This window comes from Rothia sp. HMSC069C04, assembly GCF_001812895.1.
GTDB lineage: Bacteria > Actinomycetota > Actinomycetes > Actinomycetales > Micrococcaceae > Rothia.
In genome coordinates, this window is the sequence record NZ_KV810762.1 from 309,346 (window position 1) to 367,016 (window position 57,671).

Consider the following 57,671-nt stretch of genomic DNA (forward strand, 5'->3'; position numbering starts at 1 on the left):
TGCATTGACTGCGTGCGCTAGCGATATTCGCCCGACGGCTGAAGGTTCGGCGTCTAGCTCCGCTTCTGAAAGCGCCTCGGCCGCTGCTTCCGCATCTGCTTCTTCGGACAAGTCCTATAAGGGCTTTGTGAAGTTCGATAACTTCGAGAAGAACGGCGAATACGTTCCTGCCACTGCCGAGAAGAAGGCGCAGAATGTGCCCAAGCCCCTCGCCCCGGCGAACATGAACGAAGATAACGTTGATGGCATGTATGCGTTCATTGGCTACTGGCTGGCAAGCTTTAACTATGCGCTAATGACCGGTGATACTGAGCCGATGAAGAAGGCTGACCCTGCAGATGTGTATGTGAATGGTCTGCAGGAACTTACGATCATGTACGAGAACGATCTGGGCTGGATGTACGGTACGGATACCCCGGTTACTCTTGAGCTGACTAGTGGTTCACCGAAGAAGGCGTCCGGTAAGGGTACCCGTTACGACTGGCCGGCATACATGAACTACAGCGCCGATGCGAAGATTCACATTGAGGGCAAGTCTGACCAGCCCTTTAAGACCGCTTCTAGCCCGAATGGCAAGCTGGCGAAGGTTGCCGTGGAATACAAGGACGGTAAGTGGATTATGCTCACCGGCGATGAAGGCTCTTCTTCGTCGGCTTCCGCTTCTTCCTCTAGCTCTTCTTCTGTCTAGGCCCCACCATATCGGTTCCGGTCTAACGGTTTGAGGTAGGCTTCTCCCCCGCCTGCGGTAATGCACCGTGGGCGGGGTTTCTTTGTGCCGAAACTCTGCGAAAATTCTGCCGTAACTCTGCGGAACCCCAGGGTAGGAAACCCAGGGAACACCCAGGGGAAAACCCAGCGGATGTTCGGGGTCGGAGGAGGGGCGCTCGGGTACGCTTAACGTATATACATTGACGTACTACATGTGGTCTTTACCTGCAGGTTGTGAGCTTCGTGCTGACGGCTTTGGGGGTGAAGGATCCAACGAAGGACTTCCGATGACTACTTTCTTCACTCGACGTACTGCCCTGGGTGTTGCCGTTGCTGGCGCGCTTTCTGCGTTGACTGCGTGCGCTAGCGATATTCGCCCGCTAGCTGGCGGCACTGGCTCGGCTTCTCCGTCGGAGGCGGCGACCGCCTCCGAAACTGCTTCCGCCGCAGCGTCTGCGAGCGCTTCTCCTTCGGCGTCTGAGAGTGCTTCTGCGAGTGCTTCTGCCGCTTCGGGTCTTCGCTCTTCGGGCAGGAAGTATAAGGGCATCATCACTTTCGAGAATTATGTGGAGAACGGCAAATATGTTGCGGCGACCGCTACGCATCCGGCTGAGAACGTGCCGAAGCCTGCGCCTCCTGAGAACTTCAAGGAGCACAGCGTTGATGGTGCGTACGCTTTCTTGAGTTTCTGGCTGGCGAGCTTGAACCATTTGATGATTACGGGTGACCCGGGCCCGATTGAGCTTGCTTACTATGAGGGCTACGCCTTGGAGAAGTATCCTGGCACGTTGAAGCTGTATGCGTCGGGTGCTGGTTGGGTGTACGGTACGGAAACTCCGTATATTGTTGAGCTACTGACTGATGCTCCACGTGAGGTGCCAGGCAGCGACAATACTCGCTTTATTTGGGAAGGCTTTTCCTATATGGACCCCAAGATGATACGGCATTATAGGAATCAGCCTGAGAAGGCGACGAGTGCTGATGAGTCGAAGAAGAGGGTGGCGAGGTTCCGCCTGGAGTACAAGGACGGCAAGTGGGAGCTGTCTAGCGCCGCGTAGTTGCCGCTTTGCAGCGGGGGTCATTCTCGTAGTGATTTCTCATGTGACAAGACCCCGCACCTGGTAAAACGCTGGGTGTGGGGTCTTAATTTTCTGAACACTTGAGGTGGTCGCGGGGGCTAGGTGGTGGCTCTCGGGTAACCTTAAAAATATATACATTGACGTACTGATAGGTCTGTACGGGGTGCGCATGCCCGCCACGGTGTGTGGCGTGATTTGCTCTGTATTGGCTCCAACGAAGGGCTTCCGATGACTACCTTCTTCACTCGACGTACTCTCCTGGGCGTGGGTGCGACCGGTGTTCTTGCAGCGCTGACTGCGTGCGCTAGCGATATTCGCCCGCTGTCGCAGGGTTCCGGCGGTTCCTCTGGTTCGGCTTCTAATGCTGCTTCTGGCGCTACTTCTGGCGCGGCTTCCTCTTCTGTGAGCGCCTCGGCGTCACCTTCTCCTACCGATGATCACACGCCCGGCTCATACGTGGGCCCGATTAAGTTCAATAACTACGAGCGGAGCGGCACCTACATTCCGGCGAGTGCGGAGGCGCCGGCGCAGAACGTGCCGAAGCCTCTTATCCCGGAGAAGATGAAGGAGAACAGCCCCGAGGGTGCTTACGCTCTGATGGGTTATTGGCTTGCTTCCCAGAATTATCTGATTCTGACCGGCGATGTTGAGCCGCTGATGAAGGCGGATCCTGCGAAGGCTTTTTTGAGGAACTCTAGGACCATGATTAAGCTCTACGAGTCGGGTCTGGGTTGGATTTACGGTTCGGATCAGCCGTACAAGATTGAGATTGCGGAGAATGAGCTTCAGCCGGTTGCTAATAAGCCGGACCGTTACGAGTGGCTTGTGACCGTCGCGTATGACGCTGCCGCTAAGTACCACATTGAGGGTGAGCCTGATGCGACTATCGTTGAGGAGGAAAAGACGATTCCTCGCACGACGAAGTTCATCATGGAGTACAAGGAAGGCATGTGGCGCATGCTTTTGAACAACGATAGTTAGTTTCCCTCATCTTCTGATACGCACTACTTAAGGATTTTTCATGGCAACTTTTCTTTCTCGACGTGCCGCATTAGCTGCTGCTACCGGTGCCGGCGCGGTTGCAGCACTGACTGCTTGCGCTAGCGATATTCGCCCGCTGGCTGATAGCTCCGCCTCCGGTGAGGCTTCGGCCAGTGCCAGCGCTTCTGAGTCTGCGAGCCCTTCTGCTAGCGCCTCTTCGGGTGGTTCTTCTGAGAAGTCCTATCTGGGGCCGGTAAAGTTCGACAACTATGAGAAGAAGGGCGAGTATATCCCTGCGGATGAGACGCATAAGGCGCTGAACATGCCTAGGCCTCGACCGCCGGCAAATATGTACGAGAATACTGTTGATGGAGCTTACGCGGCCTATAGTTTTTATGAAGCAAGCCTCAACTACTTAGTACTTACCGGTGATGTTGAACCGTTGAAAGAAGCTGATCCTGTTGGCAAGGACGTCAAAGCTTTTCAAGGTTATGTAACTGTATACGAAACCAATGAGGGATGGTTTTACGGTTCGGAGAAACCGGTTCAAACTGAGATGCTAACCCCCCGGCCTGAAAAGGCATCAGGTAGCGACACCCTCTATATTTGGCCTATCAGATTTGTTAGGGATTCTAATGCGATGTCTCGCATTGAAGGGCGAGCAGATGAGCCTATGTTCCCTAGTAAGGCTTTGACTCCTGACCACGCCAAGCTGAAGTTGTCCTATAAGGACGGTAGATGGTTTTATGCCGCCACTAAGGGCGGCGAGCAGAGCACTCCAAGCCCAAGCGCTAAAGCATCGACTGAGGCTACCCCTAATAACGCCTAGAGCATCTTTGCAGAGTTCACCTTAGGGGTGAGGATCTACCTCACTTATAGGGTTAATAAGCTCCAGAGCTTCATCCCTTACCCTACTTATCATTTAAGGATTTTTCATGGCAACTTTTCTTTCTCGACGTGCCGCATTAGCTGCTGCTACCGGTGCCGGCGCGGTTGCAGCACTGACTGCTTGCGCTAGCGATATTCGCCCGCTGGCTGATAGCTCCGCCTCCGGTGAGGCTTCGGCCAGTGCCAGCACTTCTGAGTCTGCGAGCGCATCCGCCTCGGCATCTGCTTCAGCGACTGAGTCTGCTAAGAAGTCGTACAAGGGCACGGTGAAGCTCGACAAGTACGAGAAGAACGGCGAGTACGTTCCTGCCACGGCTGAGAAGAAGGCGCAGAACGTGCCGAAACCTATTGTTCCGGAGAAGATGAACGAGGCAACCATTGAGGGCATGTACGAGTTCCTCAGCTACTGGGTGGCAAGCTTCAACTACATGTTTATGACCGGTGATTACGAGCCGCTCAAGAAGGCTGACCCGTACTCCCGCTATGCGAACGAGGGCAGCAATGCTGTTATCATCTACTCTTCCGGCAGGGGCTGGGTATACGACACGGATACGCCGGTTACCGTTCAGCTTCTGACCGACGCCCCGAAGAAGGTCGCGGGCGGACCCAACCGCTACGATTGGCTCGGACGCATCATCTATGACCCCAACGCGAAGATCCACATTGAGGGTCAGGACCCCGCTCCCCTAGTCGATGGATCCACTAAGAGCGAGGCAACCAACTTCGCGGCGGACTACAAGGACGGTGCGTGGTACATGCTCAGTGATGAGGATGCTGATGCATCCTCTTCCGAGAAGAGCAGCGCTAGCGCCTAAAACCCGCCTCTAAGCGGCTGGTTCTAAAAGTGAGGGAAGCTCCCGTATGCAGTTGAGATTGCATGCGGGGGCTTCCTCTTTACCTACGTGCGGTGGCGATGTTCCCTTATGCGTTCATGAGCGGACTTTGAACATGCATCAGTTCCTTCGGGTACGCTTAAAAGTACACTGACAAACCGTTTAGGGGTTCTCATGCCTACTTTCGTTACTCGCCGCACCGCCCTGGGCGTTGCTACCGCTGCCGCGCTCGCTTCCCTGACTGCCTGCGCCAGCGATATCCGCCCGCTGGAGGACCCGAGCGTAGTTGACCCGATGCGCCCTTACAAGGGTGACTTGAAATTCAATAGCTACAAGTCCACCGGAACCTACCGCCCCGCAAGCACCACGAAGAAGGCGGAGAACCCGCCCATGCCCGTTCCTCCTGAGAACATAAAGTCGAAGACGATCTCGGGCATGTATGCGGCGCTGGGCTACTGGCTCGCAGCCCTGAACTATCTGACGGTTACCGGCGACGCTGCCCCGTTCAAGGACGTGGACCTAGACGGTATCTACGTACAGAAGATGAAGATATACGTAGACTTGTACGCGAAGGATGAGGGGTGGATGTACGGCACCGATACGCCGCTCTTGGCTGAGCTGATCGAAGAGACTCCACAGAAGGTTGACGATGAGCAGTACCGTTGGAAGGGTATTGGCCGTAACCATAAGGCCGCCGTTCTCCATTACGTACCGGAGGACAGGGATATTCACATTGCAGATACGAGCGGCAGCTCTGCTAATGATGAGGTCACTTTTGTGTTGAATTATCGGAACAATACGTGGATGGTCACCATTGAGACGAAAAGCTCTTCGACAGCTGCCCCCGACTCCTCGGGCGGAAGCAATTCTGGCCTCAATGTTTAGGATGCAGTGGCATAGACACCGACACCACGTACGCCTAACAAACAGCACTTTTCGTTAGCTAACGCAGTTTTTGTAGTATTTTCCCAGGTTTAATACCCAAGAAATCATAAACATATCCAAATACACTAAGGTGCCCTGAAGTAGATGCACCGATAATCTATTGAAGGGTACCTTATGTCTACCTTCGTGACCCGACGCGCCGCCCTTGGCATCGCCACCACCGCCGCGCTCGCCTCCTTGACCGCCTGCGCCAGCGATATCCGCCCGCTCAGCGACCAGAGCACACCCGATGCGCAGCGCTCCTACAAGGGCGAACTGAAGTTCAATGGCTACGAATCACGCGGCACCTACGTTCCGGCAACCAGATCAAAGAAGGCAGAGAACCCACCCAAGCCCATTCCTCCTGCAAAGATGAGGGCCAAGACGACAGAGGGCATGTACGCCGCCATAGGATTCTGGGTCGCATCTTTCAATTACTTGCTACTCTCCGGCGATATTGAACCCTTCAGGGCTGTGGACACAAACCGAAACGACCTCTACAAGGTAGAAGCCTTCGTTGAGCTTTACAAGAACAACACTGGCTGGATGTACGGCACCGATGCACCAATCTCAGCGGAACTGACCGAGGACGCTCCGGAGAAGGTTAGCGAGCACCAATATCGCTGGAGGGTCAGCAGCCGCTACCACAAGGAAGCAACAATCCACTACACAGATGGCAGGGAACTCACCATGGCTTCATTGAGTAGCGGCCCCGGTGATTATGAGTTCTTCTTTATCTTGGAGTATCAGGATGGCGCCTGGACGGTTCGGAATGAACCAGCCAAACTTACAACGAGCTCACCCAGCTCAAGCGCGAGCAGCTCCGGCACCTCCATTTAGAACCCCGGTCATATCGTAGTCGTGCGAAAATCTCTGTGCCCCGTGTTTTTCGTCATCTACCGCCGCTTTTACGGCGTTGAAGGCGCACACAACATTGGGCTGGCCGCTCCCCTGCGATATTCTGGAATTAGTTCAATACCGGCACATACTTTATTCACCTCAGAAAGAGCCCCATGTCTACCATGTATACCCGCCGCACCGCCCTGACCGCACTGGGCCTGGGCACCGCTGCACTTCTTGCCGCATGTTCCTCAAAGTCCTCCGAATCTTCAGCAACCGCGAGCGCATCCGCACCCGAGTCTTCGGCATCCGCGAGCGCTACCGCATCCGTCTCCCCCACCGCGGAGGCAACCACTACCGTTGAGCCTGGCCCCAGCATGAAGGGTGAGGTCGTTCTTGCCGACTACTCCTCCACCGGCACTTTTGAGCCCGGCACCAAGGAGCACAAGGCAGTGAACGTTGCGATCCCCGTGGAGCCGGCGAAGCTGCGTGAGAACAGTGTTGAGGGTCTGCACGCGTTCATTGCGTACTGGCAGGCTACCCTGAACTACCTGCTGCTGACCGGTGACGGTACCCGCTTCACGAACATTGACCACACCGGCGACTACTCGACCGTGGCTGAGTTCTTCCAGAGCATGTACGCTTCGGAGAGCGGCTGGGTTATTGGTTCGGAGCGTCCGATGGTTCTGTCGCTGACCGCTGACCGCCCGACCAAGGACATCCGCACCGGCTACTACACTTGGGCAACCGAGATGGTGATTGATGGTGCTGAGGGTGCTGGCGTGTACAGCAAGACCAACGATCGTGTGCAGCCGCTGACCGAGGTGTTCAAGTACCCGGGCAAGCCGGTGGCTGGCCAGATTGTGGCGCACTACCAGGACGGCACTTGGCGTATGGTGCGTCGCGCTCCAGGTACTGCGTCTGCTTCGCCGGTTCCGTCGCTGAGCCCGAGCGCTTCGGCTGAGGGTACTGCGTCTGCAGAGGCGACTGCTGCAGGTTCGGCGGAGGCTACTACTGCTTCTGCTGAGGCGTCGGCACAGTAGATTCCGGGTCCCCTATACCGCTGAGAAGCCACATGTGTTTCGAGAAGCCACCATTATGGTTGCTTTTCGAAACACATGTGGCTTTTCGCTTTTACTCTTTCTTGAATAAAGACAGATATAAACAAAAAAGCCTTGATTCCGAAGAACCAAGGCTTTTTTCCTAGTGTGACCCCAACCGGATGGGTACGGTGATGAGGGCGCATAATGCCGAGCGCGCGAGGGATTTCATTATGCGTCCGAATGCCACGCCGTAAGAAGTGGCGGGGCATGATGCCGAGCGTGCGAGGGATTCCATCATGCCCCGGAGTGCCGCGACGTAAGGAGCGGCGCCGTGAGAGGCTCACGGCGGCACCATAGAATCTAAAACCAATTTCACCGAATAAACAAATAAACCCTCAGTCAGAAGACTGAGGGTTTATTTCCTAGTGGTGACCCCAACCGGATTTGAACCGGTGTTGCCGCCGTGAGAGGGCGGAGTACTAGGCCGCTATACGATGGGGCCGTGAGATTTACATCTCTTTTACCAGGTCTCCCTGGCAACACATATAACTATACAGAGCTTCCCAGGAACAACCAAATCGAAAAGCAGTGAATTGAGTCACATATTTTACACCGAGTGCAAGACCCTCAGCACCGGCTCTTTTCCAGCAGCACCAGGCGCCCCCCCCCGCAGATAGACACAAAAATGCGCCCCGCACAGTGTACGGGGCGCATCCGCTCAAACTAGAGCAAGAAACTATGCCTTACGGCGGCGAAGCACCATCACAGCGGCACCAGCAATCAGCGCGAACGCACCGACAGCAGACAGGCTCAGAACATTCTGAGCACCGGTCTTAGCCAGCGAGCCCTTGCTCTGAGGCGCAGACTTGGTAGCCGAAGCGTTCACCTGAGCATCGGAGCTAGAGCCCTTAGGCTGCGACTCAGACTTCACCGAAGAAGAGTTCTTCAGCGGCGCGGTCTTCGCGGTGGTTCCCAGCTGATCGTTAGCGTCCTCAGCCTTCGACTGCTCACCCTTGGGCTGTTCAACTGCCGGCTTCTTTTCTGCTACAGCAGCAGATGCGGAAGGCGATGCCGAAGCATTGGTCGGGAATGCCGGCTCGTCAGCCTCATCGCGGTTATCTGCATTGCCGGCATCCTTCGCATCGTTGACAATCAGCGAAACAGCCGAATCGTAATTACGGTTGGTAGCCACGTCAGAACCAGCGGTGACAGTACCGAGCAGGTAACCCTGGCTGTACTGCATGGTGTTCGCGGGAACACGCAGGGTCGCGTCGAAGGAGTACTTGCCGGTGCGTGCGTTGTAGACGAACGCGCTCGCCGGAACGACGGTCGAGACCTTCTGAATGCTTGCCAGTTCGCTATCGGTCAGCTTGTCGAAACCCATCGACCATTCGCCTTCCTTGACAAGGAACAGGCGAATACCTTCAGCCGGGGGCTTCTCAAAGTCATAGCCGGACACATGGAAGGTATAGGGGCGAGTAATGTCGACAGTGCCCTCAGCGAAGTTCAGGGTGGGGTCAATCAGCACTGCGGTAGCCTGCTTCGGGTAGCCCTGGAAAGGAACCTTAGCGGGGTTAATGGTCGCGGTGGAGGTGAACTCGCCCTCGGAAACCTCAGCGTAGAACTTCACGATGGAGTTCGGAACCAGCTTCTGCTGCGAGGAGGGAACAGCCTTGCCGTTGCGGTCAACGGTCGCCTTGGAAGTGTAGGTGTCAGTCATGGAGCCGTCACCGGTCTTCGAGTTCAGCACGTAGGGTACTGCCGCGGTGGTGTTAGCGATGTCCTGCTTATCCACTGCGATGACGGAGCCATCCTCGGTGACGGTCAGGTCGTTAGCCTTACCGCCGTTCATCTCAACCTCACCGATCACGCGGTCAGTCTTAGCATCGAAGATGGCGATCTTGCCGGTGCCGAAGTCGGTCACGTACACCAGATCGCGGCCCTCATCGTTCTCCATGGACAGCGCCTGGGTACCGAACTTAACGAACTTCTTGAACGCGCCGGTGCTCAGGTCGTAGACAGAGATACCGGAGTTCACGCCGTCCACACCCTGGGAGGAGACGTAAAGCTCGTTCTCGGAGTGGTCAATAGTGACATCCGAGGGGCGAACCTCAACGGAGGAGTTCTCGCCGCGGGTCTGAATAACCTGCTCGGTCTTGAAGGTCTTGGTGTTGATGACGAAGACCTTGCCGCCGGTGCGCTCGGGCACGTACAGCTTGTCTCCATCAATGGTCATGTTCATGCCGATGTAGCGGGTACCGCCGTTGGGGGCGCCCTCCAGCTGCAGCTTGGTGACCTCGAAGGTCTTCATGTCGATTGCGGACACATAGTAGCGGCCGGTCACGAACACCTTGCCGGAGTTGTGGTCCACCAGCACAGAGCGGGGGTGCTCAATCCAGTTCGGGTCGCTCTCAGCGATACCGTGGTTAGTCCAAATCTGTTCCATGGTGTTCTGGTCGAACACGGACAGGGAGTTATCGGTGGTGTTAGTAACCCACACGGTGCCGGACACGTCATCAACAGTGATGCCGTACGCGGAAATGTAGCCAAATTCGCCGTTCTTATCCAGCTCGAAAGGAAGCGCTGCTACTTCTTCAATCTGAAGAGTGTCTGCGTTGACACGAGCAATGGTGGAGGCGAGGTCGCCGCGTGCACCCACGCCGACCATCCAAATCTTGTTGGTCGCCTTAGAGTAAGCAACCTGGTACTGGCCGGGCAGACCCTGGGTAATCTGCGCGACGGACGCGGAGGTGTCAACAACGCGGCTCAGCGATGCGGTGGAAGGAGCCGAGGCGCTGGGCGAAGCGGTCTGATGTGCGGTATTCGGTGCTGCGAAGGAGGCAGGAATCATGGCTGCGCCGGAGATTGCGAGCGCGAGGGAGCCGACGGCGAGCCCCTTCAATGCTTTACCTGAGGAGGGAGTGAGGTTCAATGTGTGTCCTTCAAATGTGTAACGGAAGTGCTCACATGCCGCATGCGAATGCTAACGAGACACCCGTGAATATGCGGTGACATATTCGACGGCACGAAAAGCAGAAATGCAGGTAACGCATAAATTTACCTACCTTCTAATCCTCAATGTTTTCCCAGGAAAATACAAGCAGCGACGTGGGTGTGTTTTGTGTTTTTGTGAGTGATCCCCTAATTCACCTTCAGTATCACGTGAAGGTTGATGCGTTTCCAGGGTTTTTCCTTGCTCTTACGGGCAAAAACCCTGGTCACTAGGGGTATTGTGATGCTTTTATATTTACACATTAATGTAAAAGTTTAGGTGAGGCGCGCCAGCGACATTCACCACGGGCCACACATTTTTTAACATTCAAAACCTATATTTTTACAAGCAAGTGCACATATATAAATATGCTTTAAAACCACCCACCCAGCATTAGCCCAAGCGGGCACGCAAAAGGCGGGTACTCCCTCCCCCAGATTCAAAGAATCCGAAAGAGAAAATACCCGCCTTCTCACGCGTTACATCGAGCATTTACGCCCGAAAACTAAACGCTACGCTTATGCCTTGCGGCGGCGCATCACCAGAGCAGCACCCGCAACCAGAGCCACAGAAGCGAAAGCAACCAGCGGCATCACAGCGTTCGCACCAGTGTTCGCCAGAGCGCCACGCGAAGAGCCAGCCTGCGAGGAACCTGCGTCGCTCTTAGCTACCGAGGAGCCACTGCCCAAATTATCGGAGCCACCTGCAGAGGAGCCACCGTTCTTCACAGCCGAACCGGACTTATCAGCCTTCACAGCATCCGGAGCAGACTTGGAGTCCAGTGCACCGGTCTTAGCGTCAGACTTCGAATCAGACTGAGATGCCTGATCCTTGGAAGTCTGATCCTTAGCCTCTGCGGTGTTCTCAGACTTAGCGTCAGACTTCTTGTCCTCAGACTTAGCGTCCTCAGACTTCTTATCCTCAGGCTTCGGGTCTGCAGGCTTCGGGTCAGCCGGCTTCGACTCCTCAGCCTTCACACCGGTCACCGTCGGGTAACCCGCAAAGTCCAGCGAAGTCGGGGTGATACCCACCGGAGCTGCGCTCGCGTCGGTGTCCTTCACGCCAACCTTGAACTTCAGGATCGAGTTAGCCTTCAGCTGCTGAACCGATGCGGGAACGTCGTTACCCTGGCGGTCCTTGGTGGGCAGGGTGGTGTACTCGCTGGCGGTGCTGATCTCGCCGGTGGTGCCGTTGAGCACGTAGGGCAGGGTCACCTTCTCGTCGCGGTCCTTCTTGTCGAGGACCAGTACGGAGCCATCCTTGAGCAGGGTCACGTCGTTTGCGGCTGCGCCGTTCATCTCGACCTCGCCGATGACCTCGTCAGCGCGGCCGTCGAAGACAGCCACCTTACCGGTACCGAAGTCGGTTACGTACACCAGGTCGCGGTCCTCATCGTGCTCCAGGGCGAGCGCCTGGGTGCCGAACTTGACGAACTTCTTGAACTCGCCGGTGGTCAGGTCGTACACGGAGATACCGGAGTTGACGCCCTTCACACCCTGGGAAGATACGTAAATCTCATTCAGCGAGTGGTCCACAGCAACGTCGGAGGGGCGAACCTCAACGGTGGAATCCTCACCCTGAGTCTGGATGGTCTTCTCAACCTTGAAGGTCTTGGTGTCCACGACGAAGAGCTTGCCGCCGGTACGCTCGGGAACGTACAGCTTACCGCCGTCCAGGAACAGGTTCATGCTGATGTAGCGAGTACCGCCTTCGGGGGCACCCTCAAGCTGAATCTTCTCAACCTGCTTAGTCTTCAGGTCAATAGCAGAGACGAAGAAGCGGCCGGTCACGAACGCCTTGCCGGACTCGTGATCAACCAGAACGGAGCGGGGGTGCTCGATCCAGTTCGGGTCGTCCTTCTTCACGCCCTCGTTGCTCCAGATGAGCTTGAGAGTCTGCTGGTCGTACACTGCCACGGAGTTGTCGGTGGTGTTGGTAACCCAGACGGTGCCGTCCACGTCATCAACGGTCACACCGTACGCGGAGGTGTAACCGTACTGGCCCTTGTCGTTCTTCTTCACGGGCAGCTCGGCGAAAGCCTCGGTCTGCAGGGTGTCTGCATCCACGCGTGCCAGGGAGGAAGCGAGGCCGCCGCGTGCACCCACGGTGGGCACGAACAGCTTGTGGTTCTTCTTGGAGTAGCCAACCTGGAACTGGCCGGGCAGACCCTGAATGATGTTCGCAACGCTACCGTTTGCGTCCACGGTGCGGTGTGCCTCGGTGGAGGGGGTGGTGGCGTTGTTGTCGGCCGCCTTGGTCTTGGTGGCGGTTGCCGGGTAGCCCTGGAACTCGCGGGTTTCGGGGGTGACCTGCTTGACCTCGGAGTTGTCGCCTGCGGTTGCGGTGACCTTGAACTTCAGGATGGAGTTCGCCTGAATCTCGGAGGTCTTGGCGGGAACCTCGTTGCCCTGCTTGTCCTTAGAAGGCTTGCTGGTGACCTTATCTGAGGTGCTGACGGTGCCGGTGGTGCCGTCGAGGACGTAGGGCACAGTTGCGGTTGCGCCAGCCTGCTTGTCCACAGCGACAACGGAGCCGTTGGGCAGTACGACCAGGTCGTTTGCCTTGCCGCCGTTCATGGCGACCTCAGCGATCAGCTTGTCTGCTGCGCCGCCGTCAATCACGCCGACCTTGCCGGTGCCGAAGTCAGAGACGTACACCAGGTCGTTCGCCTCGTCGTTGTCCAGCGCGAGTGCCTGGGTGCCGACCGGGATGAACTTCTTGAACTCGTGGGTGGTCGCGTCGTAGATGGACACGCCGGAGTTCGCTCCCTTCACGCCCTGGGAGGAGACGTAAATTTCGTTCTGGGAGTGGTCAATCGCGATGTCGGAGGGGCGAACCTCACCCTCAGCGTTGCCCTTGGTGTCGAAGCTGGTCTCCACCTTGAAGGTCTTGGTGTCGATGACGAAAATCTTGCCGCCGGTACGCTCGGGCACGTACAGCTTACCGCCGTCAACCAGGATGTTCATGCTGATGTAGCGGGTGCCGCCGTCGGGTGCGCCCTCAAGCTGAATCTTCTCAACCTGCTTGGTCTTCAGATCGATAGCCGAGACAAAGAAGCGACCGGTCACGAAAGCCTTACCCGACTCGTGATCGACACGCACCTCGCGGGGGTGCTCAATCCAGTTCGGGTCGTCCTTGCTCAGACCCGCATTGGTCCACAGCTGCTTCATGGTCGCCTGATCGTACACGGCAACGGAGTTATCGCGGGTGCTGGTCACCCACACGGTACCTTCCTCGTCATCGACGGTGATACCGTACGCACCCTCGTAGGAGTAGCCCTTGTCGTTCTTGACGATGGGCAACTCGGCGACAGCCTCAATCTTCAGGGAGTTCGCGTCAATACGAGCAATAGTGGAAACGTGCTCGTCGCGGTCAGCGGTGCCCGCAACCCAAATCTTGTTGGTCTTCTTGGAGTATGCGACCTGGAACTGACCGGGCAGGCCCTGGGTGATCTTTGCCATCGCCTTGTCGGTGATGGTGCGAGCGTCAGTGCTCTGGCTTGCCGCCGGGGTGGAGTCTGCCGCGAACGATGCGGGGATGGTGGCAACGCCGGAAATTGCCAGTGCCAGCGATCCAACGGCGAGGCCCTTGAATGCCTTGCTTGAAGCGAGGTTCATATGTATGTCCTTTTTCGTGGGTGGCGCGTGAAGGTGCGTCTCTCCCCCACCGATGGGTGGTGAGGCGCCGCGTTTTTCCTGCTCTTTGGTATGGGTTTCGTGGGCCCATGAGGAAGGAAACTAGTCTTCACACAGTATTAAGTAAGGCAACCTTTAACTTACCTTCTAGGTAATACTTACTTAGCGCACAGGATTTTGCAAGATTTTAGGCATATATAACGCAAAATTTCATATGCCAGGCACAGCCTGTCACTAAAACTCCCCGAGGTGCGGCAATGTAGCAGCACGGCACGACTCGGCGCCCCGAAATAGCACGCCAAAACGGTACCCCGACATGGCGCATCCCAAAGCGCACCGCAGGGCGCACCACCCAGGGCGCGCCGTACAACGGGGCATAGCGAAACCCCCGCCTCCAGCAAAAGCCAGAAGACGGGGGTTTCACGCAACCCCAACAGGCACGCGCAGTGCCGGGGGTAGCTAAATTTAGGAGCCGTACGAGAATTAGGAAACGTACGAGAAGTCAGTGAACAGCAGGTTCTGCAGCTTGTAGCGGCGAATGAAACGAGCCAGCTCCGCGCGAGTAGTCGGCGCGGTCGGGTTGAACACACCCGAAGAATCCAGCACGATGTCGTTCGCGCCAGCCCACGCAACGTAACGGTGCAGAGTACCGGCACCGAGCACATCGCGGAAACGAGAACCAGCAGCCTCGTTCATTTCAGTCAGCTGAACCTCCGCGTTGTACTGGAACAGCACAGCCGCCAGCTCCTCGTGAGAAACCGGTGCGGTCGGGTCAATCTTGTCGCCACCGGTGAGCGGCTCGGTAATCTTGCGGTCACGAGCCCAGTGCAGGGCGTTCGCGGTCGGGCGGCCTGCCGCATCCGCGAAGGGTGCAACCTCAGAGTTTTCGCTCACGCCAGCGTGACCGGCAGCGTGGTTCAGCAGAGCAATAAGCTCCTCACGGGTCACGGGGCGGTCCGGCTCAAACGCGCCAGTCTGCGGGTTCGGCATCAGCCACTTCTTCTGGTTCGCCATGCGGATATCCTCGGCGAACGGGTGGCTACCCGGAACGTCCTCGAAAGAAGTCTTCAGAATCTTGGTCTCAGCCAAGGGAATACGCGCAGCAATCTGGTGGGTAATCTCCTGACCCCACGGGTCGGAGCAAATATCCAGCTGCAGGGCGTGGTCGACACCCTCACCCTGCATCAGCTCGATGGGGAACTGGTCGCTACCGCTGAAGCTGTCAGCGTCACCGTCAAATTCGGGGGTGAGCGGCCAGGAGCGCAGAGTTTCGAAAGAGTCGTTACGAACGTAGCCGTGGCGTACGGTCAGGGTGGTGCCTTCGGTGAGGAATTCGCGCAGACCGTGTGCAGTGTAGTTGACGGTCATACCGGTTTCGGTGATGGTGGCACGCTGAATAACGAGGCGCGGGCCTTTAGTTTCCTCGGTTGCCGGGGCAAGGTTTGCGGGAGCTTCGTCAGCCTGAGCGGCCTGTGCCTGCAGGGTCAGTGCGCCTGCAGCGGCGGCGGCGGAAGCACCCTTTACGAAAAATCGTCGTGAGAGTCGATGGGTAAGCAAGGGCATGATTGTCCTATTCAGTTCTTGTTTGAGTTGAGTGAGTTACGGGTGGCAGGATGCGCGGACAGCGGCGTAAACGGTGAGTGAGGCCGATACGTTGGGTTCCCTCCCCTGTATGCGTGAGTGAGACGCAGTGTGCAGGGGCGGGTGTCTGTCGGGCGGATGCGCGGTGAGTGAGACCGGCATGGTTCCCTGACCCAGTCATCTAGCGTACCTTAAGGTCCCCTTTAAAGCGAAGACGAAACGGCGGTGATTTTACGCCCATTTTTGATATTTAACGAAGTAGGGGCGATATTTGGCAAGGTTTGCCGGAAGTTGGTATGGGGTGGGAGGGTGAGGAGAGGGAGGCGTTGCTCAGCGGCTGGGGTGTGGTTTGTGTGCAACTAGGCTGATATTTTTGGGTGCGCTGCTTACCAGCCCTCTCTATTTTGGGAGGGCTGGTAAACAAGGCTTTCTAAAACATCCCCGCTGATGCGGGGAACACCTGAACGCGCTCAAGCTGACGATGCAGTGGCAGGGCTCATCCCCGCTCGCGCGGGGAACACAGCAACTGAACGTGGTCAGGCCAGGGAACCATCGGCTCATCCCCGCTCGCGCGGGGAACACGAGCGCATGAACCCCAAGATTGCCGCTCAGCTGGGCTCATCCCCGCTCGCGCGGGGAACACTAGGGCACCGTTACTCAACAGATAGCTGATGCAGAAGCTACAGAATCATACGACGTTACTCAGCACATTCGGGTGCATTCGGACCGCTGAGTGCAGCACACTCTGAGTTCTTCGAGCCCTTCGCTATTTGGTTAAGCTCACCGCGTGACTTGAGCACCCAGCGGCCACCCTCGTTCACCATACCAAGCACAGCCGGGGAAGAATCGTTGTCACCATTAGCAATAACGACTGCCCAAGCGTCCTTGCCCCACCGTACGGTACGGAGAACATGACGATTCTCGGCACTGCTCCAAGCAGGGGTGCTGTTGTCCAGCGTTGAGCAATCAGAACTGTGGTATTTGTAGTTTTCCGATTCCAGCTCACATGCTCCACGCTCAGTTGCTTTGAACCATGTCAGGGCTGCATCAGCCGCCGCCTGCTGACCATTATCAGACGGGCTCTGAGCCTGCATTTGAGGGATAGTGCCCTGGCTACAACCGGCCAGCCCCAGTACTAGTACGCCTGCAATCAGTGCTTTGTTCTTCTTCATGATTCTTCTTTCTCCGCTAATCTGCACATTCAGGCGCGTTTGGGCCGCTCAGCGCGGCGCATTCGCTATTCTTCGAGCCCTTTGCCATCTGGTTGAGCTCACCGCGTGATTTGAGCACCCATCGACCATCTTCGTTAATCATTCCCAGCACTACCGGGGAAGAGTCATTCTCACCTTCAGCAATCACGACCGCCCAGGCGTCCTTGCCCCAACGTACAGTTCGCTGGTGGTGGTACATGCTTGGGTCTTTCCATGCCGGGGTGCTATTGTCCTGACTGTTGCAATCAGAACTGTGGTACTTATAGTTTTCCGATTCCAGCTCGCAACGAACCTTTGCGGTGCCGCCAATCCATGACATCGCAGCATCACCCGCCGCTTGCTGACCATTATCAGACGCGCTCTGAACCTGTGACTGCGGGGCAGTTCCTTGTCCGCATCCAGCCAAACCCAACATCAGCGCACCTGCGAGCAGTACAGCATTCTTCTTCATGATTTCTTTCTCCTATTAGTCCGCGCATTCCGGGGCGTTCGGACCGCTCAGGGCTGCGCACTCTGAGTTCTTCGAGCCCTTGGCAATCTGGTTCAGTTCGCCGCGGGACTTGAGGACCCAGCGGCCGCCCTCGTTCACCATGCCTAGAACAGAAGGTGTGCTGTCGTTGTCCCCCTTAGGGATCACGACAGCCCAGGCATCCTTGCCCCACCGCACGGTGTGCTTCACACGATAATTTTCAGAACCACTCCAAGCCGGGGTGCTGTTGTCCTGAGTTGAGCAATCACTTGCGTGGTACTTGTAGTTCTCTGATTCCAGCTCGCAACGAACCTTTGCGGTGCCCTGCATCCAGTTCAGAGCGGCATCAGCCGCCGCCTGCTGACCACCATCAGACGCACTCTGCGACTGCGAACCAGCACCCTGCTGGCCACAACCGGCCAAACCCAACACCAACACGCCAGCAACCAGCGCTACGTTCTTCTTCATCATGACTCCATCTCCTCTTTCTTCTTCGTCGCGTTCGGGTCGGTCGACAACAACGCCTGAACCCTCTGCGACGGGAACACAAACTGAACTTCGGACACCCGGTCTCTCCAGCCCCTGACCAGTGCGCGGCCCTTAGCGACCTTGCGAATGTCCGTCTCATCAGGAGCCAACGCCAGAATCCGCGCTCTGTAGCTACTTCACCAAACCCGGAAGAACATGGATCCGTATGCAGGACTGCATGTCGTAGATAAACGAGGTGAGCTTATCCTTATCTGTTTCACAAGATATGTGCCTTGCGACATAGCAAGGTGTATACCATTCTACTGACCAAGAAGAAGCATGGCACCAGCATCTGAACATCTTTCAATGTTTGAAACACCCTGATTTTGAGAGGATTAGGCGATACATGCTCCCCACTCATGCAGGGGACACTTCACGCCTTCGATGTTCCAGCGATCACCCTTCGGTTCATCCCCGCTCGCGCGGGGAACACACTTCGCCCTCAGCGGCAGCTTCCGCTTCCTTCGGCTCATCCCCGCTCGCGCGGGGAACACTCGCGTTCATAGTAATCATGCCGTTCTTGGTACGGCTCATCCCCGCTCGCGCGGGGAACACGTCCTTGCAGAGACCCACGGAGAAGGAGGCTACGGCTCATCCCCGCTCGCGCGGGGAACACGCTATCGGTCTTGGCTCGCACTCGGCTCTCGACGGCTCATCCCCGCTCGCGCGGGGAGCACTTTTCCTGGATCACCAAGAACCGCCATCGTGTCGGCTCATCCCCGCTCGTGCGGGGAGCATAACCACCGCTACACCGCCGCCGGCGCAGGCTTTGGCTCATCCCCGCTCGCGCGGGGAACACCTCAAAAAGGAATTGCATTAATGTGCCGCGGGCGGCTCATCCCCGCTCGCGCGGGGAACACTCAGTTCTCGAAGCTCGTTCACGCCGCCGAACTGGCTCATCCCCGCTCGCGCGGGGAACACGTGCTGTGTCTTGCGGATGAACCGGGCGGCGGCGGCTCATCCCCGCTCGCGCGGGGAACACAAAGCTACTAGGAAAAAGAATCAAAAGAACAGCGGCTCATCCCCGCTCGCGCGGGGAACACATGATTCGAAGGGCTTTTTTTCCGGCGGACGGCGGCTCATCCCCGCTCGCGCGGGGAACACTGACGGCACGCCGAAATACTTCACCGCCGAAACGGCTCATCCCCGCTCGCGCGGGGAACACCTATCGAGCAGCTGGAAGAAGCCGTAGAAATTCGGCTCATCCCCGCTCGCGCGGGGAACACACCCAATTCTAGAAGCCGGGCGCGTACCTCGTCAGCTCATCCCCGCTCGCGCGGGGAACACTTCGTCATCAAAGACGATTACAAGGCGGGCGCTGGCTCATCCCCGCTCGCGCGGGGAACACCACTCGATTTGCGTAACGGCGATTTTAACGCGCGGCTCATCCCCGCTCGCGCGGGGAACACAAGAAGGGTTAGAACATGTCTTCGTACACCGTAGGCTCATCCCCGCTCGCGCGGGGAACACGTCCGTCGATGAGTGAGCTTTTCTTTGCGCTCCGGCTCATCCCCGCTCGCGCGGGGAACACGTCGCGTCGTGCTTAATCGAGATAAAACCGCTCGGCTCATCCCCGCTCGCGCGGGGAACACCAGGCTTCCTTTCCTCGCTCATCAATGAGCAGCGGCTCATCCCCGCTCGCGCGGGGAACACCGTTTATCGACCCGCTTACCATGTTCCACATTCGGCTCATCCCCGCTCGCGCGGGGAACACACCTCTACTCTCGCATCCCCATAGCCCGCGCTCGGCTCATCCCCGCTCGCGCGGGGAACACTATCACGCTTGATGTTGCCCAAAATGTAACACCGGCTCATCCCCGCTCGCGCGGGGAACACATATTACCGATAGACCCGCCGGGCGGCGGCATCGGCTCATCCCCGCTCGCGCGGGGAACACTTAGTCTCGAAAGCCGGGGCGGTTGCGCCGGGCGGCTCATCCCCGCTCGCGCGGGGAACACTGGCGCATGTTTATGTGGAAGCAACGCCCCGGCGGCTCATCCCCGCTCGCGCGGGGAACACAATTCTTCCAGCAGACCGGGCAGCTTGTAACCCGGCTCATCCCCGCTCGCGCGGGGAACACAAGAGCTTCTACATCCACGGCCACAAGGATTACGGCTCATCCCCGCTCGCGCGGGGAACACGGGAGCCTGATTTGTCTCTGGATTTTCAGGTACGGCTCATCCCCGCTCGCGCGGGGAACACTCACCTGTAGAGCGGTGCCTGTGAATGACTGAAGGCTCATCCCCGCTCGCGCGGGGAACACGCCATGATGCATCACCAATCGATAATATTTGACGGCTCATCCCCGCTCGCGCGGGGAACACTGCAAGTAACCGTAATCGTGAAACTGCTTGATCGGCTCATCCCCGCTCGCGCGGGGAACACGACTAGGATACGGTCGGGAGTAGCGGCAAAGTCGGCTCATCCCCGCTCGCGCGGGGAACACGCAGAAGGATACCCGCCGTGAAAATTAACACTCGGCTCATCCCCGCTCGCGCGGGGAACACAGGCCGCCGCCGTAGTGAACAATGCCCCGGCGCGGCTCATCCCCGCTCGCGCGGGGAACACGGTGAAGTCGAGGCATTTTAGCGCTTCCTTTCGGGCTCATCCCCGCTCGCGCGGGGAACACTAAGCAGATGGGTGGTTGGGGATATTCCCCCTCGGCTCATCCCCGCTCGCGCGGGGAACACGGCTTTCCTCGGGTTTGAGGTAGCGCCTCTGTCGGCTCATCCCCGCTCGCGCGGGGAACACACCCAGAGCCCTACCGAAATTCTCATTGACACCGGCTCATCCCCGCTCGCGCGGGGAACACTGAACGTCAATAGACGGGGAAACACGCGGCTTCGGCTCATCCCCGCTCGCGCGGGGAACACCCGTCCACCTTCGCGCGCGGGTGCTCCAACGGCGGCTCATCCCCGCTCGCGCGGGGAACACTCGAATAAGTCAAATATTATTGAGTGGTGATTAGGCTCATCCCCGCTCGCGCGGGGAACACGGCTGGTTCGCTGGGTGAACAGGTTGCCGCGGCGGCTCATCCCCGCTCGCGCGGGGAACACACACCGGGGCTAGAGCGGCGGTTGTACCAGCTCGGCTCATCCCCGCTCGCGCGGGGAACACGCCGGGGTTCTCGCGCTCGAAACGCTGCCGCGCGGCTCATCCCCGCTCGCGCGGGGAACACACTTGCTGACATGGGGTTTTACCCCCTACATCAGCAAAATAGAATCACTTTGGAGCCAGAGCCTGACTCCAGAATACACGATAAACAGTAACTCCTAACCACGACGAGCACGGCTATACTTACTCGCCTTACTCCACCCTGACTTAGGTACCGTTTTACGAACCACCGGACGATAAATCAGCTTCACACCCTCAAAATCGACAGGCTCCCAATCCGCATTATTCACCCGAAACTCAAGCCGCTGCTCATTATCCGCCGGAAACACCATAGTCGCACGACCAGTACCACCTGACTCCAACACACGTGCCCACAACTTCTCACGAATCCTGGCGCTCACACGCCCCACAAACACGCCAGGATTAATCTCCAAAAGCCACTTCGTCAAATCACCACGAAGACTCACCGGACAAGCTGACAACACAATCACAATCATGACTCGTCTCCAGAGAAATTCGCACGTGCCGTAGTACCTCCCGTGTACTCATCCCACAAAAGCATCTCAGTACTATCAAGCATCTCCTCAGGAACCTCCTCAGACAGCAGAAGCCGCTGAATATCCCGCACAACCCGCTCCATCACCTTCTCAGAACGAATACGGTCACGCACCGCCCTACGCGTCACAGACCCAATATCCATCCCCTCCGTATAGCCAGCAACCACCTCAAACGCAGCAGGAATCGTAACCTCCGCCTTATACAAATCAGCAACGTCATACACAAAAGAAGAAGCATGTCCCGTATGCACGAACCCCAGCCCAGGTGCACAGCCCAAAGACACAATCGCCGCATGAACAATCCCATACAACGCAGCATGAGCAGCCGACAACGCCTGATTAATCGGTGACCCATCACCAAAATTATTCGGATCATACTCACGGCGCTCCCACGGAACACCAGTCCGCTCAGACCACTGCCTATACACAGAACGCACCCTAGCACCCTCCCTACCACGCAGCTGCTGCATCGTCAGCTCGCTCGTGTCCTCACCAGGAAAACGCCACTGATACATCATGCGCGCCACAGCCAAACGGCTCCGCGTATTCGACACCAACTTCGCCTGAGCAATCAACAGACGCGAAGAACGAGCCACAGACTTACCGCTCGCATAATAACGAACACCCTGCTCGCCAACCCACACCACCGTAGTACCGCACTCCCCCAACAAAGCCATCGCCTGATGAGTAATACGAGTACCCGGCCCCAACAGCAAAGCGCTCAAACTCGCAGCAGGGCAATGAACCACGCCCTCTTCCTTCACAAACGTCACCGCACTATCCGCACGGGAAATCGTCGCATGCTCCACATACACAAAACTCAAACGGTCAGAACTACGAAACAGCTCAGACGAGCTCGGAGGAATAGCCCCCTGCATAATCTTCTCCTATGAACATCAGCGTGCCAGCATCGGCACAAAGTATGAGTGAATAAAGAAAGGGCGGGGCACCATCACACAGAACAGTCCCCCGCCCTTCACCCGCATTACCTAGCGGGACAGAGGCGCCAACGTCAGAAGGCCCATACCGTACGCCTTGCCCCTGCCCATACCGGAAAGCAGAGACTTACGGAATAGCTCAACATCAGTGATGCGAAGAACGCCGTCGAACTGAGCCTTACGATGAGTCACCTTACCGACCTTGCCCTCAGCGTTACGGCGGGCAAACGCAAGGTCCTGACGAGAAGAAACCATCGGGCACTCCTCAACATCCTGACCCTCAACCGTGGGAATTACTTCAAATCCCCATTGCGGAGCACGCTCACGAATCCACGCCTGCTGTTGCTCAGCCGTCACGTGCGGGAACGTGTCGCGCTTACCCGTCTGCTTATTCGTGTGACGCTTCACAGGGTTTGCGGCAAGACGGAAAGCCCACTCCTGACCGTTCTCCAACTTCGCCAGCAAACGACCATAATGAGCGCTCTCACCAGGGCGAGTCTGCCAGCCAGCCTGCTCCACAAGAGCCGAAAAATCAGGCTTCTCAGGGCTCAACATGTACAGAACCGGAGCATGTTTAGACTCATCCAAACGCCACAGGACGCGGCTCTCAGAATAATCCGTATCCGGCGGCAAAGTCGCCATCACGGCTGCATGCATCGCCTGCGGGCTACGCAACAACTTCCACGCACCACGACGCTGCGGATTAATCATGAAACGAGAAAAATACGTCATGCTTCCATCACCGCCTTCATGTAATCAGGCTCAGAATCCTGGGTAGAAGAACTCTTCGCAGAAGCCCCTTCCTCCATGTTCTGTGCAAGCTGATTTTCCTTGACATTTACGAGGACAGGCTCAACCGACACAACCTCACGCGTAGCATACTGACGATGCTCCGAGCTGAAACTCACCGGAATATCCTGAACCAAATCACCGCGCTCACCAGGCAACGCATCACGCAGGATGCGCAACGCTACCGGGCTCGGAAAATCCTTACGACGATACTCAGGAACCTGCCACTCCAACGAACGCAGAGCCTCCTCAGCAGACTCCTCACGGATACCCAAAACAAGGTCGTAACCAGCCGGGCATGCGCGCCGCCCAAGATACAGAGGATATACGGGCTTCTTCAGTGCAGACTCGACAGTCTCCAACTGTTCACGTTCACCTTCCAGAGCCACCACAAAAACAGCATCCGAAAGGTACATACGAGTCGAAAGAGAAGCCGCACCATTCGGGTTCTTAGCCCAATTCTTAGCGGTCTGATAGTCACGAATCAGGGTACCCGAGGCATCCGTACGCACCGCAAACTTCAACGAAACCAAATCGTCAACCGGCTCGTTACGCGAGCGCCCCAAGGCTGCAGCGACCATTCCAATCACGCCAGATTTGCTCGGCTCATGTCCGGCATCACGGCGACGAAAACGGCTCTGAGTGCCCCATGACTGCAACGGCCCGCTCATCTTCAAGAGCAGGGTGGGCATTAGGACTCCTGAGAGGTGAGAGCAGTCAGCTGAGATTCCAGAGACTCCAACAGACCCTTCAAAGAAACAGACTCGCCAAGACCAGCCAGTTCTTCCTTGAGGTCGCCCAAAGCCAGAACATACGAAGCGACCGGCTCATAACCGTACGCTTCTTCAATGTTCTTAGCCTCAGATGCGAGCGCACGAGCTGCAGCCACGCGGCGTCCCTCAACCTCGGTAATAGCCTTCTCGAAGGCGTTCACGTAAGAGATGGGGCGGTCGTTGCGAACGGTTACGATAACCGCGTCAGGCAGGGTGCGTGCAGCGAAAGAATTCTGCTTACCAGTAGGCATAGAGTTGATGAAGGAACGGACAAACGCCAGGGTTGCTTCAACGCTTGCAGAAGTATCACCCAGGTTAGCGTTCAGTGCATCCAGGTTGATGTTGGCGTAGCGGTAGAAGGTGCTTGCCGCCATCTCAATGGTGCCAATCATGCCCGCACCGGTAGAGTCATCGGAAGAACGAACAACGTCATCCACTGCGGTGTAGTAGTCAAAATCGGGTTCGGAACCGTGAACGCTCAGGGCGTGTGCTACCTGGCAAGCCGCATCAACGTTGAAGTCGGCAGCTTCTGCCAGCATGCGACCGAAGAGGGCGATGTCAACGCTGTGGTTGGTGTCGAGGATTTCCTTAACATCCTTCGCAACGAGCTTCTCACCATTAGCATCAATAATTGCCTGTGCCAGCTTGTCAATCTGCTGGTTGCTCAGCAAAATCAGGTAACCAGAAACAGCACGGCCTGCTTCTTCGTCTTCCTTCTTCTTCGGCTTCTCCAGCTTAATCTTTGCCGCCTTGAAAGCCTCGACGACAGCCGCCTCAGCCTTCTCATCATCAAATTCGGGTGCAAGCTCCAAGATACGCGCCACTACCTTGTCAGCAACCAGGCGGGTACGTACGCCCAGCTTCGAGCGGTCGAGGTGCGACTCAAAATCGCGGCGAATAACGGACTTCCAAGCCTGGCTGGACACGCGCTGGCGCTGAACGCCGCCAAAGAAAGCGGACTTGGGGCTGCCGGTGTCGTCACGGTTAATGTTCGACGGAGGCAGGGTCTGCAGGGCGTGGATGTCGACGAAAGTAGTCATGATTTTTTCCTTCTTTCAGGAGTGATAGTTACTTAGTGGTTTTGTTCGCAGCAGCGCGAACAGGGATGAGCCCGTAGGAGAAGTCACGGTTCCAGCGATACAGAACCTTCTGACGCGTCGTGGGGTTCAGAAGGTACATATAGTCAGTCGCGAATCGACCGTAGTCAAAGGCAATACCTTCGGAACGGAGCAGAGTAATCAGGCCACGCAGGTAATGCTGGCGAGCGTTCTCCGTCTGAGCGGTCAGCAGAGAATCAAAACGCTTCTTCATCGAAGAAGTAGTCTGACTGACCAAACGACCGACTGCCTGACCGAAAGAAATACCCGCAACATGCATGGGCTGGTTCTGCGCCTGCTGGTGCAGCGCAAAAAGAGTCAAAGCAGTGTATGCGGCATTCTCCGCGTTACTCGGCTGGTCGCCCTTGCCTCGGTACTCTTCAGGGATACCTTCAGTACCGTCTTCCTTCTCCAAGACGAATCCCCAAAGCTCAGGATGAGCCAAGGGCGGTTCGCCCGTTCCCCGGCGAAGCTTCGCCAGCTGTGCAGTAGCAGACGAAACACCGCTACTCTTCTGGTGGTAAAGGCGCATCACCTTTGCAGCAATAAACTGCTGCAGGTCATTCTGCGCAGTACGGTCACTCATTAGTGTCCTCCTGAGGTGAGTGAGAGGTAGAGGCTTGATAAGCCAAAGGGATGATCTTACGCAGACGCGCATGGAGCTGCCGTTCTGCGTGAGCAACACTGTAAAGAACTTCGTTCCCCGAAAGATCCTTACCAAAGAAACCAAGCATAGCCTTGGGCCCTGCACTATCAATAAGGATGTTCGCTTCATGCTGGATAGCGGTACGCACCAGACGCTGCCATTCTTCCTTCCTAGCGGAGATGTCCTCTGTTGCCCCCTGATTTGCCAGCCAGAGGCGGAAAGACTCCTCCATACGGTTAAGTACGGCTTCGGTAGCATCTGCACGGAATTCATATTCCCGACCTGCGGCACGCAACAAATTACCCGCAAACTGCCCAAGAGCAATTGCCGCATCCATGGTTGCCTGAATATTTTCACGCACCATCTGGGAGGCACTCATACCTTCATCAGTCAGCAGAGAAAGCTCAAGGGTCATCGAGTCAGAAATAATGTTCTCAATCACGGCACTCTGGTTGCCGTATTCAACGCCTACCAGCTGAACCTGTACCTCCGCGTCGGTCGGGAAGTACCTTCCCGAACCCAACTGACGAATCACAGGAGCAGGCTTATTCTGCTTCTCAGATTCGGGGGTGAGACGAGTCAGCAGAGCATCAGCACCACGCCACAGGGTGCGTTCAGCCGAATGAGCCTGAGGCATCCACACCTGTTCAGTCTTCGACGACTGATTCTTGCTGTAGCGATAACCCGTCAGCGGGTCAGTATAGGTATTGCGGTCAAACCATTTATCACCATTAGCAACAAGGACCGAAGTTACGCGCTCGCCGTCATGATGCAGACGGATACGGCGTGACTGCCAGGTCAAAATCTCGCACATGCCACTCGCGGGCACCGGCTCATCCTTGTACTGAGCCGCAGGACCACCAGTGTACGCACGCGGTGCTGCAGTGTCAGGCTCAGCGCGCTCCCATACCGGGAGGTCAAGCGCAAACGACTCATCATCAGTCAGTTGCTCGTAGTCGAGGCTGTACAGCAGGGTTTCCATGATGTTGGCGCCGTGAACAATCACCTTACCGGTGGTGCCGTACCAGCCAACGCCCAGAGGGTAGCCCTTACCGCCCTTAACACGGGGGTCACCCACTGCGCCAGATTTAATACCGGAATAGTCCCAGGCTTGAATCGTCAGCAGGTATCGTGCTGCCTCGGCAAAACTCAGAGAGTCCAAGGTCTTTTCAGCACGAATCGAGAAGTACTCGCTCTCCGAGTCCAAAAGCAAGCGGCTAACAGGTTTCGTGTCTCCCTTAGCCGTGCGCAAATCATGCACCTGCATAAAGGGGCGGTCACCGCCTACCAGCCAGAAACGGTCCTTGAAAATTTCAAGGTATCCCAGAACAGCCGCCAGATTGTCAGCATCAGACTCTCGCATCTGGCGAATCCAGGGAGCCGCACCACCAAAGGTCTTAACGCCTTCGCTAAGAAAGGTGGCACGCGCAAAGATAATGAGCACAACACCCAAGATTGCAACATCGGTTAGTGGATTATCCGTTTGAATTCGGTCAATCTCATACACCCGTTTGAAGAAATCATGGAGTGACAGCTCAGCAACCTCGCCCGTTTTCAGTCGAACCGGGATCCATGCTTCATCAACAAGATTGAAGCGGGGTTCTTCCAAGCTAGCCATTCTCACTCCTTTCATCATCGAAATCAGCTCACTGTCGAGTGACGAATGAGCAGTCATAAAAATGGTTTCTAGTCCACAATGGGAGTGGACCGTTAATTTAGCCTTGTCAGGGGGCTCTTAGTGGGCCCCCAGTGGCTTGATAATTCCACTATAGGAGTACTAAGAAGGTTAAGTCAAGCAAATCTACCAATTTATTAATACCTTTGATATTTCTAAGGTGTAGAGTAAAACTTGAAGCAACGGAAGCAGAATCCCCGCTAGCGCGGGGACCACATCAACCAATTTTATAAATACTGGCTCATCCCCGTCTGCTTCGGGGAACATACGCCTCGCACCGCAGCGAGGTACGCACTAGTCTACCGTCTAAGGAGAATCATGGCACCCGCCCCTGAGCATCTTTCAACACCTGAAACGGCATCATTCTGGGCAAAAACAGGAGACAAGGACTCCCCTACCCGCGGCCTCTCCCTCGTTCAGCACATGCTCGATGCCGGTTCTGTTGCCGCCCGACTCTGGGATACATGGCTCGCCCCCGGTCTGCAGAAGCGATTCAGCGAGCACCTCCACCTTTCTATGGAAGATACGCGCGCGCTCGTATGCTGGCTCGCCGCCACCCACGATATGGGTAAAGCAACCCCTGAGTTCTCTGGGCAGCTCGATGCACGGCGCGACGAAAACCTCGCTATATACCGTCAGCGTATCGAGCAGCAGGACTTTGAGTTCCCTGAAGACCTTGTGACCCCCACTAGCGGTATGCGCTGCCCCCACAGTAAATACAGTCAGAGCATTCTCAATCACTTGCTCACCAACAATGTAGAGGGCCTGCCGAGTGAAGTCACTGAAACTCTCGCAAGTATTTCCGGCGCACACCACGGCACACCCGCAGACTACATGCCTAATTCAGCAGATCTAAGCAACGTAGTTTTGGAGCGCCTCTCCCCCAAATGGCATGCCACCTGGCAGGAACTCTACAACATCACTCTGGAACGTTTTGGCGCATCCTCAGCATTGCAGCAGTTAGCACACCACGGACAGACTATCCCCGTCTCCGTGCAGTTCTGCATTACCGGTTTCGTCATCATGTCAGACTGGATTGCCTCAAACCCTGATTTCTTCCCCATGGGAACCTTCGGCTCAGCCGAACAGGAACAGCGAGCGCGCGTCGGCTGGCAGGCGCTCGGGCTTGAACAGCGCTGGACCGCCAAGCTAGATACTGATCCCCAAACCCCAGCTGCTGACCTCTACGCATCCCGTTTTGGGTGGAACAACCCGACCCTACGCCCCATGCAGGAAGTCGTAGTCGAAGCGGCACGCTCCATGCAAAGCGGCGGCATGATGTGCATCGAAGCACCAATGGGTCAGGGTAAAACTGAAGCCGGTCTCATCGCTGCAGAGTTCCTTGCGCAGGCGACCGGTCGCACCGGAGTAGCCTTCGCGGCACCAACCCAGGCGACTTCTAATGCTCTCTTTGACCGTGTTATCGAATGGGTGAAATACCAGACAAACAATGTGGCGCAAGAACATGGTGGACCTATTGAGCCGCACACCATGTTCCTGGGGCACTCCAAGAACCGCTTCAACAAGTCCTACGAAGCGCTCTCTAAGGCAGATATTTTCGACGAATCCTCTACCCCCGGGCGAGAAAACAACCGAAAAACACTACGTCCCGGAACGTCTCTCGCACGACACAGCTGGCTCAGCGGCACCAAGAAGGGGCTCCTCTCCAGCTTCGTTGTGTGCACCATCGACCAGGTGCTCATGACCGCTCTGCAAGCACGGCATGTGATGCTCCGACACCTCGGTCTTGCTTCCAAGGTCATCATCATTGATGAGGTGCACGCCTACGACGCATACATGAGCAAGTACCTTTCCGCTGCGCTCTACTGGCTGGGGCAGATGAATGCGCCGGTCATTCTCATGTCGGCAACCCTACCGTCAGCTACTCGCAATGATCTGATGAAGAGCTATGCCAAGGGTCTAAAGGTTGGAACAGAACCGAACAAGGTAACTGATTCTGTTTCTGCACCGCAGAATAATGACATTCTGGCTCGAATGATGGCGAATCTTGCAAAGGGCCAAGCGCCTTCAGCACCTGCGGTGACTGAAAATTCTCCTCTTGATTTGGATTACCCCGTCATCCACACGCTCACCGCCGAAGACAACGGAACTCCCAAGAAATGGAAGGTTGAACAGCCAGTAGACCAAACCGAGATTGAGTTGAAGCTCATTGACGACAGCCCCGAAAGCGTCCTGAACGTACTCGAACCTCTCGCCAATGACCACGGATGCGCCGCAGTCATCTGCAATACCGTTGGACGAGCCCAGGAAATGCACGCATTTCTGAGTGAACAGTTCGGTGAAGAGCACGTAATCCTCACGCACTCTCGCTTTACCGCCACACACCGCGCCGAACAAGAAGAAATTCTTGTCTCCAAGCTCGGCAAAAAGGCACACTACAGCAAAGCTGACGGGGAGGATTCCTCGCGCCCGCACCGCCTCATTGTGGTGGGTACGCAGGTCATCGAACAGTCGCTTGACCTGGACTTTGACGTAATGGTTACCGACTTCGCGCCGGTTGACCTGGTGCTTCAGCGCATGGGACGTCTACACCGTCACGATAGCCGCAGCAGCTCAGAACGCACCCCCGCATACCGTAAGCCGGTGTGCTACGTACGAGGAGTTGAAACGTTCGGTTCACACAATGAGGCACCCGACTTCCCGCGTGGGTCCAAGGCAGTCTATGAGCCGATGATTCTGTTCAGCAGCTACGCGCAGCTACTCCCCCACTTCGACGGTGAACCTATTCGAATTCCTGCGGACATCAGTCCACTGGTGCAGAAGACCTACCAGGATAATGCGTCTGCTGAGATTCCGGAAGCCTGGGCAGAAGTCTACGAGAGCGCCAAACAGGAGTGCGATAAGGGTAAGGAACTAGCCAAGGTCCGAGCTAAAGGCTATCTGCTCTGTGCACCTCATGGTGAACAGTACACCATGGCGGACTGCATGAATCGCCTTCTTAAGCCTGACGATTTGCGCTTCTCTGACGACCAAATCGGCGAGGCAAAGGTTCGCGACACCGACGCATCCTTGGAAGTTATCGCAATCGTTGTGGAACGGAACCATCCGGGTAACCCCAAGAGCGCGATTGTAAACTACCGTCTCTTGCCTTCCATCAACAGCTCCGACGAAGCTGATTCTCTCCGCTTTGACGCTTCAGCCGATGATCCACTGACTTACTGGCAGAGCATGCAACTTGCAGCTTCATCGATTCGACTCCCCTACCAATACTCAGATGCACCCAACCACCGCATCAAGGGCAGAAAACTCCGATTCGACGCCGCACTCGACCAGCTGGAAAAGGAACGCATCGAAAACTGGCAGAAGTCATTCATGCTGGAGGGGCAGCTCATCTTGCCCTTCGAAGAGGTCGAAGCAGGCGTGTACTCGTACGAACTCTGCGATTACGAACTGGTGTACACCACCAAGCTAGGCCTGCAGAGCTTCAAGCTTGATAACGAAGACTAGCCAAGACGCACAAAGCCCCCCGCCGGATCCTCTCGTGGAGCATCCGGCGGGGGTCTTCACTATATAAACTTTTCGGCGCAGTTCACGCATTCACGCTGCGCGGTTTCGCCGCGTCAGGCGGCGGCTACTCAGATTCGCCGAGCATGCCCTCACGAGCCAACGCAGTCAAACGAGACACCGCACGGAAATACTTCTTCTGATAACCACCAGCCAGCATCTCCTCAGTAAACACCTTGTCAAAAGGCACACCCGAAGAAACAATCGGCAGGTCCTTGTCATACAGGCGGTCAGCCAACACCACAAAACGCAACGCCACCGACTGCTCAGTAATCGGGTGAACATCACGCCACGCAATACCATCTAGACCATCGATCAGCTGACGGTAACGCGACGGGTGCACCTTCGCCAGGTGCTCCACCAGGTCAGCGAAGTTATCAACACCAACAGTCTGGCCGCCGAACACTTCCTCAACCTTCGCATCAAACGCATCATCAGCAACAGGCTCCGGTGCAGCAGGCAGGCCACGGTGACGGAAATCCTCACCATCCACACGGTGAACCTCAAACTGCGAAGCAAGCACCTGAATCTCACGCTTAAAATCCTCAGCCGCAAAACGGCCCTCACCCAGCGCACCAGGCAGCGTGTTCGAGGTCGCCACAAGCTTCACACCAGCATCCGCCAGCTCACGCATCAGACGAGACATGAGCACAGTATCACCCGGATCATCCAGCTCAAACTCGTCAATGCACACCAGCTTGTAGCTGCTCAACGCCTCAACCGTCTTACGGAACGTCAACGCACCCACCAGGTTCGTGTACTCCACAAAAGTACCGAACGCCTTCGGGCCATCCACATAATGCCACAGCGACGCCAACAGGTGAGTCTTACCCACACCAAAACCGCCGTCAAGGTACAGGCCAGCCTTCGTCGAATCCTTCTTCTTGCCACCAAACAGGCGGCCAAAGAAACCGGCACCAGCGCCGCCACCATTAATCTTGTCGCCAAAATCCTTCAGCTTCTGCACGGCCTCAGCCTGCGACGGCTGATTCGGATCAGGAATGTAGCTATCAAAAGACACTTCACCAAAACGCTCAGAGGGGCGGAAACCCGCCAGCAACTCATCAGCAGAAACGCGAGGGATGCGGTCGGTCAAATGTACGGTCGTGGTGGGCACAAAAACTCTTTTCTTCAGTGACGGCGATGTGACTTCCGCTTTAAGTGTAGTACTGTCTAACATCCCGCGTGAGGCGTATGAGTTGCCCGCCACATTACGGGCATGAGGAGGGGTGTATGCGGGGTGCGTCAGGGGTGGTGGTAGGGTGCGGGGCCGCTCTGTTTTGTTTGGGCTAGGCGGGCCAGTGGCGTCCGAGCACGGAGGCTGAGGTGGAGTGTGTTTTGGGCAGGGTCTGTCTTGGGCGGATGCAGTGTTCGATAGGTTAGTGTCTTCGCCGTGGGTTTTAAACCCGCAGCGAAGACAGTAACCTATCGAAACGGCCAGTTACCCGCCGCCGGTGAAAACTCAGTAATGACCTAGCAATTTCAGCCATGACTTAGCGTCTTTGGCAATGGCTAAAACCCCAGCCTGAAGTCACTAACTCATGGTCGAAGTCCGTAACTCATGACCGAATTTCCGCAGGCACGGCGCCTCCGCGGGCGCAGAGACATTTGATGCATAAAGCAATGAAATATCCGAATAGTGATGTTTCGTTGCTATAGCACCCAAAAGAATGCAAATGACCGCAAACATGCGGTAGGGTGGTAACTGTAGTGCTCCATAGCGCATTGATGCGCTTGATGGGCGCGCTATGGAGCTGTTTTCTTCCGGCAGTCAGTTTGACCTGCAAAAAAGCGGCCCGACTAGTAACTAAATGACACACCATCACCGACGATAGGAGCGTATTCTCTATGGATTCGACCATTTTCAACCGCCGCGCCCTGCTGGGTAGCGGCGCACTTGTAGGCCTTGGCGCCTTGCTTGCGGCGTGTGACCAGCAGGCAAATAATGAGGCGGCAGCGACTGCATCTGCTGCGCCGAGCGAGACCGCTTCGGCGTCTGCGGCAGCTACTGAGTCACCTTCAGCGAGTACTACCCCTAAACCGAAGGTTACTCGCGGATACTCAGGACAGTCCAAGGCACCCGATGGTGAGTACCGTAAGGCAGACGGCTACGGACCCGCGCAGAATGTCCCCAAGCCTCGTAATGAGCCCGCTCAGTATCCTGAGACCGAAGAAGGCCTCAATCGTATGATGGAGGATTGGGTCAATGCCCATAACTACGCAATTCAGACTGGTGACTGCTCCTATGCCTTCAAGTATGTAACAGAAGATACTGAAGAATATGGGTTCTACAAATATATTGAAATACTTTACAAAAATGGCGGATGGGCTGTAGATTCCCTAGATTCGTACCAGAGTGAAAGCGCCCTATTTTATGATGAATCTAAGAAAATCTATCGCATGAAAGTCCGCAGAATTTGGTCAACTGAAATATACATTGAATCAAATGGAGATATAACGAGAAAGGCAAACACTGATACAAGTGACGATACTTTCTACTTCCTTTATACCTATTCTAATGGTTATTGGAAAATAATCGACAGCAAGTACGAGAACGAACTTTAGAGGCTAATTGAAATATGAAGAACATTAGCAAAATATCTACGCTTTTTATACTTTCAACATTAATTGTATCTACCTTAAATATCCCCCCAGCATTAAGCAGTGAGTGCACCACGGGAGATTCAAATGGACATTGTGTTAAAGTCTCCAAAGATAAGCAAGTTCCGAGCTCAAATCGCAAAGGAAACAAATCCGAGAATAATACGCAAGACTTAGTAAAAGCTAATTCAACTCCATCAGGATCAGCAATTTCTCCAGAAGAGGCAGTCCAAAAATGGAATGAAGAACATCCAATACAACTCGATGGAGCAAATCAAACATATCGCGCAAGTAGCGTCAAAGCCCGACAAGCCGGAGATGCAGAATGTCATACAGAACCAGACCATCGTCCTGGCCACTACGTCATAGGATCACTACCCCTGGGAGATAACGCTAACAGAATACCCAACCAGGTCGGCGGGCGCTACTGCGTACCCAATGACACTAAAACCCTCACCTCCAACAATCCTGAACAGCCCAAGGGCCCTTCTCCTGAGGAAATGCTCCAAGAAGTTGAGGACCAATTCGCTAACACCAACATCCAGGCCCCCGTACTGAAGCAGTCCTACAACCTTGGCACCGGCCTGGGTGAAGATAACCCCAACGTCTACAAGAACCAGGCCGTCAACTTCTACGTCGATGCACCCACCGCACGTTGGGAAGGCGACCTGATGATTGGCCACGTTGAGATGGAGTCCTACCCCACCCAGATGACCATCCAGTACGGCAACGGTGACGAGGGCAGCTTCTACACCATGGGCAAGCCGGTTAGCAGGGCACGTGGTGAAGAGTCACGCAAGACCGCGACCAGTTATACCTACAAACGTTCAGGTAATTTCCATGCGTACGCGACCGTTTCTTATTCTGGCCGTTTCCGTGTTGACGGTGGCGATTGGCAGGCTCTGGATGTCGTTTTGACGAAGGAAACTGTCGATCCGCTGCTGATTCGTGTGTGGTGGGTTGATGTGGGTCGTGTCGGCGGCACCTGCGATGAAGACGACACTCGTTGGGGTTGCAAGAACGATCCCACGATGGGTAAGAAGGATAACCCGAACCCACGCCTGCGCAAGGCCGATATCCGTACCGGTCAGCGCTGGCACCTGAACGATAGCGGTGACGGGGATACGGAGTATTCGTTGCACCGCGACTGGCCCGACATGTAAAGCCCCCCGTGGGTCTTACGTTGAGAAGCCACATGTTCGCCGAGAAGCCACGATAATGGTGGCTTTTCGAAACACATGTGGCTTCTCAGCTATTGGATTCTTCTCTGTGGTTGGTTAGTCTTCCGGTTTCTAACCAGCCCCCCTATTCACACTTCACACCGATACGAGGAATGTATTTCCATGACTTCCGTTTTTCTTACCCGCCGCGCGATGTTGAGCGGCGGCGCACTTGTGGGCCTGGGGGCCCTGCTCGCAGCCTGCGGTCAGCAGGCCGCTAACGAAGCGGGTGCTTCGGCGTCCTCAACCGCTACACCGAGCGAGTCGGCGTCGGCTTCTGAGTCGCCTTCGGCAAGCGCTACCTCAAGAGTAACTCGCGGGTATTCAGGTAATTCTAAAGCTCCTGACGGAGAGTACCGTAAAGCCGATGAGTACGGTCCTGCGCAGAACGTCCAGGAACCCCGCAAGGAACCCGCACAGTACCCTGAGACTGAACAAGGCCTCTACCGCATGATGAAGGACTGGGTTGTTGCGCACAACTACGCTATCCAGACCGGTGACTGCTCCTACGCGTTCAAGTACATCACGGAAGATGCAGAAGAATATGAGTTCTACCTGTATATTCAGGGTCTTTATCAGCGCGGTGGTTGGACTGTTGATGGTCTGGATAGCTACCAGCCAGAGGGCCCGCTCATCTACGATGAGGCGAAGAAAAAGTACCGTATGCTACATCGCCGGTTCTGGAGCACTGTTATGTACGTGGAATCTAATGGCCACCTCACAATGAAGGCTAACACTGAGACTAGTGACGATACTTTCTATTTCCTTTTCACCTACTCTGATGGCTATTGGAAGATTGCTGGAAGTAAATCAGACGAAGAATTGCAAAACGAGAAATAGCCTTTTCCTTTAACTCACCACCACCCCGATACGAGGAATTTATTTCCATGACTTCCGTTTTTCTTACTCGCCGCGCAATGTTGAGCGGCAGCGCAATGTTGAGCATTGGTACCCTGTTCGCAGCCTGCGGCCAGCAGGCGGCTAATGAGGCGGTAGCCGCCGCCTCCGCAGCACCGAGCGAAACCGCTTCGGCGGTTGCGGCAGCATCTGAGTCGCCTTCGGCAAGCGCAACCCTGAAGCCGGTCGTTACCCGCGGCTACTCCGGCGGTTCCAAGGCACCTGACGGCGAGTATCGCAAGGCAGACGGATATGGTCCTGCACAGAATGTTCCTCTTCCGAAAGCAGAGCCGTAGCAGTACCCCGAGTCTGAACAAGGCCTCTACCGTATGATGAAGGATTGGCTTGTCTCCCATAACTACGCGATTCAGACCGGTGACTGCTCCTACGCTTTCAAATACGTTACGGACGAATCTGAAGAATACGGATTTTACCTGTTCATTGAGGACCTTTACCAGAACGGCGGGTGGACTGTTGACGGGCTGGATAGCTACCAACCCCAAGGCCCGCTCATCTACGATGAGGCGAAGAAAAAGTACCGTATGCTACATCGCCGGTTCTGGAGCACTGTTATGTACGTGGAGTCTAATGGTCACCTTGATATGCAGGCTAATACTGACACCAGCGACGATACTTTCTACTTCCTTTTCACCTACTCTGACGGCTATTGGAAAATTGCTGGCAGTAAAACGGAAGAGGAATTGCAAAACGAGAAGTAGCCTTTTCTTTTGATTCACATACCACACCGATATAAGGAATCTACTTCCATGAATTCTGTTTTTCTTACCCGCCGCGCAATGTTGAGCAGCGGCGTGATGCTGAGCCTTGGCGCTCTGCTTGCGGCCTGCGGCCAGCAAGCCACCAACGAGGCGGCAGCCACCGCCTCCACCGCACCAAGCGAATCGGCTTCGGCGTCTGCGGCGGTTTCCGATGCCGCTTCTGCATCGGCTACTCCGAGCCCAGTCATTACCCGCGGCTACTCTGGAGGCTCGAAGGCACCCGACGGCGAATACCGCAAAGCTGATGGTTACGGCCCTGCGCAGAATGTTCCTCTGCCGAAAGCCGAGCCGCAGCAGTACCCCGAAACCTTCGCTGGACTCCGTGAGATGATGCGTGACTGGATTAAGGCACGCAACTACGGTATCCAGACCGGTGATATGCAGTATGTATGGCCCTACATGCTGGACACTTTTGATGAGGACATTAAATTCCTGCACTACATCGAGGATCTTTACAAAAGCGGTGGCTGGGTTATCGAAGGCACCTCAGAATACCAGGCCGAAAGCGATCTGATGTATGACGAAGAAGCCAAAGAATATTGGACTCTCACGCGACGCTTGTGGACTTATGGCATGTACGTAAACCCCAATGGCAAGGTGTATGAGCGTACTAATACCAGCAACGAAAATGAAATATTTATGTTCCGCTATAAGTATCAGAATGGCTACTGGCGACTCTCGGAGCATCGCTCGAATAAGGAGCTACGTGAGCAGGGAATTATCTAGTAGCCCTTTGCAACTCACGCACCACACCGATACGAGGAATGTATTTCCATGACTTCCGTTTTTCTTACACGCCGCGCAATTACATGCAGTATGTATGGCCCTCTATGCTGGATACCTACGAGAAGGATATTAAGTTCCTCAAGGATATCGAAGGCCTTTATCAGCGCGGAGGCTGAGGTGGTGCGCTCCCCGGGCCGGGTCTGTATTCCTACTTTCTAGTTTACCAAATAAGACTATAATAAGGAGTGTTTATTCTCGGAGGTTTTTATGTCATTTCTATCAAAAAATTGGGCAGGACTGTCAGTCTGTCTGATCATTTCTATCATCTCTTGGGTTTTAGGAGGATTTCTGCCTGTTGTGGGAGCACCTGTTTTCGCCATTTTTATCGGAATGATTCTCCATCCCTTTCTCACTTCCTATACACAACTGGATGCCGGTTTGACTTATAGCTCCAAAAAATTGCTTCAGTATGCTGTTATTTTGCTTGGGTTTGGACTCAGTATCTCACAAGTTTTCGCAGTTGGAAAATCTTCCCTTCCTGTCATCATTTCGACCATTTCTATCGCTTTAATTATTGCTTTCTTTTTCCAACGCTTTTTTAATCTGGATACAAAGCTTGCTACCTTGGTCGGTGTAGGTTCTTCTATCTGTGGCGGTTCTGCCATTGCAGCGACTGCTCCTGTTATTCACGCCAAGGAAAAAGAAGTGGCCCAAGCCATTTCTGTTATCTTTTTCTTCAATGTCTTGGCAGCTCTTATCTTTCCGACTCTAGGTTCTTGGCTCCATCTTTCCAACGAAGGTTTTGCTCTCTTTGCGGGTACTGCGGTCAACGATACTTCCTCTGTGACAGCTACTGCTAGTGCCTGGGATAGTCTTTACAATGCAAACACTCTTGAGCCTGCAACTATTGTCAAACTGACACGTACTCTAGCTATTATCCCTATCGTTCTCTTCCTCTCCTATTGGCAAAGCCGTCAACAAGGCGACAACCAAGGAGTGAAGCTTAAAAAAATCTTCCCCGTTTTCATTCTCTACTTTATCCTAGCTTCTCTGCTAACTACTCTTCTCACATCTTTCGGTGTCAGCACTAGCTTCTTTTCACCTCTCAAACAACTCTCCATATTCTTCATCATCATGGCTATGAGTGCTATTGGTCTCAAAACCAACCTCATTGCTATGATCAAATCCAGTGGAAAATCCATTCTTCTTGGAGCCCTTTGCTGGATTGCTATCATCTTGACTAGTCTTGGCATGCAATTACTCATCGGTATTTACTAAGAAAAAAGGGAGCCTAAAGGCCACCTCAGAACGTAGACAAATCAGATGGATTTTGGACTGTCGTTGGCTCGCTTTCTCAAGAGCAGCTGAAGGAAAAAGGGCTACTGAAATAACCCCATAACCATTGAGAAGCCACATGTGTTTCGAGAAGCCACCATTATTGTGGCTTCTCGAAACACATGTGGCTTCTCGGCGCATAGGTATCAGCGCATAGGTATCGGCGCGTGGTGACTTCCGTAAAATGGTATCTATGGCTAAGAAAACTAAAGGTAAGAAGAGCGGCGCAGCAACCGCCGCCGTAGCACTGCTGACCGAAACGAACACCCCCTTCCAGATGCGCGAATACGAGCACGTTGAGGGCGTCACCTCCTTCGGTGAAGAGGCCGCGAAGAACCTCGGCGCCTCCGAGGAGCAGGTGTTCAAGACCCTGCTGATTGTGCACGAGAAGGATTTCGCGGTCGCAATCGTACCCGTGTCTGGCAAGCTCAACGTGAAGGCGGCCGCCGCAGCCCTCGGCTGGAAGAACGCCTCCATGTGCGACCCGAAGGTCGCCGAACGCCGCACCGGCTACGTGGTCGGAGGCATCTCCCCGCTGGGCCAGAAGACCCCCTCCCCCACCCTGCTCGATGAGTCTGCGCAGCTTTTTGACACGATCATGGTCTCTGGCGGTAAGCGCGGCCTGGACGTTGAGCTCGCCCCGGACGACCTGCTGAAGCTCACCAACGGCAAGTACGCTGACATCCGCGCTTAGTCCGCGCTCAGCGGGAATAATCCGCCCGGCCGCGGCGTTACATATACCGTAAGAGCCTGGGCATGAGAGCAAACTGAAGGAGTCATGATGGGCAATTCGCTACCTGGCGTGGGTGCTATCGCCAAGAACTGGCGTGAAGTCCTCAAGCCTGAAGAGTACGCTGTTCTGCGTGAGGGCGGCACCGAGCGCGCGTTCACGGGCGAGTACTGGAACACCCACACTGAGGGTGTGTATTCGTGCCGTGCTTGCGGTACGGAGCTGTTCCGTTCCGATCAGAAGTTCGATTCGCATTGTGGTTGGCCGTCGTTTTTCGCGCCGCTGGCTGAGGACCGTGTGCGTTACCTGGAGGACACGACGTTCGGTATGCGCCGTGTGGAGGTGCGTTGCGCCGCCTGCGATTCGCATCTGGGTCACGTGTTTGAGGGTGAGGGTTTTCCGACTCCCACGGATTTGCGGTATTGCATTAATTCGGTGTGTCTGACGCTGACCCCGGCGGGTGAGGCACAGCCTAGTGAAGCACAGCCTGGTGATACTCCGGTTGACGAGGCGGAAGCCGCCGAATAGAGCCCGGCAAGCCCCCTCGCGGGCGTACCGGTGAACCCCTTATTGTGAGTATCTCTAAATTCGAGGCTTTAAGCTCGGGCGGGTAGAATGGCGTAGTGCCTTCGCGGGCACGCCACCCCGCCCGGGCTCATGTTTGCTCGGGCGTGCGCCTACCCGGGCATCTGGCGCATCATATGGGCGCGTCGAATCAGACAGAGGAAAAGGATTGAGTGCATGAGTACCGCAGCTGAACAGAATGCCGCAGGCACCCCTCAGCTGACCCTTAACGGTATCGAAGTTCCGGACGTTGTTCCTCTGGAGGCCCCTTCCTCACCGATTCCGACTCTCATCACCACTGAGAGCGGTCTGCGTCGTGCCGCTGAGCAGTTGGCGGCGGCGTCCGGCCCGGTGGCTGTTGATACGGAGCGTGCCCAGGGCATCCGCTACGGTTCGCGTGCTTTTTTGGTGCAGCTTAAGCGTGAAGATCAGCTGTACCTGATTGACCCTGAGGCGTTTAAGGATTTGCGCATTATTAACGATGCTCTGGCGGATGCTGAGTGGGTTATTCACGCCGCAATTCAGGACTTCCCGAGCCTGGATATGCTCGGTATGCGCCCGAACCGTCTGTTTGATACGGAGCTTGGTGCGCGTCTTGCCGGTCTGGAGCGCGTGAACCTGGGTGCGACCGTTGAGGAGCTTCTCGGCTATAAGCTGGCGAAGAAGCACTCGAAGGAAGACTGGTCGCGCCGCCCCCTGCCGGAATCCTGGTTGAACTATGCTCTGCTGGACGTTGACGTGCTCATTGATTTGCGTGATGCGTTGGAGGATTTGCTCCGCCAGCAGGGTAAGCTGCAGTACGCTCTGGAGGAGTTTGAGTACCTGTGCAAGACCCCGGTGAAGGATCCGACGGATCAGCCGGAGCGTTGGCGTAAGACGAAGGGCCGCACGATGTTGCGTTCGGTCAAGCAGCTGACGGCGCTGCGTAACCTGTGGCTTGAGCGTGACTCGCTGGCACGTAAGAAGGACGTCGACGCGAAGCGTCTGCTACCTGATTCTGCGATTGTGGAGGCGGCACGCACCATGCCGCGTAACGTTCCCGCCATCATGGCGATCCCCGGTTTTCAGACGCGCGGTCTGCGTCGTGAGGGCCCGCGCTGGGTGCGTGCTATTGCCGCGGCGGCACGCGGTGAGAACGCTGTACCGTTCACTTTGCCGTCGACTGCCCCGCCGCCGTTGAAGGCGTGGGAGTCTAAGCGCCCCGAGAACTTGGCGTTGTTCACCGAGGTTCGTCAGGCAATTGATGAGCTCTCTGAGGAGCTGACCATTCCGGCGCAGAACCTGATCACGACCGATTATGTTCGCCGCCTCTGCTGGGAGCCGCCGGCTCGTTTTGACGAGCAGACCCTGCGGGATGCACTCGCCGAGTACGGTGCGCGTTCGTGGCAGACGGGTCTGGTTGCCCCCGTGATCGCGCCGATTTTTGCCCGCCACTTGGGGTAGATTTCTCTAACGCTGAATAGATGTGTGTGCCGGTTGGGTGTGTTGCTGATGCGACCACCCGACCGGCATTTTTGTGCCTCGGGAGTGTGCCTCAGGATTTTGTCTCGGGAGCAAACGTGAACCAAGCTTAGCCTGCTCTCATTCGATTTTTATCCCAAACCGGCATAGGGTGGAGAGAGTACACGAAAGGAACCACCATGCCCGCGCCCAACGGATGCTGCCGCTCTCAGAAGGCATGCGCCTCCCCCGCTGCATCTGCCGCAGTTGAATCTAATGCCGTCGACACCGCAGTCGATACCGCAGCAACTGAATCTTCTGCGCGCGTCTTTTCCCGCCGCGCAACCCTCATCACCGGTGCCGTCGCATCCGGTGCGTTGCTCGCCTCCTGCGCTGAAGGTGACTCCAACGTTACCGCACCCGAAGGCACCGTTGAGGTGGGTTCCGCCTCGGCAGTGGGTGTGGGCAAGGCGGCACGCCTGACCCACGGCTCCACGACCGTTATCGTCTCCCAGCCGTCCGCGGGTGAGTACAAGGCGTTCAGCACCGTGTGCACCCACCAGGGCTGCCAGGTGCAGGTGCAGGATTCCAACCGCATCGTGTGTCCCTGCCACGGCTCCGAGTACGCCGTAGCTGACGGCTCGGTCGTGCACGGCCCTGCAGAGGAGGCACTGACCAGCTACCCGGTGCAGGTGAAGGGCGGCAAAATTTTCGTCAGCGGCACTACTAACAATTCCTAAAACCACTACTTCTCATGCTCATAAGCTCAGGCGCTGGCCGATAGCGCCCCGTACAGTGGATACAGCATAGTGCATACGGCAAAGCCCCGCCCATCACAATCGATGGGCGGGGCGTTAATGTCTATACTGTGTCCGTCGCTAAGCGCCTGCTATTGCGGCGCGCTACTAAGAGAAGCTCAGGCGGCACTCAGATACGACCGCTTAGCGGGTGTGTCGCGGCTTCTGACCCTCTTCACGAGCGAACGGAACCTTATCGCCAGCCAGTTGCGCACGCAAATCCGCGATAATGGTTTCGGCGGTCAGGCCGACCTCCTCCAGAATCTGCTCGCGAGAAGCGTGCGGAATGAACTCCGCCGGAAGACCCAGCTCACTCAGCGCGGTATCCACGCCAGCCGCACGCATTTCCTGGCGGATGCGCGAACCCACGCCGCCGGAACGCACGCCGTCCTCAATGGTCACCACAATGCGGTGATCACGAGCCAGCTCAACGACCGAAGACGGCACCGGCATCACCCAGCGCGGGTCAACCACGGTGGACTGGATGCCCTCGGCGGCAAGCACCTTGGAGGCTTCCAGAGCCACGCGGGCCATAGCGCCCACGGCAACGAACAGCACGTCACGCTGACCGGTTTCCGGGTGGGGTTCACCGGTGCGTGCCAGCACGTCCACGCCGTCGCTGCGGCGCTCCAGGGCGGGAATGTCCTCGCCCACGGAGCCCTTCGGGTAGCGAATCACGGTCGGTGCATCGTTAATAGCTACAGCCTCACGCAGCTCTTCGCGTAGGGTCGCGCCATCACGCGGAGCCGCCAGGTGCAGGCCCGGAATGAACTGCAGCATCGCCAAATCCCACATGCCGTGGTGGCTTGCGCCGTCCGGGCCGGTAATGCCGGAGCGGTCCAGCACCACGGTCACGCCCGCCTTGTGCAGGGCAACGTCCATGAGCAGCTGGTCAAAGCCGCGGTTCAGGAAGGTTGCGTAGAGGGCAACCACCGGGTGCATGCCGCCGTACGCCAGGCCGGCGCTCATCGCCACGGCGTGCTGCTCAGCGATACCTACGTCAATAACGCGCTCGGGGTGGCGTTTCTGGAATTCGCGCAGACCCACGGGGATGAGCATCGCGCCGGTAATACCGACGACGTTCTCCTGCTCATCCGCAATATCCGCGATTTCGCTACCGAAGACACCGGTCCACGACTCGGAGGTGCTGGTCGAAACATCCTCACCGGTCAGCGGGTCAATCTGGCCCACCGCGTGGAACTGGTCGTCCTCATTCGCGCGGGCGGGCGCGTAGCCGTGGCCCTTCTCGGTAATGGCGTGCACAATCACCGGGCCGGCGTAGTTCTTCGCCGCGGTCAGTGCGTTCTCCACAGCCTGCTGGTCGTGGCCGTCAATGGGGCCCACGTACTTCATGCCCAGGTCTTCAAAAATGCCCTTGGGTACGACGACGTCCTTAATGCCCGCCTTCATGCCGTGCAGGCCGCGGTACACCATCTGACCAACGGGGCCGCCGCGCTGCAGACCGATGCGCACCGCATCCAGGGCGTGGTCGTAGCGGTGATCGAGGCGCACGCGATCCACCTGCTGCTGCACACCGTGCTTCAGCTCAGACAGCTGGTTCGCAAAACCGCCAATGGTCGGCGCGTAGGAGCGGCCGTTATCGTTGACCACAATCACGACCTTGCGGGTGCGGTCGGCAGCAATATTGTTCACAGCCTCCCACGCCATACCGCCGGTCAGCGCGCCGTCACCAATGAGGACCACGGTGTAGCGGTCATCTTCACCGTTGAGCTTGTGCGCGCGAGAAATACCGTCAGCCCACGAAATCGAGCTGGAGGCGTGCGAAGAAGCAATAATGTCGTGCTCAGACTCGCCACGATCCGGGTAACCGGACAGGCCGCCCTTCTGACGCAGAGTCTTAAACGCGTGACGACCAGTCACCAGCTTATGCACATAGGACTGGTGGCCGGTGTCGAAAAGAATGTTGTCCTTGGGAGATTCGAAGACACGGTGAATGCCGAGGGTCAGCTCCACAACGCCCAGGTTCGGGCCCAGGTGACCGCCGGTCGCCGACACGTTCGTCACGATGAACTGGCGGATCTCCTTAGAGAGCTCCTCCAGCTGCTCGTAGCTGAGGTTCTGCAGGTCCGCCGGGCGCTGAATACCCGGGAGCAACTTAGCAGTGGCGCCATCGCCAATGCTGTAGTCGGCGGTGGGTGCGCCACCGGCGGCGCTATTCGGGGTCTCCTCCTGCGGCAATGCGTTTTCAGCGGACATACACCCACACTCCTCAAGGTCGGGGCACGGCTCATTCCGTGCGTTGGTTCTTCAATGATTCTACCGTTTACGATGCCAAAAAGCAGATTTATGCGCCCGCAGAGCAAGACGCACCGGGTTGAGCGAAAACGGCCTGAAATAACCCCTAGTGGGCAGGCTGGTGAACAGCCCAACCCGTCCAACACGGCGATTATTTGCTGCTTTGTTACGGCTACTAGCCTCGCGCTACTCTCCGCACTACTTGGTGCGGCGGCGGCGCGGACGAGGCTTCGCCGGGGCACGCTCAAAAAGCGCAACCGTCTCCACATGATGCGTATTCGGGTACATATCAAACGCCCGAAGCTGCACCATATCCCAACCCAGCTCACGCAAAATACCGGTGTCACGACCCAGGGATGCCGGATCGCACGCCACGTACAGAATACGCTTGGGGTCCAGCGCATCCAGGCGTTCCAGGGTGGTGCGGTTCGCGCCCTCACGGGACGGGTCAAGGACCACCGCATCAATGGCGGGGATTTCGCCAAACTCAAGGGCGGTCTTCAAATCGACCAGGTGGCGTGCCACATCGCCGCGAATCACCTCAATGCGGGTGTCCGCAGAGTTCTCGGTGCGGGAGCAACCATCCGGCGCGAAGTTCGAGCGCGCATCCTTATGGGTCACCGGGGAGCCCTCAATGCTGACCACGGTACCGGTTGCGCCCACGGCGTCCGCGAGCGCGGCGGTGAACAGGCCCGCGCCAGCGTACAGGTCGAGGGTGCATTCGCCTTCCTGCGGGCGGAGCATGGTGAGCATGGTTCCGACCATGGTGGAGGGGGCGGCGCGGTGAATCTGCCAGAAGCCGCCGGCGGATACCTGGTAGCTGAATCGGCGGGAGCCGAAGGTGACTTCTTCGGTGACGGAGCGCAGGCCCGCGCCGAGCAGCTGGTCGCCTTCGGGTACGCGGCGGTAGGGGCTGTGGGCGGAACCGGGGCGGCGGCGCTTGGGCTTGCCGTTGGAGGTGGACTGCGGGGTAAAGAACAGCGAAATCTTGCGCTTGGCGAGCAGACCCCAGGCGTCGGATGCCTGCTGTTCGATGTCCTTAGCGACCTCCTCGACGGAGAAGCGCGGGTCGACGATGAACTGCAGCAGGACCCTACCGCGGGAGGAGACGGTCGCCTCGACTTCGCGTACGCCGCGCAGGTTCAGCTGTTCAAGCTGCAGGTTACGCAACTCGGTGGCGGCGAGGGGAAAGTCGACGACCGGTACGGGCTGGGAGGCGCGGTACGGGTGCATGCCGACGCGCCAGGTGACGGCAGGGCTCTTCTTGCCGCCGTTCTGCTCTTCGCTATTGTGCGCGCGGACCTTGGTCACGTTGTAGCGCACGCGGCTACGCCAGGACAGACCCTCGTTGTTATCGCGCAGGGGCAGCTCTTCAACCATGAGGTTGGTCAGCAACGGCGATTCGAGGGGCAGGCCGCCCAGGCGGTTGATTTGGGTGCGGACGATATCGGTCTTGTAGCATCGCTGCTCATCCAGGTTGATGTGGCCGTACTCCATGCCGCCGAGTAGTTCGGGTACGCCGGTTGCTGCGGCGCGTTCCTCTTCGGTGGCGAGCGCATCCGCCTGAATCCAGGGGTGGGCACGGCGCGCCAGGGAGGGTACGGGTACGGAAATAACGTCCGCGAAGTAGAAGCGGCGCTTGGGGCCGATTGCGGTGATGCGCACTTCAGCCTGTTCGCCGACGATGCCGTGACGCACAAAGATGACGCCCTGTTCGGTGCGCGCTACGAAGGCGCCGCCGTGTGCGGGTGCCTCACAGGTGACGGTGAGGGTCTGCCCGACGCTGTATCCGTCTACTTTTTTGGAGGCGGCAGGCGTGGTAGCAGTGTGAGTCACAGCATTGTCTCCTAAAGAATCACTTAATGTGAACTATTTTACACCGGTTTGTATCTTTATTCCGATTCCGACGCCCCGCTAGGGGTACCGAATAGGGCGTAAAGGGCAAAGTCCAGGCGCTATTCGAGGGGATGTACGAGGCTACGTACGGGGTGTACGGAGGCTCAGAAATCGGCTTAGCCGATACGGCTAGCGCTTCTTCTCGCGCGCCACAGCGTCCGCCTCGTGCAGGCGGCCGCGGTACACCGCGTGGCGGTTACTCTGAATCAGTTCGCGGCCGCCACCGGCTGAACGAGTAATCTTCGGGGCGACAGCTGCCGTTGGGTCCTCTGCTTCTACCGTTGATTCTTCGCTTTGTAAACGCTGATCAAAAATCTCATCATACACCTCATCCTCGTGCATCGCCCAGGGCACGGTCGCCGTCATGACGCCTGGCTCATGCAGAAGCGCCTGCTTGAGGCGGCGCACCGTGCGGCGGTGCAGAAGACGCTGCCACCAGTGCTCCACCACGAACTCCGGCAGGTACACCACCAAAATATCGCGCGGTGACTTCTTGCGGCGGCGGCGAATATACGAGACGACAGCCTCCACCGTGTCACGGTACGGCGAGTCAATGACCGACAGCGGCACCGGAATACCCAGGGCGTACCAGCGCTTCTTCACGACCTCCAGGGCGGCCCGGTCGTTGTTGACTGTCAGCGCCTCAATCGTGGAGGGGCGACCGGCACGCGCATAGGAGAGAGCACGAACCACCGGGCGGCGCACACGCTCCACGTACACGATGGCGTGCACACGCGAAGGCAGGGCCGCCACATCCGCAACGGATTCGGCGTTCAGGGGGATGTCCAGGGCGGCATCCACCGCATCGTAGTGGCGGCGAGTCACAACCATACCTCCAACCATCAGGGCAATCATTCCAAGGGAGAGCCACGCACCGGCGGCGAACTTCGTCACCACGACGATGACCAGCACCGCGGCGGTTACGACCACACCCACCACAGAGACAGCGATATCACGAATCAGGGCGCGGCGCGGCATCTGTGCCAGGGTGATGCGCAGCAGACGCATGCGGTAGCGCACCACCGCCAGCTGAACCAGCACCATCGACAGGCACATGCCCACGATGTACAGCTGAATCAGCGAGTACACGTCCGAGCCGAAAACGGTGGTGAGGAAAATTGAGAATGCCGACAGCGCCAGCACACCGTTCGCATACAGGCCGCGTGATTCCATGCTGCGGAAGAACACCGGCAGGTACTGGTAATCAGCCAGCGACGAGGCAATCACCGGGAAGCCGGTAAACGCAGTCAGCGAGGCAATAATCAGCACGCCCACCGTGGCAAACACCAGCAGCTGCGCGAAGAACGGAACACCCTGATAAATCGCCAAAGCCACCTGGTACAGCGCCGGCTTCTGGTGGAAGTACTCCCCCGGCGCGTGCCCGTCAATGAACAAGAAACGGGTCGTATCGTGCACCATGTGCACGCGGGTTGCCGCCGCAAAACCGAGCAGGCTCACCAGCAGGACCGAGGTAATCAGGCCCATCATCATCATGGTGACCGCCGCATTATATTTCTTCGGACGGCGGAAATACTTCACCGAATTAGAGATCGTAGAAACACCCGAGAACGCCACCACACCGGCGGAGAACGAACGCGCCAGAAGCAGCACCAGCGCCAAGCCTTCCAGGGCATGATCGTGGTATTCGGGGGCAATCACGTAGGTCGCCGACTCAGCCAGCGGCAGGGTACCCGTCGCGGCACGAATCCAACCCACAATGAGGGTCGCTCCTAACAGCGCCAAGAAAACGTACAGCGGCCAGTACGCAATCTTGCCCAGCAGCTGCACGCCACGCAGCGCAAACAGCGTCAGCGCGACAATGAGTAGCACAGCAATGTGCGTGCGCCAATCCTGAATCTGCGGATACAACGCCACCAAAAACGAGGACGCCGAAGACATCGACACCGCCACTGTGAGCATATAGTCCATCAGCGACGAAGCGCCCATCACAATCGACGGCAGCGCACCCAGTTTGCGGTGCACCAGCTGAATATCGCCCTCAGAAGCAATCTGATTAATGTTGTACCGGTACGTGCCAATCACCAGCAGACCCACCATCGCCACCCCCAAACCAATCCAGGGCGAAAAAGCGAGCGCAGACGCACCCGCGGCGGCAAGGGTCAAAATCATCTGGTCGGCGGCGTAGGCGACCGAAGAGATGCCGTCGGCACCGAAAAGAGGCAGGGCGTAGCGCTTCGGCAGATTGACAGCCGAAAGATTTCGCGTGCTGACCGGCCTGCCGGTCAGGGCGATGCGCATCTTATCCCAACGATTCCTCACGCTGTTAAGGCTATAGGTCGCGGCTTCAAAGCTCAATTTTATTCAGCCGAATAGTGGGCATGGCGAGCGGAATATCACGGAGCATCGGCGCGGAGGCTCACCCGCCCATTACACTGGTAGGGGTAGGCGGTAACGCCTTATCGACACAAAACATCAACACATTCGGAGGGATGTATGCCTCACTTCGTCATTATGGGTGCCGGGCGCGTGGGCGTCATGTTGGCGCGCACTCTGGAAGCTTCGGGGCATACGGTCGCCGTCATTGACCAGGACGAACGTGCTTTCCAGCCGCTGCGTAAGGGCTTTGAGGGCCGCCTGGTGACCGGCGTCGGTTTTGATGAGGACACCCTCAAGCGTGCCGGCATTACCGAGGCGTACGCTTTTGCCGCCGTTTCTTCGGGCGATAACTCGAATATTATTGCCGCCCGTGTGGCACGCGAAATGTTCAAGGTGAAGAACGTTGTGGCGCGTGTGTACGACCCGAACCGCGCCGAATTCTTCCAGCGCATGGGTATTCCCACGGTCGCGTCGGTGCGTTGGTCCACCGACCAGGTGTTGCGCCGTCTGCTACCCGAGCAGGCGCTCAAGGGTGATTTCCGCGAACCCTCGGGCCGCCTCATGCTCACCGAAATTCCGCTCGATGACGGTTGGGCGGGTCACGCCCTGACCAGTATCGAACGTGCCGCCGGGGTGCGCATCGCCTATATCACCCGCTTCGGTGAGGGCATGCTCCCCCGCCCCGATTCCGCCTACCAGCAGGGCGATAGTGTGCACGTCATGATGCGCACCGACGACGTTGCGGACGTAACCCGCATCCTCTCCCACCCACCGCGCGTTGAAGACGAAGAAGTGGAGGCGGAGTACGCCCCCGCCTCGGGCCACCGCAAGCACCCCCACGCCCCGAAGAAACCCGCCGAGCAGGCGCACAACGACGGCCCCGTTATCGAGCATGAATTTCACCTCGGTGACACTCCCCCGGATCTGCCCGACCCCCTCGAACTCATCGGCCGCCATCGTGATTCCTCGAAAGGTGAGAAGTAAGTGAAGGTCCTCATTGTTGGTGCCGGTTCCGTGGGCGCCTCTATCGCTAAAGAGCTCATGATGAACGGCCACGACGTGACCATCATCGATTCCAAACCGGAAGTTAAGAAGCGCGCCGATCTGCCCGGTGTGCGCTGGCATATTGGTGACGCCTGCGAACTGTCCGTGCTGCGCCAGGTGCACCCGAACAAGGCGGACGTGGTCGTCGCCGCAACCGGTGACGACAAGGCAAACCTGATGGTCTCCCTGCTGGTGCGCAGTGAGTTTGGTGTGCCGCGCACCGTGGCGCGCGTGAACAACCCGCGTAATGAGTGGCTCTTTGACGACTCCTGGGGTGTGGACGTTGCGGTGTCTACCCCGCGTCTAATGACCGCCCTCGTCGAGGAAGCCGTGGAAGTCGGTGATGTGGTGCGCCTGCTGACCCTGCAGGCAGGCGGCGCGACCCTCGCCGAGTACACCGTGCCGGATGACCACCCCGTCATTGGTTACCGCGTGGACCACGTGCAGTGGCCCGCCGACACGGTACTCACCGCGATCCTGCGTGACGGGGCCCCCATCCCGCCCAGTGCCGACGTGGCGATCGAGAGCGGCGACGAGCTGTTCTTCATCACGACCATTGCCGGTGAGGACCAGATCCGCGCACTGTTCGCCTAAGCGTTTATGCGCAAGCTTTTGCATAGCGTTTATACGTAAGTTTTTGAGGAGGCGAAAGCCCCGGTCACCCATACGGGTACCAGGGCTTTCGCTTACTTTTATGAAGCTATTTCACGAAGTCGCGGACTGTGATTTAGCGGTTCTTGGAGCTTCCAGACTCTCCGGGCACCTCAGTTTCTTCAGCATCCAGCGCCTCGGGGTCCTCGCTCACCGGCGCCTCCTCGGGAGCCGACACGCGCCACGCCAGCCACACACCCAAAGCGTACAGCGGCAGACCCATGATCAGGCGGGTCGCGCCCAGCGCCTCCACATTATTCGCAAAATACAGGGGCACCTGCACGGCAAGGCGTAGCATCATTAGCACGGTAATAATCCAGGTCGCCAGCATGTACTGGCGCAGGCGTACCGGGTTCTGGCGCCAGCTCAGCGCCTCACCGCGAATGACCGCAAAAATCAGACCCATCAGCGGCCAACGCACCAGCATCGACAGCAGATACGCCAGGATGTACACGCCGTTCGTCCAGAAGCCCACCACAAAGTAGTCGCTCGCATTACCGGTACGGTACGCGGCAAACGCACAAATTGCCACGCCCACCAGACCGGTCAGCGCACTCACCAGCTTAGAGCCCTGCACCAGACGAATCAGCGTGAACACGCCCGCCGCAGCCAGCGCCGCAATCAGGGACAGGTTCAGTTCCTTCGTCACGGTGAACAGCACCAGGAACGCCACCGCGGGCAGGGAGGATTCCACCAGGCCGCGCCAGCCGCCGATAGCGTGCAGAATATCCACATCGCCGTTGGCGGTGCGGCGCATATTCGCACCCATGGAGGCGCTCAGGCTCTGCGCCAGCTGATTCTCCTCCTGCGCCGGGTCAGTAGCCGGGCTAGTTGCGGGGTTAGCGTTCGGATCGGGCTGGGTTGAAGACTGCTCAGCGCTCATGTTTTCCCTTCTCAGCAAAGAATTGCGGCACGATCTCATAGCGCGGGTTATAAATCACCGGCTGATGAGCCCTCACCGACACCACACCGGAACAACGCAACAACGCACCGGCAAGCACGCCGGGCACCATCCGCTGCCCCTGCCACTTCAGCAGCACCCTATCCCCCGGGTTGAACGGCGCATACGGCGGGAAAGACACCTCGTGAGGCTCCTGCACCGCCACAGTCGCCAAAGACGCCGTGTTCAAATGGTGCTGCTTCTCGGGGTCCTCGGATTCCTCCTCGAAATCCTCACCGGGCGGCTCCACAATCGGCATACCAATCAGCGCCAGCGGGCTCGACCACTGCAGGGGCTTCGACTTAGCCACCACCAGCTCGGCACGGTACATCGGTTTATCCTGCAGGGCAGGCAACCACACCTGCTCCACGCGTCCGGCAAGGCGTACGCGAAAGCGCTCGGGGTACCCGGGAGCAAGAATCTGCTCCTCAGGAACCGCGAGCGCACTCGGGTAGTTCGAAAACTCAGGCATTAGCCAATCTCGGTAATCTCAGGGCCGCGGCGAGGCATCGGGCGCAGCTTGCTGTGCTCGTTCTCGGTCTCTTCCTCCACGGCGGGCTCTTCCTCAGCCGCAACGACCAGGTCGGCGGGCAGAGTCATGGGCAGCAGCTCGCGCGGCGGGCGCGGGTCGTCGCCACGGTCCACCACGACAGTGCGGAAGACTTCCTCCACGGAGGCGGCAGCCTTATCGTCACCGAGCACAGCCGCGCCGGAGATGACGCCGCGCAGGAACCAGCGGGGGCCGTCCACACCCACGAAGCGGGCGATGCGCTCGCCGGGCTGACCGTCCGGGGTGACGGCGGGCAGGCGGGTCAGCATCTCGGCACCGAATACGCCGGCGTAGATTTCAACGATGCCGCCCTGGGATGCGACGGACTCGGTCAGATCGTGACGGATGTCGTCCCAGATGCCGGTGGTGCGCGGTGCGGCGAATGCCTGCACCTGCAAGGTTGCGCCGTCGCGGGTGATGGTTGCGGCGATAACCGCGCCGGTTGCGTCGTCAGTTTCGAGGCGCAGGTTCATGCCGTCGAGCAGCTTGATGCGCAGTGCACCCAGGTCGACGTAGTCTTCGAGGTCTTCGGCGGTGACTTCTTCAATATCGTGCGGGCCGTTGACGCGGTCGTACTTGATGACCTCGGGAGCGTCAGCTTCGGTGCTTTCAGTTTCAGCGCCCTCAGCCGCGCTGTCCTCAGCTTCAGTGGTTTCTTCGGTCGCCTCGGCTGCCTCTTCGGTCTTTGCCTCTTCAACCTCGGCGGCGTGCTTCTTCTTACCAAATCCGAACATGGTATTCCTACTTTCACCGCACGCGGGGTGCGGGGGTTTCTTCTCTTCTCTCGTGCGACAATCGCGGTGAGAGCAGACTAGTGGATTCCGCTGGAGCCGAAGCCGCTGGAGCCGCGTTCGGTCTGATCCAGTTCATCCACCACGGTAAAGGTTGCGTGCTCGTACTTCTGAATGATCAGCTGGGCGATACGGTCGCCGCGCTGAACGTGGAAGGACTTGGTCTTGTCAGTGTTGAGCAGGGTGACCATCAGCTCACCGCGGTAGCCGGAATCAACGGTGCCGGGTGCGTTCACAATGGTGATACCGTTCTTGGTTGCCAGGCCGGAGCGCGGGTGCACCAGACCAACGTAACCTTCAGGCAGGGCAATTGCCACGCCGGTGGGGACGAGGGCGCGTTCGCCCGGCTCCAGTTCGAAGTCGATGCGGGAGCGCAGGTCAGCGCCGGCGTCGCCGGGCTTTGCGTAGGTGGGTGCGGGCAGCTCGGGGTCGAGCAGCTTAATGTGGACGTTTACGGGGGTCATCATGGTCAATACTCTAACCTTTCGCGGGTGTCTGTGCCATCACCTCGCGCTGTGTTGAGGCTCTACTGCGGGGTGTTTTCGTTGTGTGTTCGCGTTCAGCACGCGCTGTGCCGCGTTGGATGCGACGCGGCGCTATTCTTGCGTGCGCGGCTTTCACATACTCAACGGGGCGGGTGCACTCGGCACTCGCCCCGTCATGAGGTGTATGTCGGGTGGGTGTTAGCCCTTCCCTAAAGTTTTAGCCCTCGCACTCGACGCAGTAGAACAGGCCGCCCTCTTCGCGTGCAATCTGCGAGCGGTGGCGCACCAGGAAGCAGGATGCGCAGGTGAACTCGTCGTCCTGAGCGGGCAGAACAACAACGTTCAGCTCCTCGTTGGAGAGGTCAGCACCGGGCAGCTCGAAGCTTTCTGCTGCGCTGTTTTCGTCTTCGTCCACCGCACCGGACTGCATCTCGGAACGGCGGGCGTTCAGCTCCTCGTAGGACTCTTCGTTCTGCTCTTCGTCCTGCTTGCGAGGTGCATCGTAATCAGTTGCCAAACTTTCACGCTCCGTTGGTTCTGTGGCTGTGTGTTGAACTAGGCCACGCTGGTTTAATGAGTGCTCTAGGTGCCGCTGGTGAGGATTTAACCCCGACGGCATGCCAGGTATTGTTCACCATTGGCACCCTATTTGTCTAATCCTGGGTAGGCTTTGGACGGTTTAGGCGTCACATTCTAGCTTTTTCGGTCCGAAAAGTACATCTTTTTTTGGGGAAAATCCCGCCTCCGCTACTGATTTACCGCGCTTTCACGGTACCCTGGTAGGTAGTTTGCGTTCCGTGCAACACATTCACGAACGCGTCCGGTTCACCTATGGAGGTTCTCATGCTTGAACTGCGTCTGATTGGCGTTCACGATGACGGCGAAAATCTGGTGCTTGAGTCTGCTGACGGCACCCGCTTCTTGCTGCCGATTGACGCGAACCTGCGCACGAGCATCACCAAGGCTCGCCGTATTCAGCCCGCCCGCGGTCTGGGCGCTAAGGGCACCTACGGTCCGCGCGATATTCAGACCCGTTTCCGTCAGGGTGCCTCCGTTGAGGAAATCGCTGAAGAGTCCGGTTGGGAGCCGGAGCGCGTGCGCCGCTACGAGTGGCCGATTGTTGCTGAGCGTGCTCACATTATTCGTGCCGCTCAGAGCGTGAAGATTGGTCGCCGCAGCTCCGCTTCGGGTACCGCACAGATCCCGGTGACCCTGAGCGCCCGCATTGAGGAAGTCTCTGAGCGTTACGGTTTTGAGGAGGCAACCCAGGACTGGACCACCCGCCAGCAGGAGAACGGCCAGTGGCGCGTTGAGGTTGATATTGCGCTGAAGGATTCGGTGCGTCAGAACCTGCCCGCGCAGGTCGTCTTCCCCGCACGTTGGGTGTACAACCCGGCGAACCAGGGCCTGTACGCGTCGAATGAGGCGGCGTACTTCCTGATGGGCAACAGTGAGGACGCTGTTGCCGCCGCCGCTAAGAAGGCTCCCGTGGAGGTTCCTCCCGCCCGCCTGCCGAAGTCACCCGAGCCCGCACCGGCACCCCTTACTTCTTCTGAGAGCGCTGATGAGCGTAAGCTCAAGGAGCTTTTGGAGCGCGCCCGCTCGGTGCGCCCGGCACAGGTTGAGGAGCCCGAGGTGTTCGTGCACCGCGAGCCCACTGAGCCCGCTGAGCCTGTAGCACCGGTTGAGCCCGCTGCACCCGCTGCCCAGGTAGCGCCTGCGGCACCTGCTGCACCGGCAGCCCCCGAGCCCACCGCAGAAACCACCGTCGAAACCACCGACCCGCTGGCTGTGGATTCGGAAGCACCCGCTGATTCCGTTCCGGTCGAGTCCTTCGCCCTGCCGGCACCCGTCGAGGACGCGCCCGCTTCTGAGGCGCCCGCAGCTGAAGCACAGCCTGAGCCCGCCTCCGCCGATTCTGCATCCGAGGAGAAGCCCAAGCCTTCCTCCTCGAAGAAGCAGCGTGTAAGCGTTCCGGCATGGGACGACATCATCTTCGGTAGCCGCAAGTAGCGACCGCCCTCGCGCCGCCCGATAAGGGCATCTAGAAACAGACCTCTAGACATACGAAAACCGCTGGTTATTCACCCGAATAACCAGCGGTTTTCGTATGCTTCTCAGCCTGCGCCCTCTAAGACTTTAGAAAGTCTTGAGCATGCGCAACGGCACCAGACGTTCCGCGTCCGTGAGCGAACCGTGCTGACCAACCATGTGCAGGGCACGCTCCTGGTAGTGGCGCATATCGTACAGCGCCCAGTCGTCGCGAGCACACACCATTAGGTCGCCAATGCGGCCGCGCGCCGCATCCGTGATGACCGGGCCGAAGTAGCCGGCACGCATCAGTTCGCGAGAGTCAATCACCCAGGCGCGCTCGCCCCAGTACTGCGCCCAACGCTGAGCGGTGGCGGTACGTGCCGCCTCCGAGGTGTCTTCGAGGTACAGGTGCACGGCGCGCGGTTCACCGGCGGTCATGGCGATATTGCGGGTCAGCTCTTCCACACCGGAGTAGTCGATGCGATGGTGTGCGGGCACGTTCACCATGCCGTGATCGGCGGTGACGAAGAGTGCCGCCCACGCTGGGGCGCGCTCCGCCAGACGCTTCAGCGCCGAGTTCAGTTCCTCCAGCTGTTGCAGCCATTTGTCGCTGCCCACACCGTAGCGGTGGCCCGCCGCGTCAATCTCGCCCCAGTACAGGTACACGGTGGTCGGGGTGCGGCTGGAGAGCGCCTCCAGGGCGTAGGTGACACGGGCATTATAGCCGACAGCATCCACGAAGTCGCCGCCGCGCAGCGCCGCCTCCGTCAGGCCGGTACCGCGGTACTTACCCAGCGAAATGGTGAGCACGCGGCGGTTCGTATGGTGGCGTTCCAGCACGGTCGGCAGCGGCTGCCAGGCGTGCGGGTCCACCGTCTGATCCCAGCCGGACAGGTGGTTCATGACCGAGCCCGCTCCCCCATTACCTGCCGGGTTGCGCACCTCGTAGCCGGCAATGCCGTGCGCGCCGGGTGCCGTGCCGGTGCCCAACGAGGTCAGGGAGGCGGCGGTCGTGGTAGGGAACGCGGCGTCCAGCGGGCCCAGGTTCAGGGTCTTACGCAGGGCGGGCGCGTAGCCGCTGTAGCTATTGAGCAGCTGCTCACCCAGGCCGTCCACCATGACCACGCAGGCGTGACGGAAAGACACCGGATCAACATCCTGCTCCGCGAGGCGACCGGCAAGGTTCAGCGGGTCGGCAACAGAGTTGAACGCCGGGTCAGAATCCAGGGCGTGCGCGGGGCGCGCCAGGCTTCGCTGAGCCACCAGAGAGGAAGCGGACTCCAGCACATCGGCGATGCTATTGCTGCCGTAGGCGGGCGCGGGAGGCAACGGCGCGCCCAGAACATCGTGCAGGGTGGTCTTTACCGTCATAAGGTCCTCTCAGGGGTGTGGCGGGTGTGTGAAAGTACGGGGCACCGCGCGGGCTGTTATCGTGCGGCGAGCGCTACCGCCGGTGCTTATCGGCGGGTTGCGTACATGCGGGCACGGTGCAGCGCACGCGCAAAATGCTGCGCACGCTGAACCGACTCCGGGCCGTCAGCGGTCGCAGAAACACGCACTGCAATGTCCTCACGGCGGGCATCACCGGTGTAGCCGTGGTCGGCGTTGCACTGCGGATCCTGGCAACCGGCGGGCGCCAGCTCCACGTGCAGGGAGCCGGTCCAGGCAATCTGGAACGAAATCTCAGTCGGTGCGGTGCTACCGGCGTTGTACGCCTGCGGCTGGCTGAAACCGTAGCTGATGGTGACCGCGTTCAGGGCGCTCAGGTGCACCGCCTCCACGCTCACGTGCGCCACGGTACCCTGCGCGTCGCCCTCAAGGTGCTGGTCGTCCAGGTGCGCAAAGATGACGTGCTCACCGCACAGCACCATCACGGTAATGTGGCGGTGAAAATCATCGCGCGAGAAGTGGGTTTCATGCTGTACAAAGTGGGCATCCGGGTTCATGCCCGCCAGAGCGTCATCCACCACTTCCAGCACGAGGTCGGGGTAGAAACCGGCATGCTTAATGTCTGCGACCAGTTGCTCGCGTTCGGGGGTGGGGGCGTACATCGTACCTCTTTCGTGCGGTGCCCTCATGAGGCGACGTCGGTCGGCGCACACGATGAAGGCGGTTAGGTATTACTCCTCTCTACCTTAGAGGGTTCCAGCCAGGCTATGCTACTTGACCACGCTAATACAGGCGCATATGACGGCGTGCGCTCCCCCGCCGCGCATCGGTCAGAGCCCCTTTGGCACTCACTCTGCGCATCGGTTAGTGCCCCGCGACCGTCTTGGTGCACCCCACAGATGACGCTGACCAACCAGCCCGATTCATCCGCTCCCACCCGCTAAAATAGGAGGAGCGAAAACACACCGACACGAGGAGATATATGGCTCGCCGATCCAAATCCGCCGTCAGCGACTACCCGGTGGATGTGGTAGAGAATATCGTCGACATCGACGTATCCGCCGAGATGGAAACCAGCTTCCTGGAATACTCCTACTCGGTGATTTATTCGCGCGCCCTCCCCGATGCCCGCGACGGCCTCAAGCCCGTGCAGCGCCGCATCCTCTACATGATGCAGCAGATGGGTCTGCGCCCCGATAAGGGCCACGTCAAGAGCGCCCGCGTGACCGGTGAGGTCATGGGTAAGCTCCACCCGCACGGCGACGCCGCCATCTACGACGCGATGGTGCGCCTCGCTCAGCCCTTCGCGCTGCGTCTGCCCCTCGTGGACGGTCACGGTAACTTCGGCTCCCTCGACGACGGCCCGGCAGCCGCCCGATACAC

47 protein-coding genes, 1 tRNA gene, 1 pseudogene and 2 CRISPR repeat arrays (1 of these 51 running past the window's edge) are annotated in these 57,671 nt (G+C 57.7%); of the genes and pseudogenes, 24 read left to right on the forward strand and 25 right to left on the reverse strand.

Annotated elements, in window-relative coordinates:
* The 8 genes from HMPREF2879_RS08770 to HMPREF2879_RS08805 all read left to right on the forward strand — a co-directional run.
* Positions 1 to 688 (forward strand): DUF6318 family protein (locus tag HMPREF2879_RS08770; RefSeq protein WP_246822946.1); only part of this gene is annotated, 688 nt, incomplete at its 5' end.
* Between the two features lie 307 nt (positions 689 to 995).
* Entirely contained in the window at positions 996 to 1,766 is a 771-nt protein-coding gene (locus HMPREF2879_RS08775; protein WP_070635329.1) for a DUF6318 family protein, read from the forward strand.
* A gap of 249 nt (positions 1,767 to 2,015) precedes the next feature.
* Positions 2,016 to 2,768 carry a DUF6318 family protein gene (locus HMPREF2879_RS08780; protein WP_044150524.1) on the forward strand — a complete coding sequence of 251 codons (753 nt, stop codon included), beginning with the start codon at positions 2,016 to 2,018 and terminating at the stop codon, positions 2,766 to 2,768.
* A 40-nt stretch (positions 2,769 to 2,808) separates the two neighbouring features.
* Complete coding sequence (locus HMPREF2879_RS08785) at positions 2,809 to 3,597, forward strand: DUF6318 family protein (protein WP_070635331.1); 789 nt, start codon at positions 2,809 to 2,811, stop codon at positions 3,595 to 3,597.
* A gap of 106 nt (positions 3,598 to 3,703) precedes the next feature.
* On the forward strand, positions 3,704 to 4,471 hold the full coding sequence (locus HMPREF2879_RS08790) for a DUF6318 family protein (protein ID WP_049341418.1): 768 nt from the start codon (positions 3,704 to 3,706) through the stop codon (positions 4,469 to 4,471).
* 192 nt (positions 4,472 to 4,663) lie between these two features.
* Positions 4,664 to 5,374 carry a DUF6318 family protein gene (locus HMPREF2879_RS08795; RefSeq protein WP_012903688.1) on the forward strand — a complete coding sequence of 237 codons (711 nt, stop codon included), beginning with the start codon at positions 4,664 to 4,666 and terminating at the stop codon, positions 5,372 to 5,374.
* A gap of 174 nt (positions 5,375 to 5,548) precedes the next feature.
* A complete protein-coding gene (locus HMPREF2879_RS08800; protein ID WP_070635334.1) occupies positions 5,549 to 6,253 on the forward strand; it encodes a DUF6318 family protein in 705 nt (234 codons plus the stop codon).
* A 173-nt stretch (positions 6,254 to 6,426) separates the two neighbouring features.
* Positions 6,427 to 7,296, forward strand: coding sequence for a DUF6318 family protein (locus HMPREF2879_RS08805; protein ID WP_070635336.1), 870 nt, complete (start codon positions 6,427 to 6,429; stop codon positions 7,294 to 7,296).
* Positions 7,297 to 7,722: 426 nt separating this feature from the next.
* Here HMPREF2879_RS08805 and HMPREF2879_RS08810 read toward each other — a convergent pair.
* The 14 genes from HMPREF2879_RS08810 to casA form a co-directional block, all read right to left on the reverse strand.
* Positions 7,723 to 7,798: transfer RNA gene (locus tag HMPREF2879_RS08810), tRNA-Glu, on the reverse strand.
* A 234-nt stretch (positions 7,799 to 8,032) separates the two neighbouring features.
* Positions 8,033 to 10,228 (reverse strand): LPXTG cell wall anchor domain-containing protein, encoded by a 2,196-nt coding sequence (locus tag HMPREF2879_RS08815; RefSeq protein WP_070635338.1) that lies wholly within the window; start codon positions 10,226 to 10,228, stop codon positions 8,033 to 8,035.
* Between the two features lie 578 nt (positions 10,229 to 10,806).
* Positions 10,807 to 13,905, reverse strand: a complete 3,099-nt coding sequence (locus HMPREF2879_RS08820; protein WP_070635339.1) for a DUF5074 domain-containing protein — start codon at positions 13,903 to 13,905, stop codon at positions 10,807 to 10,809.
* A gap of 501 nt (positions 13,906 to 14,406) precedes the next feature.
* Entirely contained in the window at positions 14,407 to 15,486 is a 1,080-nt protein-coding gene (locus HMPREF2879_RS08825) for an S-layer homology domain-containing protein (RefSeq protein WP_070635341.1), read from the reverse strand.
* A gap of 450 nt (positions 15,487 to 15,936) precedes the next feature.
* Positions 15,937 to 16,147: direct repeats of the CRISPR family, unit length 28 nt; unit sequence GGCTCATCCCCGCTCGCGCGGGGAACAC.
* A gap of 55 nt (positions 16,148 to 16,202) precedes the next feature.
* Complete coding sequence (locus tag HMPREF2879_RS08830; protein WP_070635343.1) at positions 16,203 to 16,676, reverse strand: hypothetical protein; 474 nt, start codon at positions 16,674 to 16,676, stop codon at positions 16,203 to 16,205.
* 16 nt (positions 16,677 to 16,692) lie between these two features.
* Positions 16,693 to 17,166 carry a hypothetical protein gene (locus HMPREF2879_RS08835; RefSeq protein ID WP_070635344.1) on the reverse strand — a complete coding sequence of 158 codons (474 nt, stop codon included), beginning with the start codon at positions 17,164 to 17,166 and terminating at the stop codon, positions 16,693 to 16,695.
* A gap of 15 nt (positions 17,167 to 17,181) precedes the next feature.
* Positions 17,182 to 17,655 carry a hypothetical protein gene (locus HMPREF2879_RS08840; RefSeq protein WP_070635346.1) on the reverse strand — a complete coding sequence of 158 codons (474 nt, stop codon included), beginning with the start codon at positions 17,653 to 17,655 and terminating at the stop codon, positions 17,182 to 17,184.
* A gap of 461 nt (positions 17,656 to 18,116) precedes the next feature.
* Positions 18,117 to 20,890: direct repeats of the CRISPR family, unit length 28 nt; unit sequence GGCTCATCCCCGCTCGCGCGGGGAACAC.
* Positions 20,891 to 20,984: 94 nt separating this feature from the next.
* Positions 20,985 to 21,323: a type I-E CRISPR-associated endoribonuclease Cas2e gene (gene cas2e, locus HMPREF2879_RS09245; RefSeq protein ID WP_080976864.1), complete on the reverse strand. Its 339-nt coding sequence runs from the start codon at positions 21,321 to 21,323 to the stop codon at positions 20,985 to 20,987.
* On the reverse strand, positions 21,320 to 22,261 hold the full coding sequence (gene cas1e, locus HMPREF2879_RS08845) for a type I-E CRISPR-associated endonuclease Cas1e (RefSeq protein ID WP_070635348.1): 942 nt from the start codon (positions 22,259 to 22,261) through the stop codon (positions 21,320 to 21,322). Before cas1e ends, cas2e begins: the two co-directional genes overlap by 4 nt.
* A 111-nt stretch (positions 22,262 to 22,372) precedes the next feature.
* A complete protein-coding gene (gene cas6e, locus HMPREF2879_RS08850) occupies positions 22,373 to 23,053 on the reverse strand; it encodes a type I-E CRISPR-associated protein Cas6/Cse3/CasE (protein WP_070635350.1) in 681 nt (226 codons plus the stop codon).
* Positions 23,050 to 23,802, reverse strand: coding sequence for a type I-E CRISPR-associated protein Cas5/CasD (gene cas5e / locus HMPREF2879_RS08855; protein WP_070635352.1), 753 nt, complete (start codon positions 23,800 to 23,802; stop codon positions 23,050 to 23,052). The genes cas6e and cas5e overlap by 4 nt, the downstream gene beginning before the upstream one ends.
* Positions 23,802 to 24,923 (reverse strand): type I-E CRISPR-associated protein Cas7/Cse4/CasC, encoded by a 1,122-nt coding sequence (cas7e, locus tag HMPREF2879_RS08860; protein WP_070635354.1) that lies wholly within the window; start codon positions 24,921 to 24,923, stop codon positions 23,802 to 23,804. Before cas7e ends, cas5e begins: the two co-directional genes overlap by 1 nt.
* 28 nt (positions 24,924 to 24,951) lie before the next feature.
* Positions 24,952 to 25,566 carry a type I-E CRISPR-associated protein Cse2/CasB gene (gene casB, locus HMPREF2879_RS08865; RefSeq protein ID WP_070635356.1) on the reverse strand — a complete coding sequence of 205 codons (615 nt, stop codon included), beginning with the start codon at positions 25,564 to 25,566 and terminating at the stop codon, positions 24,952 to 24,954.
* Positions 25,559 to 27,244, reverse strand: coding sequence for a type I-E CRISPR-associated protein Cse1/CasA (gene casA / locus HMPREF2879_RS08870; RefSeq protein ID WP_070635358.1), 1,686 nt, complete (start codon positions 27,242 to 27,244; stop codon positions 25,559 to 25,561). The genes casB and casA overlap by 8 nt, the downstream gene beginning before the upstream one ends.
* Before the next feature lie 375 nt (positions 27,245 to 27,619).
* Between casA and HMPREF2879_RS08875 the strand changes: the two genes are divergently transcribed.
* On the forward strand, positions 27,620 to 30,769 hold the full coding sequence (locus tag HMPREF2879_RS08875; protein WP_070635360.1) for a CRISPR-associated helicase/endonuclease Cas3: 3,150 nt from the start codon (positions 27,620 to 27,622) through the stop codon (positions 30,767 to 30,769).
* Positions 30,770 to 30,893: 124 nt separating this feature from the next.
* Here the strand turns inward: HMPREF2879_RS08875 and zapE are convergent, their stop codons facing one another.
* Entirely contained in the window at positions 30,894 to 31,943 is a 1,050-nt protein-coding gene (zapE, locus tag HMPREF2879_RS08880) for a cell division protein ZapE (protein WP_049327058.1), read from the reverse strand.
* A 731-nt stretch (positions 31,944 to 32,674) separates the two neighbouring features.
* On the opposite strand from zapE, the gene HMPREF2879_RS08885 reads away from it, so the two are divergent.
* The 11 genes and pseudogenes from HMPREF2879_RS08885 to HMPREF2879_RS08930 all read left to right on the forward strand — a co-directional run bounded on the left by HMPREF2879_RS08885 (position 32,675) and on the right by HMPREF2879_RS08930 (position 41,858).
* Positions 32,675 to 33,391 carry a DUF6318 family protein gene (locus HMPREF2879_RS08885; RefSeq protein WP_049352945.1) on the forward strand — a complete coding sequence of 239 codons (717 nt, stop codon included), beginning with the start codon at positions 32,675 to 32,677 and terminating at the stop codon, positions 33,389 to 33,391.
* A gap of 536 nt (positions 33,392 to 33,927) precedes the next feature.
* Positions 33,928 to 34,590, forward strand: a complete 663-nt coding sequence (locus HMPREF2879_RS09565; RefSeq protein WP_053088877.1) for a hypothetical protein — start codon at positions 33,928 to 33,930, stop codon at positions 34,588 to 34,590.
* Between the two features lie 180 nt (positions 34,591 to 34,770).
* Entirely contained in the window at positions 34,771 to 35,487 is a 717-nt protein-coding gene (locus HMPREF2879_RS08895; RefSeq protein ID WP_070506560.1) for a DUF6318 family protein, read from the forward strand.
* Positions 35,488 to 35,534: 47 nt separating this feature from the next.
* Positions 35,535 to 35,840: a hypothetical protein gene (locus HMPREF2879_RS09570; RefSeq protein ID WP_239662341.1), complete on the forward strand. Its 306-nt coding sequence runs from the start codon at positions 35,535 to 35,537 to the stop codon at positions 35,838 to 35,840.
* A 21-nt stretch (positions 35,841 to 35,861) separates the two neighbouring features.
* Positions 35,862 to 36,263 (forward strand): annotated as a pseudogene (locus HMPREF2879_RS09575) (DUF6318 family protein); the annotation flags it as partial.
* A 48-nt stretch (positions 36,264 to 36,311) separates the two neighbouring features.
* Complete coding sequence (locus tag HMPREF2879_RS08905; protein ID WP_065423891.1) at positions 36,312 to 37,049, forward strand: DUF6318 family protein; 738 nt, start codon at positions 36,312 to 36,314, stop codon at positions 37,047 to 37,049.
* Between the two features lie 267 nt (positions 37,050 to 37,316).
* Positions 37,317 to 38,327, forward strand: coding sequence for a YeiH family protein (locus HMPREF2879_RS08910; protein ID WP_070543211.1), 1,011 nt, complete (start codon positions 37,317 to 37,319; stop codon positions 38,325 to 38,327).
* 250 nt (positions 38,328 to 38,577) lie between these two features.
* Complete coding sequence (gene ybaK, locus HMPREF2879_RS08915) at positions 38,578 to 39,078, forward strand: Cys-tRNA(Pro) deacylase (RefSeq protein ID WP_070506566.1); 501 nt, start codon at positions 38,578 to 38,580, stop codon at positions 39,076 to 39,078.
* Between the two features lie 87 nt (positions 39,079 to 39,165).
* Positions 39,166 to 39,642 carry a peptide-methionine (R)-S-oxide reductase MsrB gene (msrB, locus tag HMPREF2879_RS08920; protein WP_070543214.1) on the forward strand — a complete coding sequence of 159 codons (477 nt, stop codon included), beginning with the start codon at positions 39,166 to 39,168 and terminating at the stop codon, positions 39,640 to 39,642.
* Positions 39,643 to 39,855: 213 nt separating this feature from the next.
* The gene (locus HMPREF2879_RS08925) at positions 39,856 to 41,121 is read left to right on the forward strand and encodes an HRDC domain-containing protein (RefSeq protein ID WP_070635362.1); all 1,266 of its coding nucleotides are present in this window, start codon (positions 39,856 to 39,858) and stop codon (positions 41,119 to 41,121) included.
* Between the two features lie 197 nt (positions 41,122 to 41,318).
* Positions 41,319 to 41,858 carry a Rieske (2Fe-2S) protein gene (locus HMPREF2879_RS08930; RefSeq protein ID WP_070635364.1) on the forward strand — a complete coding sequence of 180 codons (540 nt, stop codon included), beginning with the start codon at positions 41,319 to 41,321 and terminating at the stop codon, positions 41,856 to 41,858.
* A 201-nt stretch (positions 41,859 to 42,059) separates the two neighbouring features.
* On the opposite strand, the gene dxs is transcribed toward HMPREF2879_RS08930, so the two are convergent.
* The 3 genes from dxs to HMPREF2879_RS08945 all read right to left on the reverse strand — a co-directional run bounded on the left by dxs (position 42,060) and on the right by HMPREF2879_RS08945 (position 48,326).
* Positions 42,060 to 44,132 carry a 1-deoxy-D-xylulose-5-phosphate synthase gene (dxs, locus tag HMPREF2879_RS08935; protein ID WP_083309649.1) on the reverse strand — a complete coding sequence of 691 codons (2,073 nt, stop codon included), beginning with the start codon at positions 44,130 to 44,132 and terminating at the stop codon, positions 42,060 to 42,062.
* A gap of 237 nt (positions 44,133 to 44,369) precedes the next feature.
* Entirely contained in the window at positions 44,370 to 46,007 is a 1,638-nt protein-coding gene (locus HMPREF2879_RS08940; protein WP_070635366.1) for a class I SAM-dependent RNA methyltransferase, read from the reverse strand.
* A gap of 189 nt (positions 46,008 to 46,196) precedes the next feature.
* Positions 46,197 to 48,326: an APC family permease gene (locus HMPREF2879_RS08945; protein WP_070635367.1), complete on the reverse strand. Its 2,130-nt coding sequence runs from the start codon at positions 48,324 to 48,326 to the stop codon at positions 46,197 to 46,199.
* Between the two features lie 195 nt (positions 48,327 to 48,521).
* Here HMPREF2879_RS08945 and HMPREF2879_RS08950 point away from each other — a divergent pair, with 195 nt between their 5' ends.
* Entirely contained in the window at positions 48,522 to 49,388 is an 867-nt protein-coding gene (locus HMPREF2879_RS08950) for a potassium channel family protein (protein WP_070635369.1), read from the forward strand.
* Positions 49,389 to 50,042, forward strand: a complete 654-nt coding sequence (locus tag HMPREF2879_RS08955; RefSeq protein ID WP_012903715.1) for a potassium channel family protein — start codon at positions 49,389 to 49,391, stop codon at positions 50,040 to 50,042.
* Positions 50,043 to 50,175: 133 nt separating this feature from the next.
* Here the strand turns inward: HMPREF2879_RS08955 and HMPREF2879_RS08960 are convergent, their stop codons facing one another.
* The 5 genes from HMPREF2879_RS08960 to HMPREF2879_RS08980 all read right to left on the reverse strand — a co-directional run bounded on the left by HMPREF2879_RS08960 (position 50,176) and on the right by HMPREF2879_RS08980 (position 53,382).
* Positions 50,176 to 50,982 carry a DUF3159 domain-containing protein gene (locus HMPREF2879_RS08960; protein WP_070635371.1) on the reverse strand — a complete coding sequence of 269 codons (807 nt, stop codon included), beginning with the start codon at positions 50,980 to 50,982 and terminating at the stop codon, positions 50,176 to 50,178.
* The gene (locus HMPREF2879_RS08965; protein WP_012903717.1) at positions 50,972 to 51,511 is read right to left on the reverse strand and encodes a hypothetical protein; all 540 of its coding nucleotides are present in this window, start codon (positions 51,509 to 51,511) and stop codon (positions 50,972 to 50,974) included. The genes HMPREF2879_RS08960 and HMPREF2879_RS08965 overlap by 11 nt, the downstream gene beginning before the upstream one ends.
* Positions 51,511 to 52,323, reverse strand: coding sequence for a DUF3710 domain-containing protein (locus tag HMPREF2879_RS08970; protein WP_070635373.1), 813 nt, complete (start codon positions 52,321 to 52,323; stop codon positions 51,511 to 51,513). The genes HMPREF2879_RS08965 and HMPREF2879_RS08970 overlap by 1 nt, the downstream gene beginning before the upstream one ends.
* Before the next feature lie 77 nt (positions 52,324 to 52,400).
* The gene (gene dut, locus HMPREF2879_RS08975) at positions 52,401 to 52,847 is read right to left on the reverse strand and encodes a dUTP diphosphatase (RefSeq protein WP_070635375.1); all 447 of its coding nucleotides are present in this window, start codon (positions 52,845 to 52,847) and stop codon (positions 52,401 to 52,403) included.
* A gap of 235 nt (positions 52,848 to 53,082) precedes the next feature.
* On the reverse strand, positions 53,083 to 53,382 hold the full coding sequence (locus HMPREF2879_RS08980; RefSeq protein ID WP_049340600.1) for a DUF4193 domain-containing protein: 300 nt from the start codon (positions 53,380 to 53,382) through the stop codon (positions 53,083 to 53,085).
* 326 nt (positions 53,383 to 53,708) lie between these two features.
* Here HMPREF2879_RS08980 and sepH point away from each other — a divergent pair, with 326 nt between their 5' ends.
* Positions 53,709 to 54,878, forward strand: coding sequence for a septation protein SepH (sepH, locus tag HMPREF2879_RS08985; protein ID WP_210399487.1), 1,170 nt, complete (start codon positions 53,709 to 53,711; stop codon positions 54,876 to 54,878).
* Between the two features lie 126 nt (positions 54,879 to 55,004).
* On the opposite strand, the gene HMPREF2879_RS08990 is transcribed toward sepH, so the two are convergent.
* Together HMPREF2879_RS08990 and HMPREF2879_RS08995 are read right to left on the reverse strand one after the other, a co-directional pair.
* Positions 55,005 to 56,270 carry an alkaline phosphatase family protein gene (locus tag HMPREF2879_RS08990; protein ID WP_070635379.1) on the reverse strand — a complete coding sequence of 422 codons (1,266 nt, stop codon included), beginning with the start codon at positions 56,268 to 56,270 and terminating at the stop codon, positions 55,005 to 55,007.
* Positions 56,271 to 56,356: 86 nt separating this feature from the next.
* Positions 56,357 to 56,950: a DUF5998 family protein gene (locus HMPREF2879_RS08995; RefSeq protein ID WP_070635381.1), complete on the reverse strand. Its 594-nt coding sequence runs from the start codon at positions 56,948 to 56,950 to the stop codon at positions 56,357 to 56,359.
* 320 nt (positions 56,951 to 57,270) lie between these two features.
* Between HMPREF2879_RS08995 and HMPREF2879_RS09000 the strand changes: the two genes are divergently transcribed.
* On the forward strand, positions 57,271 to 57,671 hold the start of the coding sequence (locus tag HMPREF2879_RS09000; protein WP_070635383.1) for a DNA gyrase/topoisomerase IV subunit A. 2,125 nt of this gene lie beyond the right edge of the window; the window shows 401 of its 2,526 coding nt (coding positions 1-401); its start codon is at positions 57,271 to 57,273; the stop codon falls past the right edge of the window.

Bases quoted from the DNA above. Each gene is read 5' to 3' on its own strand.
- HMPREF2879_RS08775 (WP_070635329.1), top strand. From the start codon at position 996: ATGACTACTTTCTTCACTCGACGTACTGCCCTGGGTGTTGCCGTTGCT.
- HMPREF2879_RS08780 (WP_044150524.1), top strand. From the start codon at position 2,016: ATGACTACCTTCTTCACTCGACGTACTCTCCTGGGCGTGGGTGCGACC.
- HMPREF2879_RS08785 (WP_070635331.1), top strand. From the start codon at position 2,809: ATGGCAACTTTTCTTTCTCGACGTGCCGCATTAGCTGCTGCTACCGGT.
- HMPREF2879_RS08790 (WP_049341418.1), top strand. From the start codon at position 3,704: ATGGCAACTTTTCTTTCTCGACGTGCCGCATTAGCTGCTGCTACCGGT.
- HMPREF2879_RS08795 (WP_012903688.1), top strand. From the start codon at position 4,664: ATGCCTACTTTCGTTACTCGCCGCACCGCCCTGGGCGTTGCTACCGCT.
- HMPREF2879_RS08800 (WP_070635334.1), top strand. From the start codon at position 5,549: ATGTCTACCTTCGTGACCCGACGCGCCGCCCTTGGCATCGCCACCACC.
- HMPREF2879_RS08805 (WP_070635336.1), top strand. From the start codon at position 6,427: ATGTCTACCATGTATACCCGCCGCACCGCCCTGACCGCACTGGGCCTG.
- HMPREF2879_RS08820 (WP_070635339.1), bottom strand. From the start codon at position 13,905: ATGAACCTCGCTTCAAGCAAGGCATTCAAGGGCCTCGCCGTTGGATCG.
- HMPREF2879_RS08825 (WP_070635341.1), bottom strand. From the start codon at position 15,486: ATGCCCTTGCTTACCCATCGACTCTCACGACGATTTTTCGTAAAGGGT.
- HMPREF2879_RS08830 (WP_070635343.1), bottom strand. From the start codon at position 16,676: ATGAAGAAGAACAAAGCACTGATTGCAGGCGTACTAGTACTGGGGCTG.
- HMPREF2879_RS08835 (WP_070635344.1), bottom strand. From the start codon at position 17,166: ATGAAGAAGAATGCTGTACTGCTCGCAGGTGCGCTGATGTTGGGTTTG.
- HMPREF2879_RS08840 (WP_070635346.1), bottom strand. From the start codon at position 17,655: ATGATGAAGAAGAACGTAGCGCTGGTTGCTGGCGTGTTGGTGTTGGGT.
- cas2e (WP_080976864.1), bottom strand. From the start codon at position 21,323: ATGATTGTGATTGTGTTGTCAGCTTGTCCGGTGAGTCTTCGTGGTGAT.
- cas1e (WP_070635348.1), bottom strand. From the start codon at position 22,261: ATGCAGGGGGCTATTCCTCCGAGCTCGTCTGAGCTGTTTCGTAGTTCT.
- cas6e (WP_070635350.1), bottom strand. From the start codon at position 23,053: ATGACGTATTTTTCTCGTTTCATGATTAATCCGCAGCGTCGTGGTGCG.
- cas5e (WP_070635352.1), bottom strand. From the start codon at position 23,802: ATGCCCACCCTGCTCTTGAAGATGAGCGGGCCGTTGCAGTCATGGGGC.
- cas7e (WP_070635354.1), bottom strand. From the start codon at position 24,923: ATGACTACTTTCGTCGACATCCACGCCCTGCAGACCCTGCCTCCGTCG.
- casB (WP_070635356.1), bottom strand. From the start codon at position 25,566: ATGAGTGACCGTACTGCGCAGAATGACCTGCAGCAGTTTATTGCTGCA.
- casA (WP_070635358.1), bottom strand. From the start codon at position 27,244: ATGGCTAGCTTGGAAGAACCCCGCTTCAATCTTGTTGATGAAGCATGG.
- HMPREF2879_RS08875 (WP_070635360.1), top strand. From the start codon at position 27,620: ATGGCACCCGCCCCTGAGCATCTTTCAACACCTGAAACGGCATCATTC.
- HMPREF2879_RS08885 (WP_049352945.1), top strand. From the start codon at position 32,675: ATGGATTCGACCATTTTCAACCGCCGCGCCCTGCTGGGTAGCGGCGCA.
- HMPREF2879_RS09565 (WP_053088877.1), top strand. From the start codon at position 33,928: ATGCTCCAAGAAGTTGAGGACCAATTCGCTAACACCAACATCCAGGCC.
- HMPREF2879_RS08895 (WP_070506560.1), top strand. From the start codon at position 34,771: ATGACTTCCGTTTTTCTTACCCGCCGCGCGATGTTGAGCGGCGGCGCA.
- HMPREF2879_RS09570 (WP_239662341.1), top strand. From the start codon at position 35,535: ATGACTTCCGTTTTTCTTACTCGCCGCGCAATGTTGAGCGGCAGCGCA.
- HMPREF2879_RS08905 (WP_065423891.1), top strand. From the start codon at position 36,312: ATGAATTCTGTTTTTCTTACCCGCCGCGCAATGTTGAGCAGCGGCGTG.
- HMPREF2879_RS08910 (WP_070543211.1), top strand. From the start codon at position 37,317: ATGTCATTTCTATCAAAAAATTGGGCAGGACTGTCAGTCTGTCTGATC.
- ybaK (WP_070506566.1), top strand. From the start codon at position 38,578: ATGGCTAAGAAAACTAAAGGTAAGAAGAGCGGCGCAGCAACCGCCGCC.
- msrB (WP_070543214.1), top strand. From the start codon at position 39,166: ATGGGCAATTCGCTACCTGGCGTGGGTGCTATCGCCAAGAACTGGCGT.
- HMPREF2879_RS08925 (WP_070635362.1), top strand. From the start codon at position 39,856: ATGAGTACCGCAGCTGAACAGAATGCCGCAGGCACCCCTCAGCTGACC.
- HMPREF2879_RS08930 (WP_070635364.1), top strand. From the start codon at position 41,319: ATGCCCGCGCCCAACGGATGCTGCCGCTCTCAGAAGGCATGCGCCTCC.
- dxs (WP_083309649.1), bottom strand. From the start codon at position 44,132: ATGTCCGCTGAAAACGCATTGCCGCAGGAGGAGACCCCGAATAGCGCC.
- HMPREF2879_RS08945 (WP_070635367.1), bottom strand. From the start codon at position 48,326: ATGCGCATCGCCCTGACCGGCAGGCCGGTCAGCACGCGAAATCTTTCG.
- HMPREF2879_RS08950 (WP_070635369.1), top strand. From the start codon at position 48,522: ATGCCTCACTTCGTCATTATGGGTGCCGGGCGCGTGGGCGTCATGTTG.
- HMPREF2879_RS08960 (WP_070635371.1), bottom strand. From the start codon at position 50,982: ATGAGCGCTGAGCAGTCTTCAACCCAGCCCGATCCGAACGCTAACCCC.
- HMPREF2879_RS08965 (WP_012903717.1), bottom strand. From the start codon at position 51,511: ATGCCTGAGTTTTCGAACTACCCGAGTGCGCTCGCGGTTCCTGAGGAG.
- HMPREF2879_RS08970 (WP_070635373.1), bottom strand. From the start codon at position 52,323: ATGTTCGGATTTGGTAAGAAGAAGCACGCCGCCGAGGTTGAAGAGGCA.
- dut (WP_070635375.1), bottom strand. From the start codon at position 52,847: ATGATGACCCCCGTAAACGTCCACATTAAGCTGCTCGACCCCGAGCTG.
- sepH (WP_210399487.1), top strand. From the start codon at position 53,709: ATGCTTGAACTGCGTCTGATTGGCGTTCACGATGACGGCGAAAATCTG.
- HMPREF2879_RS08990 (WP_070635379.1), bottom strand. From the start codon at position 56,270: ATGACGGTAAAGACCACCCTGCACGATGTTCTGGGCGCGCCGTTGCCT.
- HMPREF2879_RS08995 (WP_070635381.1), bottom strand. From the start codon at position 56,950: ATGTACGCCCCCACCCCCGAACGCGAGCAACTGGTCGCAGACATTAAG.